Source organism: Sphingobacterium litopenaei (assembly GCF_014692495.1).
GTDB lineage: Bacteria > Bacteroidota > Bacteroidia > Sphingobacteriales > Sphingobacteriaceae > Sphingobacterium > Sphingobacterium litopenaei.
Genome location: NZ_JACOIJ010000005.1, coordinates 57,672 through 115,342 on the forward strand (window position 1 = coordinate 57,672; position 57,671 = coordinate 115,342).

Consider the following 57,671-nt stretch of genomic DNA (forward strand, 5'->3'; position numbering starts at 1 on the left):
AGACTCAATCCCAAACTGAAATTAAAGCCTTTGATAGGTGGAAGATTATCCTTTTGCTTTAATTCAAAACCATATCCTGCACCGACCTCAACGATATTGAATAAGCCAACACCGACTTTTGGAGATATAGTATAAGGAGTAATTTCAGTTTTGATAAAAGGCCAAACTCCCTTTGCACTTAAATAGTACGTAATGCCCAGTTCGGGAATTAAATACGCTTTTTTATGCTCGAAAGTTAAGTTCGCCCCAGCATCAAACCTTATATAATTAGCATATCCTATATCTGTTAATCCCCAGAAGGAAGCCTTTAAAAAACTTTTCTCTTGATATTGATACCCTAATGAAGGTCCAACTATCCAATTGGATTTTTTCACTTGCTGTGCATAACTAATATTAGATAGTATTAAAAAGATAAAAATCCAGAATATTCTCATGTCATTAATTTTATTTACCAATTGTAAAGATAACTTAAATATGAATGCCTATAGATTTTGTTTAAAACAGATATCACCACAAAAATTAAACACACTATTACATTATTTTTTTAAAAAACATGTAATCAATTGTCGTAGTTTAAAAATATCTTCGTAATATTACTTTATGTGTAATTATTATCCCACAATAATTGCACCCAAATTATAAACTATCTTATGAAAAAAAGTAAACCGATCAAAACCCCATGGAAGAGGAATGTCATGCGTTCTCCTCAATTTCGTAGATGCTCAGTAATAGCTGTATTATTATGTAATACTATTATTGCTCATGCAATCGATTCCGAGACAGTAGGTCGATCAGCCAGCATATTGTTCCAACAAAGTAAGATTTACACAGGTACTGTTAAAGATGTTAGTGGAAACATATTGCAAGGTGTATCAATCTCCCTAAAAGATCAAAAAAATGCATTAACCTCAACTGACATTAATGGTCGATTCGTTGTCGAAGTCGAAGCAAAATCCATCCTAGTTTTTAAACTGGTGGGCTATACCCCAGTTGAAGTTCCACTTGATGGAATTCAGAATAATATAAGTGTAACCCTGACTGAAGATTCTCAAGGAATAGACGAAGTGGTTGTAGTAGGATTTGGAACGCAAAAAAAAGAGAGTAATGTTGGATCACAATCTACAATCAAACGCGCTGAATTAAAAGTGCCCGTTGCCAATTTGTCTACAGCAATAGCGGGACGTCTGGCAGGTGTAGTAGCAACACAACGCAGCGGAGGACCAGGAAGTGATGGGGCTAACCTATTTGTACGTGGTGTAGCAACTTTTGCTAGTTCTCCACAAACTCCTTTACTCATAGTTGATGGTGTTCCAGATCGAGATATTAACAACATTGATCCCGAAGATATTGAGAGTTTCACAATACTAAAAGACGCAACAGCAACAGCAGTATACGGTACTAGAGGAGCTAACGGTGTAATCATTATCAATACACGTAAAGGTAAAGCTGGCAAACCATCAATATCCGCAGAAGTACAACAAGGGATTACTGGATTTACCTATTTACCTGAATTTGTAGATGGTCCTACTTTTATGGAATTATTTAATGAGGGCCTGACTATGCGTGGTAAAAACGCGTTTTATGATGAGGAAAGAATAGAAAAACACAGAACAGGAGAAGATCCAGATTTATATCCTAATGTGAATTGGTATGAGGTTCTTTTCAATGACAACGCGACCAATAACCGTGTAAACGTAAATATAACTGGTGGAGCAGATGTAGCCAATTACTATTTGTCTTTAGGCTATTACAATGAGACTGGTCAATTTAAAACTGAAGATATTGATACCTATAACTCTGCGTTAAAAGAGGATAGATTTAATTTTACCAGTAATTTGACTGTAAACATCACACCAAGGACAAAACTTGATTTTGGATTAAATGGCTATTTGAAAAATTACAATGAACCTGCACGTGGTAGAAACAGCATTTTTGCGCTAGCTACTGAGGCATCCCCACATATTATTCCTGTTCAGTATTCTGACGGATCATGGTCTTTTGTTAGAGGGGCTTCCGAAAATCCTTATAAAGCTTTGACACAGTCTGGTATTAACAATAGATATGATAATGTCGTAAGATCAAATCTAAGGCTTACTCAGAATCTTGATATGATAACCAATGGTCTAAGCACAAGCGGACTATTTGCATTTGATGTTTTTGGACAAACAATACTATCTAGAAGTAGGAACTTACCTTCTTATTTTGCCGAAGGAAGAGATACGGAAGGGAATCTAATATTAACCAACACTGGAACAGGATCACCTGACTTAAGCTTTAGTTTAAATAGGTCATCAACTAGACGACTGTATGCAGAGGCATCCTTAAATTACAATCGTGAATTTGGCTTACACGACGTTGGTGGCTTATTACTTTTCAATCAGTCAGACTTTTCAGACGCGGGTTCAGGTGTCAACTCATACCAAGCTGCTATACCTTACCGAAATCGAAATCTAGTAGGAAGAGCCACATACGCTTACGACAGAAAATATCTATTTGAAAGCAACTTCTCTTATTCTGGCTCGGACAACTTCACACCAAACAATCGATTTGGCTTATTTTCTTCCTTAGGACTTGGATGGGTTGTTTCTAACGAAGGCTTCTTTGAATCCGCAAAAGATTATATCCAACATTTAAAACTAAGATATTCTTACGGTACTTCCGGAAATTCTAATACCTCTGATCGCTTTCTATACTTAACTCGATACAGTCAGTCAGGAGGTTCGTATAATTTTGGTACTCCTGGTTCTCAAAGAGGGTACACAGGATATATAGAGTCACTATTACGTGGTGATGTAACATGGGAAACATCATATAGACATAATGTTGGAGTTGAGTTAAATATTTTCGACAATAATTTACAAATTATAGCAGAACTCTTTAAAGAAGACCGAAAAGGTATTCTAATGCCTGGAGATAACATTCCATTTGTATCTGGATTCCATGCAGGAAATATACCCTACAAAAATATTGGAGAAACGGCAAATAAGGGTATTGATTTAACATTGGAATATAATAAACATATGTCCAATGGATTCTTCATGGCACGCGGAACAATGAACTACAACACAAACAGGGTGGTAATGGACAACAAACCACCTTGGGCTTTTCCATACTTAGATCGTGAGGGACATCGTATTTCACAACGATTCGGATATATAGACCAAGGACTTTTTAAGTCAGAAGAAGAGATTGCGAATTCGGCTACCCAAGCAGGAGATGTTCGTGTAGGTGATATTCGATACAAAGATTTGAATGGTGATGGTATTATCAATTCGAACGATCAGACAGCTATTGGATATGGATCTACACCATTATTAACCTATGGTATCACGCTTGGAGGAGGCTACAAGGGTTTTGACTTAAGTCTATTTTTCCAGGGATCCGGAATGGTTGATTTGAACTATTCAAGTGGACACGCGGTTACGCCTTTTTCCCAAGGTGCGACTTTCGGTAATATGTATACTAATTTGTTGGATCGTTGGGATTCAAATAATCCGGACAAAAAAACTCTTTACCCAAGATTATCCACAAACGAAACTGTCACTACAAACTACTATACTAGCACCTGGTGGTTAAAAAGATCTGATTTTATACGTCTTAAACAGGCAGAATTTGGCTATAACTTTGAAAATAAATCATGGTTATCTCGCGTGGGTGTTGCAAAGATGCGAATTTATGCAAATGGAACTAACTTATTTACCATTTCTCGATGGGACTTTTGGGATCCAGAGTTGGGTGACGGAAGGGGAACTGCATATCCAATAACAAGGGTATACAATATCGGATTAAGATTGAACTTTAAATAAGATTACTATGAAATTTAATTATAAAAAAATAACGTTTGCCTTACTGTTGGGAATTGCTACAATAACACATAATAGCTGTAACGATAAATTTTTTGATGCCCAACCAGACAATTTATTAAATATTGAAACTATTTTTTCAAATCGTGCGCAAACTGAGAATTATTGGGGAGGACTATATGCACGTATTCCTGACATTTGGGATCAACCGTATGCTTTTTACTTTTCATCAATTACAGATGAGATGGATATTTCAAACTGGCAAGAATTCGCACAAAATTCAGGCGCACTTTCTGCCGACAATGTAAACACCTCATATGTAGATTATTATAATAAAATAAGGCAATGCCAGATTTTTATTGATAATGTTGATAAATGTGATGAATTATTAATAACTGAAAATGGTCCTACCATAGTAAAGCAGTATAAAGCTGAAGCAAAATTCTTACGCGCCTATTATTATTGGTTAGTAATGAAAATGCATGGACCTGCAGTGTTGCTACCCATGAATGTAGATGAAGCAGGTGCTGATAATTATCAAATTCCAAGAAGCTCTTGGGATGAGTGTGTAACGTTTGTACTCGACTTAATTAACGAAGCATTAATTGATTTGCCAGTAGAACATTACCAGCAAAACACCTCTACACCTGATGGCTCTCAATTAGGACGTATAAATAAAATGGTAGCTGAGGCATTAAAATCTGAAATTACACTATTTCATGCTAGTCCATTGTATAATGGGAATACAGATTTAGCCAATTGGAAAAATCTTGATGGTAAACAATTAATTAATCAATCATACGACGCTAGTAAATGGAAAGCTGCAGCAACACAAGCAAAGGTTGCTATTGATTTAGCATTGGCTAATGGTAAAGATTTATTTGTGAGAAATGGCAACAGTACTTTTGAAACAGGATTTCTTTCTACACGAGATTTATTCTGGGATGGTTATCAAAAAGAGGGAATATGGATAAGGCCAAGTACTCAAAGAGAACAGTGGGAGAGACATGCTTCGCCAAGGGCTGTTGTAGGTACACCATATAATGGTTTAGCAGTACCACAAGAATTAGTTGATGATTTTAGAATGGCCGATGGTAGTACGATAAGTCAGAGTGCAACTTATAATGAAAACACATACGTAAATGCAAATACAGATTATTACGTATCTGGCACAAATACAATGTACACCAATAGGGAGCCTCGCTTTTATGCATATATTACCTTCAATGGATCCAAAATCCCAGGTGTTGCAAAATCTGGTATGAATCGCGTAGAATATTATTCAACAGGAAATTCAGGAAAAAATGGCGCTCCTCGTGACTGGCCAAAGACTGGTTACACTGCTAGAAAAAATATTCATCCAGGATATGGATTTAATCCATCTACTACTACAAATAGGGTTGCTATGTTAATCAGACTATCTGAGCTTTACTTAAATTATGCGGAAGCATTGAATGAGGCAGAGCCAAATAATCCAGATATATTAATTTACCTTAATAAGATACGTAACCGAGCAGGATTACCGTCTTTAGCCTCTGGTTTATCTCAAGCTCAGATGCGCGAGCACATAAGAATGGAGCGTCGTATCGAATTATGTTTTGAGGGTAAGAGATATTTTGATGTTAGGCGATGGAAAGTAGCAGATCAAGAGGGGTATTATCAAGGAGGAATCATTACTGGAATGGACATGTCAAAAGGGACACATCTAAGCGATCCAGCATTTCATCAACGTGTCGTGGCTGTAGAAAGAGCAGACTGGAACGATAAGAATTATTTTATGCCTTGGCATCAAATGGAAATTGATCGAAACAAAGCTTTAGTCCAAATTCCTGGTTATTAATTTAAAAATCATGAAAAAAATAAATATATCATTACTTATCATCTATGTAAGTTTCACCGCTTTGTTTTCGTGCAAAGAAAGCGTTCCAACATATGAACAATTAAATGATACGCGTGAGCAAGCATGGTTAAGTGTACAGAAGGCAGCAAACGGTCAACAAGATTTAATTTTGTTTCCTCAAGTTGAGGAACGAAAAGATGTATTCAGAGTAAATTATGGTGGTGTCGGATATCCTGCTGAAGATTTGAAGATTACAATTTCACAAGATCAAAAAGCATTAGATAGCTTAAATAAAATTAGACAAAACAGAGGTTTACAACCACTACTCCCTTTTCCTGCTGATGCGTTTTCGCTTGACATATCCAGCACAGATATTAAGTCAGGAACGACCAGCTCTGAATTTATAACTTTAACGTATAAACCTGAAAAGTTTGACCTAACAAAGGAATATATGCTTGCTCTCACAGCGAGTAATAGTCAAGGTTATAAATTTAGGGAGGGCAATAGCACTATTTTTTATTATGCAGCAGTTGTTGAAAGACTAAAACCTAAAACTAAGTGGACTGCCAAGGTTTCAACAATTCACACAGGAGAATCAATTGGTATACCTGGTGCAATAATAGACGGCAATATAAATACGTTTTGGCATACTCCATATGGTGGTGGTTCACCAAATTATCCACATTGGGCTGAGATTGACTTTGGGGAAGAAGTATATGCTACTAAAATAGGAATTACCAAAAGGCAAGCGAATTCCACAGGATTTAAAACTTTTGATATCTTAGGAAGTCAAGATGGTACGACTTGGATTACATTAGCTACCAATCAAGTTATGCAACAGTTCAATGACGAAATGCAAATATTCGAAATTACACCTCAATATTTGAAAAAAATCAAACTTGATCTAAAAGATTCATTTGGTGGCGAAAATTACACGCATTTAGCAGAAGTTGATGTGATAGGGTATTAATTTAAATAAAAATAACGCATTTTAGAGAGGTTAGAAAAATTGATTTCAACCTCTCTATTTATCTATAATCAATTGAAATTATATAATTGATTATATCTAAAAATCCAGAATATTTTCTTTTTATAAGGGTTTAAAAAGTAAGATAACAAAAAGGCACACGCTAACGTGTGCCCATTCCCATATTTTAAGTTTCTTTATAACATTCCATAACAATCAATATTAATGCCAATTATTTGCTGGCCATCTCTATCGGAAGCATAATGGTTTCATATTCTTCCATGGGATACTTTGCTTCAATCTGTGCAATAAGCAATTTAGCAGCTTTTTCGCCCATCTCTATTGCAGGTTGTTTTATAGCTGTAATAGGTGGATTAAAAATTTCGAATACTTTAGAATTTGTAAACCCTACGATTCGATGCGTTTTATTTTCTAAATCACCCAATCTATTTAATGCTTGTAAATATCCTGTAGTTAGCCTATCACCAGAAATAAAAATACCGTCATAACCATAGGACTCAAGTTCTTGCACAGCTCTCTCCATCTCACCTGCATCTGCTCCACCATGCGGACAATACCTCACAGCCTCCTCTTCAAAAGGAAAACCATTGGCTTTTAGTCCTTTTTTGAAACCATCTAGTCGTTCTCTATTGGTTGAAAGATTATGATTCCCTGTGATATGCGCTATTCTTCTGCACCCCTTTCTTACTAGATATTCTACAGCTTCTACACCGCCTTTTTTATTGTCAGCAATGACTTTATGCGCATCAAAAGTTTCCGGTACACGATCAAAAAAAACTAAAGGAAATCCACTTTTAACTAAATCTTCCAAATATTCAGTTTCATTTGATTCTGCAGAAAGCGTCATCAATAAACCATCAATGGAACGTTTGAATAAATGTTCAACCAACAGTTTTTCGCGCTTATTATTCTCATGTGATTGTGTAATTACAACCTGATAGTTTCTATCATATGCCACAGATTCAATACCTTCAATTACTTGAGAAAAAAAATTGTTGGAGATTTCGCTAACAATTACACCAATAGTATTACTTCGTCTTTCTTTTAGACTACGTGCAATGGGATTTACTTGAAAGTTTATCTTTTGCGCATAGGACAGCACCTTTTTCTTCGTCTCTTCACTAATTTCATAACTATCTCTTAACGCTCTAGAAACGGTAGAAGTAGATAAATTAAGCGCTTTAGCAATATCTTTTAAGGTATATTTTTGGAAAGACATAATAAGGTAATTTAGGTAAGTATACCTAAATTTTTTGAAAAGTAAAAGCAGGCGCAATGAATTAGATTCGTCACACCTACCCCATTTAATGTAACTCTCTATTACTAAATCGTATTATTCCGTATCGAAAAATTAAAATTTAAAATATTCTTTCGCATTATAATAGCTAATATCCTTGACCAACTTACCAATCCACTCGATGTCGTTAGGAAGCTCTCCATTTTCAATATCTTGACCGAAAATATCGCATAATAAACGTCTAAAGTACTCATGTCTAGGAAAAGATAGGAATGAGCGAGAATCTGTCAGCATACCTACCATACGGCTCAAAAGCCCCATATTTGAGAGCGTATTGATTTGTTTGGTCATCCCGTCTTTTTGATCCAAAAACCACCAAGCAGAACCGAATTGCACTTTACCAGCAACTGAACCGTCATTGAAATTGCCTATCATGGTGGCCATTAATTCATTATCTGCAGGATTTAGGTTGTACAAAATAGTCTTTGAAAGTTTATCTTGGTTGTCTAGTCTATTCAAAAATTTGGACAACGCCCTTGCTTGACTAAAATCGCCTATAGAATCATAACCTGTATCTGGACCATTTACACGAAGCATACGCGCATTATTATTACGTAATGCACCTAAATGATATTGCTGTACCCAACCTTTTTCATGATCCCAATGCGCAAAATAAACAAGCATTGCGGATTTGAATTTTAGGTTCTCTAGGTAAGTAATTTCTTGATTTAATCTTATTTTATTGAAAATTTGCGCAATTTCTTCTTCTGTATAATCTTCAGCATAAATTTGTTCGAGTCCGTGATCCGAAACTGAACAGCCATTTGCTGCAAAGAAATCATGTCTTGATTTCAAAGCATCCAAATATTCTTGTAGGGTGCCTATAGATTTTTTTACAACCTGCTCCAATTGATTGATATAACCATTTAATGCCAGAACATCATCCGAATTCATCGCTTTATCCGGACGAAATGCAGGAAGCATTTTGAATGTTTCGTTCTGTTGAGCAAATTGCTGATGATATTCTAAACTATCGATTGGGTCGTCTGTAGTACAAACAACCTCCACATTCATCATCTTCAATAATCCACGTACCGAATAATTTGGAGTTGCTAATTTTTCTTTGGTCTTCTCCCAAATACTTTCTGCTGTCTTAGGACCTAATAAATCTTCAATTCCAAAATAACGTTGCAATTCCAGATGTGTCCAATGATACAATGGATTACGCATGGTATAAGGAACGGTTTCAGCCCATTTCAAGAATTTATCTTTATCTGAGGCATCACCTGTAATATACTTTTCATTCACACCATTGGTACGCATAGCGCGCCATTTGTAGTGATCGCCATTCAACCATACCTGTGTAATATTTTCAAATTGCGTATTATTGGCAATTTGCTCAGGAATCAAATGGTTGTGATAATCAATAATTGGCATCGCTTTCGAGTAATTGTGATATAACTCTTGGGCGGTGCGAGTTTGAAGCAGAAAATTATCGTCTAAAAAATTTTTCATAATCGTTTATAATTCTATAAGCTGACTCCTCGTTTCCAAGGAATAAAATCATCTTGGTTTAAAAGCACAGCTTTCGGTGTAACCTCTCCGCTAGCGGCTTTGATACAATATTCTAATATTTCTTCTCCCATCTGCTCAATGGTCTTTTCGCCATCGATAATAGGACCTGTATTGATATCTATGATATCTGCCATACGTTGTGCTAGCTCATTATTTGTTGCCACTTTTATCACTGGACAAATAGGATTTCCTGTTGGCGTACCCAATCCTGTGGTAAACAAAATCAACGTAGCACCAGAAGCCGTTTTACCTGTAGTAGCTTCGACATCATTACCTGGTGTACATACCAAATTCAATCCTGGCTTAGTGGCTTCCTCTGTATAATCCAGTACATCCACTACAGGAGAGGTTCCTCCTTTTTTGGCTGCACCACTACTTTTAATAGCGTCCGTAATCAAGCCATCTCTGATATTTCCAGGAGAAGGATTCATATGAAATCCTGAACCCACTCGCTCTGCAGAATCGCTATAAGCGCGCATAAGCTTAATGAATTTATGCGCAGCCTCTGGCTGGATAGTACGGTCAATTAGGTTTTGTTCCGCACTACATAGCTCCGGAAATTCAGCTAATAATACTTTCCCTCCCAAAGCCACCAACAGATCAGAAGTATAACCTACTGCTGGGTTAGCCGAAATACCACTAAACCCATCACTTCCACCACACTTTACACCTAAAGTTAACTTACTCAAAGGAACTTCTTGGCGAGTGAATTGGTTAATATAAGTTAAACCTTCAAAAGTTTGTCTGATAGCTTGCTTCACCATATCCTGCTCGCTAATAGATTTTTGTTGCTCGAAAGTATATAACGGTTTATTAAAGTTAGGATTTCTTTGTTTAATCTCATCCACTAATTCTTGAAGCTGCAGATTTTGACAACCTAGACTCAAAATAGTGATTCCAGCAACGTTAGGATGATCAGCATAGGCAGCTAATAATTTACCAAGCACCGCAGCATCTTGACGAATACCACCGCAACCACCTTGATGATTTAAGAATTTAATACCATCGACATTTTCAAATACACGATTTTTTTTATTTACTGCAAAACTTATATCTAAAGTTTCAAAATCTCTTATATCCTTTCCTTCATTATAAGCTTCCAACAATCCTTGCGTGAAAAGTTTATATTTATCCGTCACCGAATACCCCAGTACATCATATAACGCCTCTTTGATCACATCTAAATTCCGATTTTCACAAAATACCGTTGGAATAAATAGCCAATAATTTGCTGTCCCAACACGTCCATCTTCTCGCACATAACCTTTAAACGTACGATTAGCAAATCTGGAAACGTCTGGAGCGTTCCATTCTCCTTGATTGTAAGGTCTAAATTCATAAGGCTCAACGGCATGTTTGGTGTTTTCTACAGACATACGCATACCCTGCAAAACAGGGAACTGAATTTTACCAACCAATACACCATACATTTTCACTTCATCCTGAGGTTGCATATCCTGCATAAAGAACTTGTGTTTTGCTGGTATTTCTTCCTTTAGCACATATTCTGTACCTTCAAAGAATACACTTTCTCCAGCAGCCAAATCCTTTAGCGCCACCAACACATTATCATCCGAATGAATACGTAATACTTTTGATTTCATTTATAAATTCACTGCTATTGCTTTTAAAATTCCCCTATCGGCTATTTGTTCTAAATTTTTATTAATGCTTTCCACAAAATCTGGATAAGCATTCAAATCTTCACCCCAAATTGATTGATCATTAATCAATTCATCAACTGATTTATTTTCATTTTGCGCCTGCATTTTCAAAAATGCCGCAATGCCTAAAGCCATGTATTTAGGCGTTTCTGTGTGCTTTGCATACCACTTACTTAATAATGGAACACAACGCATAGCTACTTTCGAGGGATAATTCATCGCAATAGCTGACCATTGGTGTTCCAAAAATGGATTGCTGAATCTATCAATCACACTATTAGAAAATGCGGTCACATCTTCTTCGGTTAGTTCTGAATCAATTATAGAAGGTCCAATTTCTTGTGTCATCAGATTTTTCACGTAAACTGTGAAAAGATCATCCTGCATGGCTTCTTTCACTGTTTTCACGCCAGAAAGCAAGGCTGCAGCACAGCTAAATGTATGCGTAGCATTCAACAAACGAAGTTTAATTTCTTTGTATTTGTTGATTGAAGGCACAATAATCACACTTGAATCTGTCTGCGCAAAAGAAAGTTTGGATTTGACACGATCCGAATCCGATTCAATCGCCCATAAGGCAAATGGTTCAGCCATAATCATGAGGTTATCTTGGTATCCTAGATACTTTTCTACCGCTTCGTGCTCCACTGTAGGCAACTTTCCTGGCACAATACGGTCTACTAAGGTGCTACAGAAATCATTCGCGACTAGCAACCAATTTTTGAAATCCTCGCCTAAGTTATTTTTATCACATAAAGACAAGACAATATCTTTCAATTTTATTCCATTATCGGAAATAAGTTCCGTAGGTAAGATAACTAGACCCTTTTCTACATCTCCATTGAAATATTGATAGCGATGATATAAGACACTTAATAATTTTCCTGGAAAGGAATTAGGTGGATTATCTCCTACTTTGTCATCACTGCTCACAATACCTACCTCGGTAGTGTTACTAATCACAACTTCCAAGTCCGCGGATTTTGCAATTTTAATTATCTCTGACCAATCTGAGGCGGCTTCCAATACACGTGTGATGGAATTATTAACAATATATTCTTCAACCACATTGCCATTTGAAAGACCTTTTACACAAAGTGTAAAAATTCCTTTTTGTTCCACGAAGTCTTGTATACTTCCAGAAGAAGTGGATTTGACAACCGCTACTCGGCCCTTGAAAATTCGTTGTTTGTTTGCTTTATCGATATAATAATCAGGCAATCCTCTCAAAAGTACGCCAGTTCCAAATTGCAACACTTTCTCAGGATAGCTAAAAGATTCTGAAGTTGGCAATAAGACTTTGTCTGTTGATATCTCATGAAGTATTTCGGGAGACAAGATGTTCATATAAAATGTAATGTTTTTATTTATTAGATTGAATTGATTTTAACCATTTAGGGTAATTATTTTTAATAAGATTGAGCGGCCATTCTCCAAACCATGCATATCCATTTTTACGCTCTTCGGATATTTCATCAAAATTATAATGCACCGTGTCATCACGGTCTCCAAATATGGGCTTGTTCGTCCCGATTTCATAGAAACGGCTCCAAACGACAGAACCAGCATCAGGCACTAACTTTCGCTCCATTTTACCATTAGATTTCTTAACTGTATCAAACCTATAGCCCTCAATTTTGTTATTCTCAAACCATTTTATAGCACTTTCAATAGCTAAAATGATTTGCTGAGAGGGTTTTTCCTTCATTAGAAAACGTACAATACCAACCGATTCACTAGAAGTGAGAGACACTGGTTCAAACTTACGAGCTTGTGCTGGTTTGAGGTTTTCATCATATTGTGCAGCCCAAATTGTAAGTTGCCCATTCGCAACGAGCTGAGCACGAAGTATGCAATCAATGCCTTTCTCAACCGCTTGTTGTGCTTTCACACGAAGATCTACGTCAATAAAATTATATAAATCACTTTCGGAGCCTACCTCACGCAAAAGCGTAAGGACATTGATCATCGCATTATCATTGAAAGTTATTTGACTGCGATAATTGCGCGTATCAGGGAAATATTGCGGAAATCCGCCATTTTCATATTGCGCAGACAGCAGGTAGTTGATACCTTTTATGACTGCATCTTTGTATTGCTTTTTTGATGTTTTTTGAAAACCTTCAGCTAAGGCTTGAATTTCTCTTGTCGTGGCATGATTATCTATTGTGGCATAAATACCATCTGTTGCAATTTTTAATTTTAAACTAGAAGTAATGGGTTTGGAATAATCGACAGCAGTTCCGTCAGTATAATGTTTTGCCCACCCACCATTTGGCAATTGATACTCTAGCATTCTATCCCAAACATCACTAGGTGATGGTGGTGTTTTTTGAGCCATACAACCTGTCATCACACATACCCACAACATACTTAAAATCAACCTCATATCTATCTAGCCTGTTTAATTAACCATTGTACCAATTCATGAGCTGCCGAAAAGTTCTGAAAATCAGCAGGCAATTTGCGCCCATCCACATATTCGTTATACAACCATGGGTCACCGACTGCGAAAACAGTTCCTTTACCATATTTGGCCACAGCCATAAGCGTATCATTGCCATCTTGCACCAAAGCTTTCGCTGGCGCTGTGATCTGTATAGTGGAGATTTCCTTTAAATATAGTTTGGAAGTTTTTTGAAAGATATCATTAGGGGTTAACAGTACTGCACCTTCCTCGAAATTTCGACCTTGCACTCTATTTCTGCTGTCCTGATTGAACCTCATACCGAACTTAGTACTCAATAAGTTGATTTTATCCAAATCACAATTGCCCTGGTCATTTAATAAAAGAACCAAGACTCCACCTTTTTTTACCCAGTCCGCTAGAGACTTCGCTGTCTTTGCGTCCATATACTTAGGATTTTCGGTTTCCTTTTCTGTATCCGGATCCACAATGATGAAGATGTCTGAATTTTTAAGGTTTTTAGCTGTTGGAGCTTCTCTCAAGGTTGATAATTTAGCACCATAGGTTTCAAATACAGAGCCTAGAATATAAAAACCATTAAAATCATGTCCCTCCCACAAATAATGGTAAGGTCTTTTCAAACCTGGAACAAATTCTTTGTATTCATTATTGTAATAATTATCAAGTGTTACTCGAGGAGATTTAGCCGTCTGTTCCCTCTTTTGGAGCTTTTCAAATTCAATAGTTGCTAACATAAAAGGCCCGACACCTTTAGGATCATTGGAAATTACAGGTTCACTCATGTAATATTCAAAACTACCATCACGGTAATTTTTGCTACCTCCTAATCCAGACACGGCAACGACCTTATTTAAATTGATTTGGGTGGGCGATACCTCCTCCACAAATTCTTTAATTAATCCTGCGTGCGCATTCTCAAGATTGGTTAAATATTTTTTGTGTAAATATCCTTTTCGAAGGCCTTTTGCCATCGCATACGTAAACATGCTCGAAGCAGATGCTTCATGGTAGTTACCTTCTCTATCTGCTAAATCCACAATATCATACCATACGCCCAATTTGGGATCTTGATACTTTGCTACAGCCTCCATTGTCCGCTGCAAAATACCGATCAATTTTTCGTGGCCTGGATGACTTTTTGGAAAATTATCCAACACATCGACTAAAGCGAAAACAAACCAGCCCATACCTCTAGCCCAGAAATGCGGAGATAAACCCGTCTGTGGATTTGCCCAACGCTCTTTACGCGATTCATCCCATCCGTGATACAACAAACCTGTTTTTGGGTCTTTTGCATTCTTCTCCATCCACACAAATTGGTTAACAATATCATCATACAATTCAGGCTTCTCGAGCAATGAAGCGTATTCTGTCAGAAAAGGCTGTGCCATGTATAAGCCATCCAACCACATTTGATATGGATAAATTTTCTTGTGCCAAAACCCTCCTTCCTTAGTTCGTGGGTGCTTTTCCATTTGTGCAAAAAGCTTATGACAAGCATTTAAATACTTTTTGTCGCCTGTAGCTTTGAACAAAGCCAAAAGGACTTTTCCATTTTTTACATGATCAATATTGAATTCCTCGGGTGAGTAATTCAGAATATTTCCTTCTTTGTCTACATACTTATCCATCCACTGTTTGACGAAATTAAAATATGCACCATTGGCTGTCGTTCGCCACACTTCCAACAGCCCCTCCAAAGGAACACCTAAATCGTACGTCCATTTCAGCCCCTTATTTGTGGAGAACTTCGATTCCACGACCACCTTCTCCATTGTGGTATTGGCCATTCGCTCGTAATATGGCATTTGTGCCATACTAATCGTCACACTTACCAATAAGAGCATTATTGCTACAAAAATTTTCTTCATATCCATTACATTTTCAATGCTTTCGCATTCGCTCCACCTACAAATTCAGTTTTCTTTTTTACGCCTTTTAATTCAGTTCCCGTAGCACGGATGTTTTTACTTTCATCACCTGAAACACGGAACAATAAATCCACCTCATTCATTGGCGTCAAATTCTCAAAACTGATATTTTCACTATCTGCGATCTGGACAAATGGGCTGCTGTTATCTGTATGTACCCGGATATTTTTCAGATTGATATCAGAAGCCGAAATAATTTCTATCCCGTTTTTGGCGTCTATATTTATATTTTCTAAGGTTATGTTTTTGACATGCATTTCAGGAAGACCTCTAAAGAAAATTCCTTTATCGGCGCCACTTACATGGACATTTTTAATAGAAAAGTTTCGGAATTGAGGTGTTTCTTCAGTTACAGGAAGCTTTACGACTTTCACTTCCTTTTTCTCATCCCCCAAAAGTGGAATAGGATCTACAGCCTCATAATACATATCAAAAAGAATGGCTTCTCCTGGAATACCAACCATATTGATATTATTTATAAAAATATTTTCTACGACACCACCACGTCCTCTTTTTGTTTTGAAACGCAAACCAATATCCGTCCCGATAAAAGAACAATCTTCAACCCAAATATTACGCGCACCACCGCTCATTTCACTACCAATCACAAAACCACCGTGCGCATGATACACTACCGAACGGCGGATAATCACATTTTCGGTTGGCATACCGCGATCGCGTCCAGCTTTATCACGACCCGACTTGATACAGATACCATCATCACCTACATCAAACGTACAGTCCTCTACCAACACATTTTTACAGGATTCTATATCTACACCATCGCCATTCTGTGCATACCAAGGATTACGCACCAGTACATCACGTAGCGTGACATCTTCACACATCAAGGGATGTAAATTCCACGCTGCAGAATTTTGTATGGTAACTCCTTCTATTAAAACTCTTTTACACGCCGTGAAAACCAACAAATTAGGTCTTAGGAAATCTTTGACATCCAGAAAGTCTTCTTTTGTAAGTCCAGGCTTAATGGTTCCTCCACGATTTTCTAAAGCACCTTTCATGGATCCTTCAGAAGGATACCAAATCTTCGCTTTCTCATCCACTACGCCACCAGAAGAAACTAGTTTTTTCCATTGCGAATCCGTCATTTTATTACGCTTGACCATACGCCAAACTCCACCATTACCATCGATTACTCCTTTTCCAGTAATAGCTATATTTTCAAGATTTTTCCCTGAAATAGGATTTTGATTTCGCCAAGCAGGCTGACCTTCCCAATTGGATTCAACCAACTTATAATCATCGAAGTTTTTTGAAAACAAAAGAATAGCCTCACGCGAAACATGCAAGTTGACATTGCTTTTCATTTCAATAGGGCCAGTAAGCCACAATCCAGCGGGAACAAATACTACACCACCACCGCGTTGATTGATAGCATTTATCGCTTTATTAATAGCCTCGGAATTCAAAAATTGTCCGTCGCCTTTTGCACCAAAATCTTTTATATTCACCGTATCGGCTCTAAAGGATGTTTTTTTAATCACGGGAAGAGACGGTTGTTGCGCTTGAACAATACTCGTTGTAGCAAAAAGCAAACTTAAAGTAGTACCTAAGGGCACTAAAAATTCTTTAGCAAATTTTCTAAGTAACATCATCATATATTATATTTTGGTTATCGCTATCAACAATTTACGTTGATAAAACTTTTAAAAAAAGTGTATTCTATGCAATCGTTGTCTTCGTAAGGACTTATTTCAAGTAGTCTTGTAAAGTTATTTTTTGTCTTTTTATTTCCTGAACCACTAGCTCCGCTATCTTTTGTGCTCCTTGTTGATTCAAATGGGTATTATCTTGCACCCCGCTTGGATAATTGTGATCTCCCGCATCTAAATGAAGGAATAATGATTTGGATTCTGCCTCTCCCATTTGACTTAGGAGCCTGTTAGTCAGACTTCGCAAATCAATACAAGGAACATTTAGCTTTCGCGCCAGGGAGCACGCAATAGTTGCATATTCACCATGGGTCTCCTGCAATTGGCCCTGTTCAAACTTGCGTCGGGCAATAGGAGTTAGCAATATCGGCTTAGCCTGCTTGGACTGTACCAATTCTACATACTTCTGCAAATTAGCTTCAAATTCCTTTGGTGTCACCCCAACAGCTGGTTTATCAACTTTTTCATCGTTGTGTCCAAACTGTATGAAGACATAATCACCTTTCTTTATATTCGCATAGACTTCTTTCCACAATCCCTCATTTTTAAATGATTTGGTGCTTCTACCATTTTTAGCGTGATTTCTTACCAGCACATTATCCGTAAACATTTGGGCAAAGGGTACCCCCCAGCCTGTTTCAGGATATTTGTTGACTGCCTTAATCGCCATTGTCGAATCACCTATCATCCAAACATTTATCTTCCTTTGCTCTAAAAAACTGAAAAATACGAAAGCCACCATAATAGCAATGGCGGTAATTAAAATGCTCTTCATACGGGTTATTTTCAAGACACAATTTACCACCAAAATACTAGTATTCAATGGAATAAATACGGAAACGTTATCGAGAACGATTGCATAAAATAGAGTTGATGTGCTAAGAGATATTTAGTATTCTTGTTTTAACCAATGAAAAATAAACTCCTATGTACATTTCAAGAATATTATCTGTTTTAGTCGTTTTACTATCAGTAAGTTGTTTTACCATTTGTGCTCAAACAATGGATAATAAATTTGAAATCGGCGTGAGCACCGATGGAACAGAAGATTTTACGACCATCCAGGATGCAATCAATGAAGTAAGAGATTTTGCAGAATTTCCAGTGGTAATAAATATTCATCCTGGCACGTACATTGAGAAAGTGACTATTCCAATTCAAAAGAGAAATATCATTCTCCGCGGTCTAGATCGCGAAAACACTGTGATTCGCTACGATGATTATTCAGGCAAAAAGATGGAAAATAAAGATGTAAGCGGGCAGGAATTTCATACCACATATACGACTTATACCCTTCGCATAGCAGGTGATGATTGTACGGTAGAGAATCTAACAATTGAAAATACAGCAGGACGTGTAGGACAAGCCGTTGCATTACATACCGAAGGTGACCGCATCAAAGTGTTGAATTGTAATTTATTTGGAAATCAGGATACATTCTATCTTTCCAAAGCTGGCGTACGCGTGTTTGTAGATAACTGCTATATCAAAGGAACAACAGACTTTATATTCGGTGCGACCACGGCTTATTTCCAGCATTGTACCATTGAAAGTCTTGTCAACTCTTATATTACGGCTGCCTCAACGACTCAGCATGATGAATTTGGCTTTGTATTTTATAAATGTAATATAGTCGCTTCTGATAATAGCGTGAATAAAGTTTACTTGGGTAGACCATGGCGACCATATGCAAAAACAGTTTTTATGCAATGTAAACTAGGAAGTCACATTACGTCAGCAGGCTGGGATCCATGGGCAGGAGACAAAAATTTCCCAGATAAACATAAAACGGCTTACTATGCGGAATACAAAAATGATGGACCGGGCGCAGCCAACATCGACAAACGCATAGACTGGTCACACCAATTGACAGATGTGGAAGCGCAAAAATATACACTAGAAAACATCTTCAAAGATTGGAATCCACTAGCAAAATAACCTAGGCATGAGCTTTAGTAAATTATTCGTCTTGCTTTTTGTATTCGTGCACTGTACTTCGGTTTTGTGGCGCAAAAGTCCATTCCACGAGATACTTCTTTCACTGTAAAAGGAACTTTTGAGAAAGAGAAGAAGAAATTTCCTCATATTGAAATTGCTCTGGCAGATACCAACGATCTAAAGATTAAGAAGGATATCGTTTATAAAAATATAGCCCAACGAGAACTAACAGTTGATGTTTTTCAACCTTTAGCAGAAGGCAAAAATATTGGAATTTTACTGATTCATGGTGGAGGATGGAAAACAGGTGATAAGACACATATGCATGAGCTGGCCAAAGCCCTAGCAAAAAAAGGGTATACTTGCTTTGCTGTAGAATATAGGCTTTCGCTCGAAGCTAAATACCCAGCTGCTGTTGAAGATTTACAAGATGCCATTCGCTGGATAAAAAAAAATGTGACACAGTATGCTATTCATCCCAATAATATTATCTGTTTAGGAACCTCTTCTGGTGGACAACTCGCTTCTTTGATTGGGGTATTAAATAAGTCCCTTGCGACAAAAGCCAATAAAAGCACACTCAGTCCAAGTGTAAAAGCAGTAATAAATATAGATGGTCTATTGTCGTTTACCCATCCAGATGCCCAAGAAGGAACAATGGCTGCCGAATGGTTAGGTGGAGATTCTATTGAGGCAGCACAAAATTGGAAGCAAGCTTCCGCCCTTACTCACCTCTCCAAAAATTCTGCGCCTATGCTTTTTATAACCAGTGGCTTCAAACGATTCAGCGCAGGGAAGAATGATTTGATGCAGTACTACAAAAAATGGGGAATTTCATACGATGAATTACATTTTGAACATTCACCGCATACTTTTTGGTATTTTCACCCGTGGTTTATTCCTACCGTAAATAAGATAGATGAGTTTATTTCAGGCTTAATATAAATGTCCGACCAAACTATTCAAATAGACTTCAATATTATCATACACCAAACTTAAATCTCTTCCATTCGCATTCGGTTTGGTATGATCTAACCCCTTTGATTTTTCCCAATCATCTGGCATACCATCCCCATCTGTGTCTAAAGGCACAGTCTGCGTATTTAGTATTGGCCATCCGCCCACATCTGTTTGCGAATCAATAATACCTAAAAATCCTGTTTTTGAACCTTTATAAGTATAAGTACCATCTCGGACCTCATCGACAATTCGACTATCCACCGTATCACGTTTGTACGAGGCTCCTGATTTTTCTAACACTGTTTGATAAGCCTGCTCCGCTGTAGGTTGCTCAGCAGCCCATATCGGTTCAAAAGGCTGATGCGCTTGTACCAACCTTTGATTAATCCCAGAACTAAAGACAACTCCTCCAGACCAATTTTGTTGTGAAATAGAGGTGTTTCCAAACACATAATTTCCTTCTACAAAAAACCTTCCATAACCCGGCGTATAAGCGGCACCATTCTCTTTTGAAACTTCTAGAATACGGTTCTTTTTATTATCTGGTGTCGCTGGACCTGCTTTAAAGTAATTATTTACTATGTTATACTCCCCATTTTCTCCTCCATAAATAGAGTTTCCGCACCAATTATACAATACGTTGAATCTAAAATCTACCACATCCTTTCCGACCGGACTAAGCCCACCTGTGCCAGGTCTGTTTCCACCATCAAATCGAGGGTTACGGCTATTGTGATGTGCCAATAAATTGAAGTAAAAAGAAGCTTTATGGCCTCCCCAAATACCACCATAACCATGATCATCTTTTTCATGGAAAGATTTATTTAAGCTTTCGGCAAGCAAACAATATTGCATGGTGAAATTTTTGTTTGCATAGAATGAAGCACATTCATCAATAGACCAGCTCATCGAGCAATGATCAATAATAATATTTTGGCGATAACGTCCCCAGATAGCGTCGGTTTCCTGCTGCGTTTCATCTCCTAATCGGAAGCGTAAGTAGCGTATTATCACGTTATCCGCTTCCAAATACACTTCATAATTTTGGATACAAATTCCGTCGCCTGGAGCTGACTGTCCTGCTATCGTTAAATCTCCATTACGAATGACTAAACGGCTTTGCAGTTTTATATTTCCAGAAATCTCAAAAATGACAATACGTTTTCCGCTTTGATTTATGGCATCGCGAAGACTTCCAGGACCGGAATCATTTAGATTAGTTACTTTGATAACTTTACCTCCTCTTCCTCCGCTGGTCATTTTTCCAAAACCTAAAGCCCCCGGAAAAGCCAACTCTTCTTCCCGTGGCAATCCATTGGTCATAAAATCGGTTACTGTCCAGCTGGAATATTGGTTTGAAGGTTTACTTTTTATAGCGCGAATACGCACGTAATATTTCGTCTGCTGACTTAAATTATCAAAAGTATAGGTAGTATTGGTTACCATACTTGTAGAAGTGATAATTTCTGTAAAGGAATTGTTCAAAGACAATTCTAACCTATATCCCTCCGCCCCTGAAACGACGTTCCATTTTAGCAAAGCAGAGGAAATGTACGGCTCTACCTGGATCCCTTGCGGGGCTGTCAATTCTTCTGTTGGAGGTTCTACATCACTCGTATTCGCACTCTTTGAACAATACACGAATAAAAATACCGTAGCTCCCAACAGCATTACAATCTTAACAGCATGGTAAAGCCGAACAAAATTCATCATTGTTTTATCTTAGTTTCTCCAACGCTCTGGACCAATTCCATTAAGTTTTAAATCCAAATTACCCAACGTAAAGTTTCCTGCATCAGCATTTGTAAATTGAGGATTCAACAAAGTGAAATTTCCTGTATCATTTTTCGCATTCGATGCTGTACTTCCTGTAAAGTTCGGTGCATTATGATAATTATTTTGCGTCATCTGCGTGATTGTTGTGGCAGCTTGATTACTATGCAAACCATTTGATTCCGACACAATATTCTTGCTAAAATAGATTTGATGCGAAGCCAAACGTATATACAACATTCGGTTTGAAGTACCCGCTAATACTTTATGGAAAATATTATTTTCAATATAAATCTTAGATTGAATACCAGGGAAATTGGTACTTCCTCCCGCATCCATACGGAACAAATCTCTTGCAAGCACTGAATTATAAACCGTATTATTACGGAAATAGAACTCATCAGCTAAACCATTACGAAAGTCAATAAAATCACCCCCAGCACATTCGATATTATAAATCAAATTGTTGGAATAGGTCGCTTTAGAGATCCGCACTTTTTTATTGACATACAACAATCCTTTCACATAATTTTTGAATTCGGAATTTTCAATAGATAATTCTCCATATGCTGAAGTCATATCTTCATCGTAGAAAATAGATTGATTTTGTGAAGGATTTCCTGTGCCATCCATAATGACATCTTTAAGAGTCAATCCAGCTCCTCCTTTTACTTTTAATACCAATCCTTTTAAGACTGGCTTATCCGCTGGTCTATACCCTTGAATAGTTATCGTCTTGGAGACTTCTAAATCTTTTTCTATTTTATATTCTCCAGGCTCTAGCGCAATGATATCGCCATCTTGTAGCGTAGCTAAAATTGCCGCAAAGTCTTCAGAAGGTCCGATTTTGGTTACATTATCCCCCAACATCGTAGTGAAGCTAATTGTGCCACGTGTTTTTGCTCCATTCATTAGACGGGCAGTATAAGTAATATCACTGCCCAAACCCTCAATAGTAATGGAGCCGTTGGTGATATTTTCTGCGGTAACAGGTATATAACGATTTCCTGGAGATAACTCAACCGATGTAGCTGTTAGGCCAGCAGGCCAACGTAAAATTGCAGAAGAAGAAGTAATTTCCTCTGGATCGACAGCGCGGAGTATCTGTTCTGTACCCGTAGTAAAAGTGGCCGTGGACCATTTTGATTCTCCAATATCCGAGCCCACAGCTTGGATTTTCACCAAATATTCTGTTTCGCCATCCAAACCTGCAACAGTGTATGGAAGTTCGTCATATTGGATATTCTCAATTCGCTTCACAGCAGTACCCGTACCGGCAGGATTATCATAAAATTCAATATGATAAGCACTAGCATTGTATACTTTTTTCCAATTTAAACGCACGCTGGTACGTTCTACTACTTGAGCTACAACATTGGTAGGCGAAAGCGCTCTATCTAAATGGAGTTCTGAAATCTCTGTAGTCAAGTTACTATCACATGCAACAAAAGTCAGCGCTAACGCCGTTGTTACAAGACCAAATATTTTATAAGGTTTCATGATATTTCAGTTTACAGGTTTAAATGTTTGTTATCTAACATGCCATTGGAACCTTCAATAAAGATTTGCCAGATGGGCCAAAATTGCTGCTTATTAGGGTCCTTGCCTGGATATACCAAAGCATCCCAATACGTAGTTTGGTCACTCGAAGCAGACATGGTCCACGTTTTATTGGCTGTATAGCCCAATGAAGCACCTTCTGCATCCGTATCACCAAAGTTCAAACCATAGATTTCAACCGTTTCACCATCTGCTAAGGTTTTATAGTAGATACGTGTTGGCAAATCGGCATACTTACCTGTCCGTGTTTCTAGTTGTTGCAATTTGGTTTTAGCTTCCGTCAATTTAGTTGCCAACAAGTTCCAACGGATTAAATCCGCTTTACGAAGCATTTCGCCTGTAAATTCTAACGCTCTTTGATCTACAATAGCATTAAAGAAAGCCGTTTTAGAACCTGTAGCTTCAGACATTAGCGTATTTACCTTAGCGGAATTTGTCGGAAATGCTCTATCCAAAATCATTTTCAAGTAAGGTGCAGCCGCTTGAGGTCCATCCAATTCATTAATAGCCTCAGCAGCCATTAAAATTACATCCGCATAACGCATATACATCCAGTTCAAACCATCATCATTGGTCGAAGTAACCCTACGGTTCATCCATTCATAACGGTATTTCCCAAAATACATCCTTCCCAAGGTGGTTGGCACTTGAAAACCACCAGCATCTGCAGCATCTGAAGAAGCACGATCCCATTCGTATGGCACTACCGACACACTTCTGCGTACATCTTCCTTATCAAATTCGTACCACATCAATGGATTAGCAACGACAGTTCCTCCACGATTTTGACCAGTATATTTATCCGTCTTAGTATGACGCACACCCAAATCAAAAATCACACGTCCACGACCTTCACTAAATGGAATTTCCCACATGGATTCTCCACCAGCCAATATATTCTCGCCATTGAATCTGCGGAATAATTCCTCAAAACCTAACAATCTCAGCGTCCCACTATTGATGATATCCAAACATTCTTGTTTTGCTATAGCGTACATTTTATCTTTGGAAAGATCTGGATCCGAACTCAATCGTACTGTACCATCCAAACGTTGTGAATAACCTCCTGCAGCCAATGCCAAGCGTGCGCGCAATCCTTTCGCAAAAGCTTTATTCACGCGTTCCACAGATTTAGTGACATTAGATTCATTTGGCCAAGGCAAAAGGCTTGCAGCTTCATCCAAGTCTGCTAATAATTGCTTGTAAATAACATCCTTGTCCGAACGTGGTAAATAAGTTGTTTCTGTATTAATCGGTTCAAAACGCGCTGGGACATCCCCCCAACCTTTTATCAAATCATTATAAATAACCGCACGCAACACCAACACTTCACCCAACACTTGAGCCATAGCTGGATTTCTGTCTATATTACCGTAATTACGCAAGCCTCGAATCGCCATATTAGCACGTTCTATTCCTTCATAAAACTTTGCCCAGGCATTATTGTCGGTGTTCATTTGGTCATTTTCCACATTGGTATTGTAATTGCCCAATCTGGATTTGTCGTCGTTAATTGTTTTTAGTGAACTGTACACTTCCACATCTGTATTGGTCCCGTAATAGACCAAATAGCGACCACGATAGGAGTTCGTCTCCCCGAAGGACTGCAAAATCCCTGGAATTACGCCTTCGGCAAGGCTTGGTGTGGAGAAAATCACAGACTCATCCAACGAGGATTTGGTCGGCGCTTCCAATATATCTTTACAACTCCAAGTTGCAAGGGAGGCCGCTAATATTAAGCTAATGGTAATAATCTTTTTCATAATCAGTCAAATTAAGTCTTACTAAAAGTTCACATTCAAGCCAAAAAGGAATGATTTACTCTTTGGATAAGCCGAATAATCGACACCAGGAGTCAACGGCGTTTGACGACGAGTAGAAACCTCTGGATCAAAGCCGGTGTAATTAGTAAGTAGCCATAAATTATAGCCTGAAGCGTAAATACGCATATTCTGCATACGTAAACGTGAAGAAATCTGCTTTGGTAAAGTATATCCTAGCGTCAACGTAGTCATGCGTAAGAATGAGCCATCTTCCACTGCCCAATCACTAAATACAAACGAACGCATATAAGGAGACCACATAGTCGTATTAGCATTCATCTGTGCTAACTCCGCGGGATCATTGCTGATGGTTCCATCTTCACGCAAATTTGTCCAGCGATTGCCCGAAGCCATTTCGGAAGTCATATTTCGAGAGAAATACTGGCTAGTGCTCGTATACTCGATTTTATTGGCGTTGTAAATATCATTGCCATAAGACCAATTGAAATACGCCGCTAAATCAAAATTGTAGATACGTGAATTGATAGAAAAACCTCCTGTATTCAATGGGTTGGCATTTCCAATAATCGTACGATCGGCTACCGAAATCATACCATCACCATTTACGTCTTTCAACTTCATCGCACCTGGACGCATGGTGCCCACCACATCTGCTGCAGTTGCTACACCTTCTTTTAATTTCCATTGATTGGAGATATAACCTTCAAAATCATCCACCTCATAACGTCCATCGCTAATATACCCATACATACGACCTACAGGAGCTCCTTTTTCAACCAAATAATCCATGTTGATCGCCGTTGATGCCCAACGTGAGGTACCTGGAATATTCTCCACAGCACCTAGATCTAGAACTTTATTTCTGTTAAATGCAATGTTAGCATTCAAAGACAAATCAAAATTTTCTTTACGCAAAGCGGCCCAGTTAAGAGAAAACTCCAACCCTTTATTTTGGGTATTACCAATATTGCGGTATTGAATATCATAACCCGTTCCACCTACAGGATAAGCAATCAATAAGTTGTTCGTTTTATTCAAATACGCATCTACCGTACCACTCAATCTATTATTCAATAATGAAAAATCTAAACCGATATTGCGTGTAATAGTTGTTTCCCACTTCAAGTCGGGATTTGCCATGGTTTTGGAAGCTGCCCAATAGTTATCATAACCATTTACCCACGTTGTGGTAGAGTTATTGAAAGTTTGTACCAATAATCCGGCAGGAATTCTATTATTTCCAGCTGCTCCGTAACTTGCTCTCAATTTCAAATCGCTAAGCCACTGCGCATTTTGTAAGAAATCTTCGCCCGAAATACGCCATGCTCCAGATACCGATGGGAAGAATCCCCAACGATTATCTTTCGAAAATTTAGATGAACCATCCGCTCTAAACGTCGCACTCAATAAGTATTTTTCTTTATAACCATAATTGACACGTCCAAAAAATGATAAAAGCTTATCATCTGGTGAAAAGTTATTGTCAATGGAATTTGGTTTACCTTGCGTAGTCAATTTACGCGCTTCATCAAATGTAAAAGTCTCTGGAAATCCGTGAAGAACATTGGACAAAATTTGATTTTGCGTCATTAAATACTCTTGACCTACCAACATATTCAACGAATGATCTTTGGAGATCAATTTTTTGAAATCAAAATTCAAGGTGTTGGTATTGCGCCAGCCATTACGGTTTGTATTAGTAAGCCATAAAGCTGGTAAATTTTGATTAGCACTAGTAGGCACATTACGTACATAATAAGTCGTACCACCATAAAAACGATCTTGATCATTGCGGTAGCCATCATAACCAAACTCACTTCTCAATCGCAGGTTACTTACGATTTCATACGTCAAAGCTGCATTAAGATTATATGTTTTGCGTTGAAAATATTGATCATTGTCCGAGATAGCTACCAAAGGACTATACAGATTGAAATCATCATCCGTTTCTGTTGTCGTTGTCAATCCTTCCACAGGAAAAGGCGGATATAGCATCGCATACTTTAGACGGGAGTCCGCAGAAGAAACTTCATTTTGCTCATTCATACCTCCGCCGTTCACTCGCATATCCGAATAACGCAGTCCTAAATCCAACGTTAAATTCTTGTACAGTTTGTGATTGAATTTGAAATTCACGTTCTGGCGTTGAAAATCCGACATTTGCATAATTGCTTTATCCTTCACGAAGGAATGACTTACACTAAACTTCGTTTTTTCGCTACCACCATTGAAATTTAAGTTGTGGTTGTAGGTATTGCCTGTACGACCAAACACAATCTCTTGCCAATCGTTCGCTTGTACATTAGCATACAAATCTATATCCTGATAATTACCAAAGTAATCCGTATAATTAGTTAACTTATTTGCCAATAAAGCTTGCTCATACTGCCATGTCACATAATCCATTGGATCTAAAACATCCAGTTTTTTCGCTAGATTACGTGCTCCCGTAAAAACATTTAAGCTAATATTGGTCTTACCTGCTTTACCACTTTTTGTGGTCACTAAAATAACCCCATTCGCCCCGCGAGAACCATAGATAGCTGTAGATGAAGCATCTTTTAAAATATCGATTGTCTCAATATCCTGTGGCGCTATATCTGCAATAGAATTCACAGGAAAGCCATCCACAATATACAAAGGGGAATTATCCTGCGTGATGGAACCTCCTCCACGAACACGTACAGTCAATTCAGCATCAGGCGAACCTTCAGTCGTAGCGATATTCAAACCTGCAACACGACCTTGGATAGCTTCTAATGCAGAAGCAACTGGAGCTGCAGCTATGGTTTTGGAGTCAACTGAAGATACAGCACCAGTTAAATCTTTACGTTTAACTGTTCCGTAACCAATCACCACCACTTCTTCCAACGCTGCTTCGTCACTCGTCAAGGTAAATTGCAGATTATTTTGGTTGCCGACCACCCTTTCTTGGGTTTCATAGCCCATCAGATTCACCACAATGATTTCATTGGAAGAATTTACTTGAATTCTGAATTTTCCTTCAGCATCGGTGCTCGATTTTCGATTAGTGCCTTTGACGCTAACCGTGGCACCGGACAATGGTTTGTTGTCCGTATCCGAGACAACGCCATTAACGGATCGCTGTTGGGCAAAGGAGATTTGCCACATCAGTACCATCATGAGTACAGTAAATGTTACCCTCATAGTGAACAGATTTAAATTAGTTAAAACAACTACTACATCTTCCTTAAGGGAGCTATAGCCTTGTTATTAAATGTTTATTAATTATTGTATAAATGGTTACCACCTCCGCAGAGGATTACATAATATTTTTCAAGGTAGATGAAAATATTATATACAATATTAAGGTATAAATAAGGCGCTTAGACAAGGTTTTGCGCTAAAATTGCGCAAACGATACCGACAACGTTTGCAGAAAAACGCTAAAAAATTGCGATTTATTAAGAGTTTGGAAGCTGGTTTTGAGTTATAAACAGCCTTTAATAATTATTATGCCGACATAATGCTTAAAAATGAAATTTCTAGTAAATAAAAAATGAGACAACGTGTTGTCTCATTTTTTATAAACCTATTTTTTTTTAAACTGTAAAATCTTCTATTGAAGCATCGGGTGCATTTTCACTTACGGAACGAATACCGTTATCCCTGCCCGCTGCAGATTCATACATTTCGCTCGAACCTATGATTTGGCCATTAGAAGATTTTAAGTTAAAATAATATTTGTTGTTAGCGGATTTTTTGCGGTCAAATCTTTCGTCAATCTGTGAATTAGTCCGAACAGATTCAATTCCATTTAAACAACCCGCTTTAGATGAATAGCCTTCACTACCCAAAATTATTTGACCATTCCCAGCTTTTAAATTAAACTGAAACTCGCCATTAGAACGCTTTTTAATTTCAAACTTCCTCATATTTATTTTTTTAATTTGTTAATAGACAATCGCATATATCTACATCGAGAAAAATATAGATACTTGCTTGGTTATCAATCCACTTAAGAATTAACATCTTAATTTACGTTTTTATTATTAATAAAAAAATAGCTGGAATTATAATTAGAAAATGACAAGATTGAATTTGTGTTATAAAATGCGGTTTTTTGAAATTAAAATAATTTTGCCCCATACTCTCCTGTTTTGTGCAATGGGACACCCGAGATAAATTTTCTCAATTTAGGTCTAGATCAAAGAGATCAACAATTGCTTTTTGATCATCATTTTTGATAATCAGTCTTTCATATATCTGTTCTGAATATGGGGTCTGTATTTTCACTTTGTAGATCGTTTTGATTATCTCGATTGTTTGTTCTGCACTGTATCCCGCGTTTTTCTCTTTCAGTAGCCGTTCCAGTTCTTTGTAGACTTTGCACGCCGCAAACGAGATACATATGTCTTTCGTTGCTGTCTTCTTACGGATACGATCCAGCACATCATCGGCACGTTGACCATATCTTTGCAATTCACTTTCTATAATCTGTTCATCGGGATCGAGGGAACCAACGATGTATTGTAGCTCGGTATCATTGCAGGTATTGAAGAACTCCATCAGTTCTTTCTGACCCTGTTTCGAAATGTTCTTAGCCAGATACTGGCTGTAGAGCTCCTTTATGTATTCAAGACGTTCCAATAGCTTCCCTTTTCAATACAGTACGGTCGGGAACGGGAAAGTGGTTAGTCGGAAATGAAAAAAATTATTTCTTCAATATATCAAATAAAGCCTGATTGATATAAAGTGTTTCTTTCCATACCTTTTTGGGAACTAAGATGCCAATTTGTTCCAGCGTTTTCAGATATTTTGATGCAGTAATCCTCGAAATGCCCATTCTTTCGACGACGAACTCGATCTTGCTGTAAGGTTGCTCGAAAATAAGTTCCAATAGCTCCTTATTATACATCTTTGGCGCTTCGGATTTCATCCTCTCTTGTGTCCGGGCAAACAATGTTTTAATGGAATCAATCTGCTGGATGGTCTGGCGAGACGTTTCTTCTACGGCCTGTAACATGAACAAGATCCAGTCTTCCCATTTGTCGGCCGTCCTGACTTCCTGAAGCAGGCGGTAATAGTCGGACTTGTGCTTGATAATGTAATCACTAAGATACAGTACCGGACTATCCAGTAAGCCACACAGGATCAGGTAAATTACATTGAGTATGCGGCCAGTCCTCCCGTTGCCGTCATAAAATGGATGGATACTCTCAAATTGGTAATGCTGTACAGCTAACTTGATCAACGGGGATACTTCGTCTTCTTCATTGATATAATCCTCAAGATTCTTCATCAGTGCAAGTATAGCTTCCTTGTCGTCTGGTGGTGTATAGATCACTTCGCCTGTTACCGCATTTTTCAATGAAGTCCCGGGAAGTTTTCTCAATCCTGCATTGTTCTCTTCCAGTACTCTTTGGATAGCGATGATCGTATTGGTATTTAGAAATCCTCGCTTCTGTACCGCATGATATCCTTCCAGGATTGCTTCACGGTAGCGGAGTACTTCCTTGGTAGCCGCATCTATTTCTATCCCTTTTGCCGATAATGCCTGATAGAGTTTGTCATGTGTAGTAATTACATTCTCTATCTCAGAACTCGCACGTGCTTCTTTTAGAATGACAGCGTTCAATAAAATAGAGGGATTAGGCAATGTATGGGCTAAGCCTTTCAGCTCTGCCAAGGCGATGGCTGACTTCGCTACTTGCCTCAATATAGGAATTGTCTCAATTTTCGATTGTGATACGGGTAGATGGGGCAATCTGTTATATGGTGCTTCTACATTTAGTTTCATCCGTTTTCTTCTCTTTGTGACAAGTGGGAGCTCTCCCGGACTTATCGGGGATCGATTTCATCATGTAAAGTTTTTATACACGAGTGTATTATCATGTAAAGATAATTGTTTTTTTTATATATGACAATAGTGTCATGTAAACTTCTTTATCATGATGGCATCAATACAGAATTTGCTCAGATAGTATGAGTGCTACGGCCAATGCGCCGGGGATATGCTGCTGGGCATTGTGAAAGTATGCTTTGACGGACTGAGTGGCCTTGACCAGATGGGCGTGCACTGTTTCGGGACTAATGCTCATCAATGCAGCAGCCTCTTTATAAGATTTGCCCTCTATCTTGCATAGGTTGAATGCGCGTTGCTGTTGTGCAGGTAACAAGCTGATTGCCTGTTCAAGTATTTTCTTTGTCTCTCTTCCATCGAGTTCCTCATCGGTGTAGTTGGCAGTTTCGGAACTGTCTTGCCGCACTTGTTTGTAAAATACGGTATTACGTGCCTGCTTACGATAATGATCCGTAACCAGTCGCTGTGCGATACGATATAGATACCCACCAAATGGCTGTTTACCATAGTGTTTCCGTACAGTTTAGGGCTTCGTCTTGTGTTGCAGCCTCACCCAACACTTGCGGCCTTGTATGTAGTTTCTGTTCGTCGGACCGAGGGTTTGCCTCAGACTTCCTTCAGATTCCACCTCGCGGTGGACACCCTTGTCATAAGCTAACACTTCCCACTGTAAAGGCGTGTTCGAGACTTACACCCTAGAGTTATTGCACATGCTGGGCACACAAAAAGGGACAAATCTATCATTTGTAGATTTGTCCCAGAAAGTGAACCTATTGGTACGAAACTCGAACCCTATTATTGGATAATTAACGGCAAGAGAAATTGAAAAACTTTCAAATCTGAAAAGCAGAAACAAACAAAAAAAGAAAGAATATGGTTCAAAGAAAAAGAAGTCTGGTTATATCAAAGCCAACCTAATAAAAAACTCTTTTTCTCTCTTACTCAATTAAGAGGACTAATTTTTTTAAAGTTTTCGAAAGGAAAATCTTTAAAAAAATCAAGAATTATTCTATCAACTATACTATAATTAGTATCTCTGTTCTTAAAATCAGTTTTATTATGCATCGTATTCGAAAGTAAAAAATCAATTAATTCTGAATCATTAAGAATTTTCACGAGCTCTTCTTCATTTTTTACGCTACAATATCGGAAGAGTTGAAGTCCATTTACAAAATGATTAGGCACATCATCTGTATGGTAGTGTCCATCTTCTAAGGTATATGAACCACCAATTTTCACCTCAATTGACATAAGATATTTACATATATCATAGGTTAAAAGTATTGATTCTTGCCTACATAAAATATCCCATGCAGTCACTCGTTTATAATAGTGATAATTGGTGTCAGGTCTTCGTGACATACCACTATAATACTCATATGACTGCTGATTCCATGACTCATAACTATCCTTAATTAGGTCAACTGAGAAGTCATAAGTGTATGGCAAATTTTTTAATCCTGTGAAACCTTGTCTTTCACATTGCTCTTGGTCTAATCGAGGAAGAAGACCCGAAGAGAAATAAAGTTTTGCCTTAGAGTATAAGGCGTTTCGTCCTCCTCCTTGATATAATCTCTTGAGGTCGTCTCTTTTTATCATTTGAAGAAGTGCTTTTTCTTCTTGAATTTTGGATATAATACTTTCTCTTATTTTGAAACAAGAATAGTAGAAAACTTCCAAAAAACCGGTGTCCAGACGGTAGAAATGTAGGAGTCTTTCAGAATTTAATTCAATTTTATGTAACAGTTCTTTCCAATCATAATCATTTAAAACATTTGTAATATATCGAACAGTATCATAGGATATTGAAACACGAGGATTATTCTTAATATTCCTAATTAGATTATATCTAAAATTTCCTAAGTCCTCTGATTCAGTTCTATTATGGAATTCTTCAAACAATATTGGTGTAATTTCAAACTCAGCTGTTTCACATAATGCATTGATATCGATAACAGAAATGTGAGATAAAATAAAGTCCGAAGAAAGTTGGCCTATGTTTTTGAAATTACTTAAGGAAGTCCCATGTTTAACAATATATTGCCGTGAGAAAGAAATATATTTTTTCTCACCTCCAGAATAATCGACCCAAGGGATATATTGTTCATATTCTCTCAATATATCTTCCGAGAACATAAAGTTTCCAAATTCAAATAGTAATAACCAAGCAATAGAGTTTTTGTGTTTCTCAATAATATCGAGGGTCCAATGTGTTTTCTCGTAAAAAGGTATGTATGAAAAAACTCCGTATTTATTCCAACCTTGTTTTCCCAAATAGAAGTAATGGTCTGGAAACAAGTATCTATACTCTGAACCAGAACGCCCTGAGCTACGAATATTATGGTCGATTATCTCTTCAGCTTTTTTAAATGATATTTCAAAATCTTCTCTAACAATAGGCTTATTATGAGAATAACGGACAGCAGGAGGGGCAGTCAACTCTTCATAACGGTTTATGACAAAATCTGAGTTTTTAAGAAAAATGTAGAATAATTCTTTTATGCTCATATTCCCTACTTATTGATAATTAAATCATACACTACTCTTGAAACCGGTTGAACTGTTGAAAATGTACTACCACCCCAAATAATATCTCTTTTCGAACTTTGGTACAATGTATTTTTTTCAGTTCTAATTTTCTCAATAAGAACATGAATAAAGACGTCTAAATCATCAATAGTATAATCTATTTCTAATTTAACATTAACAATGTTTGTTCCTTTCATTAATTCGATAAGGACGGTGTCAACATCAAAATAGAAATCACCAATACGAGTATTAAAAAGTAGTTGAATATGATCCATATCTATTAAAATGTTTTTGACTCCAAAGCATGCTATTTAAAAGTATAATTTATTTACACAAAAATACTTAATATTTGGGAACTAGTCTAAACGATCTCTTAAAACCTTTACTTTTATTGGCATCTTATTTAGAAAGGCTTTGAGAGCTCAACTTTCTTTGTTTACAATTCATTTAGTGGCTATCCTCTTACTATAAACCCGACTTCGGAGGGTGTTAATATCACCTGCAAGAACAAGTAGTTTTGAGGCATGGAATGAGTTTCGAGCACCTCAAAACATAACTTGCTATGTTCTGATGAACAGAAAGTATTGTAGAGAGATAAGAATGTTATTCGTCTGAGATATGTAGTCGAGATTACTGCATTCCGACCTTATAGCTGTCTTAAAAGATAGAAAACAGGATTACAGGAAGGCATGACTGCTTTCAATATATCAGTCTGACCTCATTAACTTCTTTTTATTTACTCGGTAATGAGAGGAGGTGCTGTTTTGTTTCTCTATCACTACCTTTAATTGCTCATTTATTTATTCGTTCAAAGGTCGGAGTATGCTATGTTTCGTTTCATGGGCTAAAAAGGTTAGTGTTTAGCTGAAACAAGGTTTTGACTGAAAAATACTATCCGCAGGTTGGAGATTTTTTAGCAAACCGAAGGCTTGACCTTGTAAAGCGTTAAGAACACTGATTTTACCTTTGCCCGTGAAAATGAAACGAATAGCATACCTACTTTTCAATAAAACCCTGTAAACAGTAGAAAAACCAGTGGTGTTAGAGACAAATAAGTAAAAGAGGGTTCGATGTTCCCTAAATTTCTGTCATTTTACGAGACACAACATCGAACCCCGAAGATCAATGCAACGTCAACGTATATCTTTCAGAATAACAGCATGTTTCAGAGCAAAAAAAAGGGACAAATCTATCATTTGTAGATTTGTCCCAGAAAGTGACCCCGGAGAGATTCGAACTCTCGACCCACTGATTAAGAGTCAGTTGCTCTACCAACTGAGCTACGAAGTCTTGTGATTTAACGAGTCAAATGTAAGGCTCATGAAACTTAAAATCAAATTCTTTTCGTGTATAATTTCCACCAACCATTTTTAATTACACAAGGGCGACAATGGAAATATTAATATGACAATTCTCTTTGTAACTTTGCATCCGCAATAAAATTAGCCATGCAACAAAATACTTCTATTCCTATCGAAGATCCATTGTATTCCAAACGTAACCGCATCCGTATCGCCGTTTCGTTATTTTATTTTTGTCAGGGATTAGCTTTCTCCTCCTGGGCAAGTCGTATTCCAATCATCAAAGAACGCTTACATCTTACAGAAGCTCAGCTGGGTACTATCTTACTAATGTTACCTATAGGCCAGTTAGTTACAATGGCTTTGTCGGGCAAGTTGGTTACAAAATACGGAAGTGCTAATGTTTTGCGCATTACGGCAGTTATATACTCAATTGTACTTTGTGCTATTGGCTTTGCGACAAATGCCTATCAGTTGGGAGCTGTGTTGTTTTTGTTTGGCGTAGTGGGAAATATGTGTAATATTTCCGTAAATACACAAGGAGTAGCAGCAGAAAAGATTTTCCAAAAATCAATAATGTCGTCGTTTCATGGCGCTTGGAGTATCGCAGGATTTACCGGAGCATTAATTGGTTTGATGACGATGAATATTGGCATTGACACCGTACAACATTTTTTTATTATTCTAGTATTGGTGTGTGCAAATACCATTTCCAACCATAAGTTTTTGGTGCAAGGAAAAGCCGATCAATCGGAGAAAAAATCCTTTTTCTCCAAGCCAGAAAGTTCCTTAGTTCAGCTCGGTATAATTGGATTTTTTAGTATGGCGACTGAAGGCGCGATGTTTGACTGGAGTGGTGTTTATTTCAAAGATATAGTTCACGCACCTGCCAATTTCATTATTGTGGGCTATGCTTCCTTTATGGTGATGATGGCGACAGGACGTTTTATTGGCGATATTGTCATTAGCCGTATAGGTCGCAAGAAGACTTTACAAGGGAGTGGTATCCTAATGTTTACTGGGATGATGCTTTCGGTGCTGATGCCTCAATTTTGGATTTGTACTTTTGCGTTTATGCTCGTAGGAATTGGTGTAGCTTGTAATGTTCCAACCGTATATAGCCTGGCGGGTCAAAATAAAAAAGTGCCTTCAGGCGTGGCTTTAGCTATGGTTTCCAGTATCAGTTTCTTAGGTTTCTTAATGGGACCACCGCTGATAGGTTATATCGCAGAAATCTTAGATTTACGTTATTCTTATGGACTTTTTGCTTTCTTTGGCTTGTTGATGTTTGTGATGACAAGTAAGTTAAAGATGTTTAGAGAAACCGAAGATTAAATCTCCCTATGAATTCAACCAATTTTGAAAGTCAGTGGAGCGGTCTTCACTGACTACAATTTCCAAATCTTTGGGTTGAGCTGCCATATTTAATTTAATACGCCCACGTGCGATTTTAACCATTTCTTGGATGGCATTGATATTTATTATAAACTTTCTATTAATCTGAAAAAAGTTTTCGGGAGTCAATTTAGGCATAAGCCAACTGAGGGTATCATCAATAACCACTTGGTCACCTTCGAAAGTATAGCCAAAAAGAATTTTATCATCCGCCATAAAGAAAGCAATATCCTGCACAGCAACGGTCTTCATTTTATTTCCAAACTTGACTAAAAAACGTGATTTATAATTCACAGGCTCTTCCGCTTTCGTAAAAACAAAATCTACTTTGGCAAGCGCCGCTTGCAAATCTTCGAGTTCAAAAGGCTTGAGCAAATACGCATAACCTTGATTTTTGAAGGCTTCTAACGCATAATTGTCATATGCCGTAGTAAAAATTACAGGAACTTCGACTTTCGTCTTTTTAAAGATATCAAAACTCAGCCCGTCCGCCAAGTGGATATCCATAAATACCAAATCCACATTATGTTTGTGAAGATATTGCGTCGCGTCGCGAACAGATGTTACGCCTTCTATGATAATTCGGTTTCCAAACAGTTCGGTAAGCTGCTCGGATAGACTTTCAAAAGCCCATTTTTCGTCTTCAACAATTAGGATTTGGATTTGCACAAAGGCAAAATTACCAAAAATCCCCATTCTTTTTCAAGAACAGGGATTGTAACAATATAAACACCGATTTTACTCTTACAAATTAGGATTGTTTTGTATTGCCTCACGCGGGAATTTAATCGTATAACGTGGGTCGTTTTGCTGCAACAAGTAATCTTTACCACCAAACTCATGTATAATTTGAGGTTGTGTAGTACGTTTAAGATCAAACCATCTTAATCCTTCAAGTGCCAACTCACGTGCACGCTCTTCGTAGATTTCTGATAATAAATCCGCTTTATTCAAGCCGTTTACTTTTGCTTGGTAAGCTTCAAAAGCTGTAGCAGTTAATCTGTTTTTAGCTAATTTCAACAAAGAAGACTTCGCTGACGTTAAATCATCAGTTTGTACCGCAGCTTCCGCTATATTTAATACCAACTCTCCATTACGGAAAGAAGTATTGAATTTATCATTTCCTCCTTTGATGGAAACATAACGACTTCCCGATTTTTGGAAGTATTTTTCTACACGCAAGTCACCTGCGGCATCATACTTGGCAATAAATTCAGGTTTTACGTATGTCGAACGCACTACCATATTATTACCTATATTTTCCAAAGCTTGGATCATCTCTACAGAAGTAAATTCATTTGGTAATACCGCACTAACATTCAAATCTTCCAAGTTATCGTTAATAACTAAAGCTTGTTCTGCGTACGCTTTCGCTTCTGCCCACTCTGCTCTGTATAAGTGAATACGTGATTGCAACGCGAAAATTGCAGATTTGCTAAATCTGTAACGCAAAGTAGCACTAGTTGGTACATTCTCTTTTACTAAACTTTCCGCTTTTGCTAAGTCCGAAAAGATCAAGTTGTAGACTTCTTCAACAGTTGCCAATTTGAATTTTTGTTCCAAATCAACTGCTGTAGAAAGCGCAATACCTTTATCCGTTACAGCTGTAGCTGAATTGAATTTAGGCGCGTACATATTCAACAACTCAAAATGCGCATAGGCACGAATAGCGTAAGCTTCTGCTTTGATTTGATCATTCTCTGCAGAATTTCCAGCTTTCTCATCTATTTCTGATAAGATATGATTTGCGTAGAAAATGCTACGGTAGAAATTTTGGTAAGGATAAGGAGTCGTCGTAGGATCAGGATTTTGATCGTTCCACAAATAAATATCCTTGATCGCCGACAAATCTTCCGAATACTCATCCAAATACAATTCATCTGTGCGAAGATTCAAATATGATTTGTGGGCAGGAAAAATACTGTATGCTGTTGCCAACAAACCACGGAAATCCGAAGTCGTCATTGGAATAACCGCACCTACAGGTTTTATATCTAAATATTTGTCACAAGAGCCAAACATCGTGCTTGCAACCAATAGTCCAATGTATACTATTTTATTTTTCATTGTATTAATCAATTATAAGAACTAAAATGACGCGGATAAACCAAAAGCAATAGACTTAGAAATAGGCTGCGCATAGAAATCACCGTAAGTTTCTGGATCCAAGAAACCCTCATGACCATTGCTGAACACAAATAAGTTACGTCCTTCTACACTGAATCTAAGATTTGACATCTTTAGCTTCGCTAAAGATGCTTGAGGTAATGTATAACCTAAACGCAAGCTGTTGACACGCACGAAGCTTTGTTTTTTAGCCCAGATATCGTAATAGTTGTACGACATTGCTGGATCATTATCCGCCATCCAGCTGTATGGCATCCAACGATCATTTGTCAATACATCTGTACCTCCAATAGCAGGAAGAACGCCTGTGCCCGCATTCAAGATATCTTTCGAATAGTTCATACCAGCATCAACACGCGCTGGATTGTAGCTTGGTGTTCTCAAACGCCATTGGTTCAAATTGAACATCGCTGAAACTGTAAAATCAAAGTTGGCATATTTGAATCTGTTCGTCATACCACCTGAGAATTTAGGATCTAAGCTACCTTTGTATTTAAATTTAGAACGGTAAGAAGCTTCGTCTCCCTCAGAAGCCAACATATAGCCTGGGAAGAAATCAGCCCAAGGATCGTACAATTGGTAGAAATCTTCGAAAGAAACAACTTCTCCTTCTTCATTATAGAATTGCATCACGCCTTTATCATCCAAACCAGCAGTTTCCAATACGAACAAAGAATTGATTGGGTAACCTTCTTTTCTATCTGGCATATAAGCCGTAGGTGAAGTCTGTACGCGAGTCAATTTGTTTGAATTGTGCGCGATGTTGAATTCTGTAGACCAAGAGAATTTAGAATTTTGGATATTACGAGAAGTAATGCTTAATTCCACACCTTGGTTAGTAACTGAAGCCCAGTTTCTGTTTAAGAAATCAAAACCATTTTCCAACGACAGGTTACTTAAACCGATCACATCCGAACTTTTACGGTTGTAATAATCTACCGTAACATCTAATCTGTTGGTGAATACAGAAATGTCTATACCCGCGTTGAATGATTCTGTTTTCTCCCATCTCAACTTATCGTTTGGAGGAGTTTCAATTTGAATTGCACTTTCATTACCACCTGGTAGGATAGTTACATTATCGTATTTTCCTACCACGAAAGGATAGGTATTGCGGTCAATATTACCTTGTGTACCGTAAGAAGCTCTTACTTTCAAATTATTGATGAAAGACTGCTCTTTCATAAAGTCTTCTTCCGTAACGTTCCATGCGCCTGACACAGACCAGATCGGTAAGAAACGGTATTTTGGATCTACACCAAACATATTCGAACCGTCGTAACGGATACTTGCAAATACATTATAACGGCGGTCATAGGTATAACCAGCATTTGCGAAGAAAGCAGCATATGCTGTTTCGCCAATTGATTTTTGGTATTGACGGAAACGTGCTTCATTTGCAAAAGTGCTAGAAGGGAAAATAACAGGTTGTGTAGTCAAGGTATTTTGATCATAACCAAAACCTTTTGTACTCACAATCGTGTTATCCGATCTTCTAAGTTCTGTACCTGCCATAACTGACACTTCATGTACATTGAAGTATTTGTTGAATTCTACAAACGATTTCCAGTTGTATTGGAAAGCACTTGTATTGTTATTTTCGATTACACCACCTTCGGGAAGGAAGTAATCGTAATCTTTTATAGCTGAGTTGTAATAGCTTGAACGCAGTCTGTATTTACGTCCGTAATACGAATCTTTATCTGCAAAACGCTCTACTCCAGTTTCGTCATATTGCAAACCTAATTCCGTGCGTAAAGCTAACTCAGGAATAAAGTTGTACGATAAATTTAAGATAGCTTTTAAAGCTTTGTTATTTAAACCATATTTTGTGTTTTCACGTTCTTCGATAATATTGAAAGGAATATAAGTTCCATCTAAACCTTGAATATCTTGGTCATATGCAAAAGAACCATCTGCATTTCTTACAGCAGTATATGGATTCGCATGTCTAGCGTAATAACTCGGGTTTGTAAACGCATCAGCATCCGAAATAAAGTTTCCTCTATCCGTTGTCGAACCCAATAAACTCAATCCCCCTTTGAATTTCTCCGAAAATTTGAAGTTGTTATTTACAGTCAACGAATAACGACGCATGTCTACACCTTTAGTTGTAGCTTGCTCATCGTAAAAACCACCTGAGATGTAATAATCGTGTTTATCAGAACCTCCAGAAATAGAAGCTGTATATTGTTGGTTTAAGGCATTGCGGTACAATTCTTTTCCCCAATCTGTAGATCCAGAACGCAAAGCATTTATTTTATCTTGCGTAGCTGCTGATAAAGCATCAAAACCATAATCCTGGTAATCCCATAATTCACCGTTTTCATTTAAGATACGTGCAATAGCACCATTCCCAACACGGTAAGTTAAATCATATCTTCCAGCTAAGCCTAATTCGAAATCTACCTTCTCATTGCCATTCATCAAGTTCAACTTGCTGAAATCAGGTCTTTGTGATACGAAAGTATTCGCTGAGATAGAAACTTTAGCAGCACCTGCTTTACCTTTTTTTGTTGTAATCACAATCACACCGTTTGCTGCTCTTGCACCATAAATCGCTGTGGCAGCAGCATCTTTCAAAACCGTAATATCTGCGATATCATCTGGGTTCAATCCAGCGATAGGCAAGTTAGTTAATGTATTTAATGTTTCTTTGTCAAACGTATTTGGCAATGCTGTACCTTCAATAGGCATACCATCCAACACCCATAATGGATCTTGCGTACCATTGATAGATACCGTTCCACGAATGCGGATTTTAGGCGCCGAGTTCGGACCACCATTCAGATTCGACAATTGCAAACCCGCAACTTGTCCTTCCAACATTTGGTCAATACCCGACACACCTGTTTGACGTACATCATCCAACTTCACTTTATTGTAAGCTGTAGTATTGTTTCTTTTCTTAATGTCCGTGTAACCTGTAACAATTACTTCGCTGATTACCGATTCATTTGAAGTCAAATAAATCGTTTCTTGCGCAGGAGATACTTTCACGCGTACCGTTTCGTAGCCCATATAAGCTACCGAATAAGAAGCTAAACCCGCTTTTACAGCTAAAGTATAATTACCTTTTGCATCCGTAACTGTACCCAATGCAGACTGCTGGATTTGTCCATTGATATTGGTTACCTCACCCACTACGGAATTGTCGATAAAAACAGAAGCTCCTGCAATAGGTTCCTTTGTTTTAGCATCCAATACGCGTCCCTGCACCTTAATTTGCTCCTGTGCATGAACTACCATTAGTTGCGAAATCAACATCCACACTACAAACAATAGTTTTTTCATTAGTTTTAAGTTAAGTTGTTTTATTTTTTATTTATTGTGTATTCAATTCTCAATATTAAATCTTGGTAGTGCGACTTCGTCAAATGGTCACCGCCTTTTGCTTTTTTCAAAATATCCAAGACAGCCATCAGTTCTGCACGCTTCGCAATCAGCATATCACTTGTACGTGCCATACCATCCACACGCATATTTCTGAAGCTGATATCATCCGGTTCTTTTTTAGCATGATTTACACCATGAATACCACACAAATCCAAGCGTGTTTCCGCTAAAATTTGGTCTACTAACGAAAGTTTACGAGTATATAATCTATCCATTGTTTTATTATTGCTGACCAACAGAATGTCGACATAGTTTTGCTGCAACATACGGCTGTTGATATCCAAATTCGCACCCGCTAATGTCTTTTTGAATACCTCTTTGCGGAATGCTTCCAAATATTCGGTTACCGTCCAAGTTTTAGCTTTTCCAAATAATAGTTCCGCTTCTGTCATGCGCAATAAACGCTCATCACTCAACATCAAATGCATCAAGGCACTTTGGAATTCGCGTTTCAAGCTGTTAGGTGCTTGTTCGTAAGGCCCCATTGGCGAATCTTTCAACGCAAAAGTTTTAGTCAATAACGCTTTATCAAATAACCACTCTGGCATTTCCAAAGCTTGGTTTTTCATAAAGTCGAAAGCTTCGATTTGTGTAGCACGTGGAACAGGCGTATAAGCATTCTTATTATCGCCCAATACTGGATTTTCTAAATAAAGTCCACCAATATTATTCGCGACATGTTCTGCATAGGTATACCATTGTCCGATTACACCCCAGTATAAACGACCAGCTTTGTAATAACTTTCGCCTTTCTCTGTAGTCCAGTTGATGATTTGAGGCATCATACGTTTCAGATTACGAATACCGTATTCGCCCGCCAACATCGCATTATCCCCTAAATCTTCAGATTGGGCTCTTGGATCGATGACATTACGCGAGTCTTGTTGCTCACCGTACCAATAATGTGGATCGTGTTGGTGTTTCTCGATTTCTGCTCTTAGTTTTGGCAATTCTGCCCAAGGAGTTGTTTCAGGAAACCATCTGTACCCCCAAGCAATCGCATATTTATCGTACAAACCGATTTTTGGCGTTAATAATTTAACACCATCACCAGGCTGGGTAATGTAGTTGAAACGCGCATAGTCCATAATAGACGTCGCTGTTCCGCCCATTTTCTCCGTAAACGCTGGAGAACGCAATGAGTCTACTGGAAAGCTAAACGAAGAACCCATATTGTGCATCAAGCCCAACGTGTGACCAATCTCATGCGAAGACACAAAACGGATAGCATGCGCCATTTTCTCTTGGTCAAACACATTTCCACGAACGGTAGAATCAACAATACCCGTCTGAATACGCATCCACGAATTCAACGCTGTCATCACATTGTGCCACCAAATCACATCGGCTTCCAAGATTTGTCCCGAACGCGGATCAACCACCGAAGGCCCCATAGCATTCACTTTTGGTGAGGCGATATAAGCAATCGACGAATATTGCGCATCATCGATATCAAAATCCAATGAATCTGGCACTTCCTTGGCTATAATGGCATTTTTGAAACCTGCAGCTTCAAAAGCTACTTGCCAGTCGTGTACACCATTGATGATTTCTTGACGCCATTGCTTTGGTGTAGCAGGGTCAATATAAAAGACAATAGGTTGAACTGGTTCAACCAATTCTCCTTGCAAATAACGTTGTACATCTTCTGCCTTTGGCTCCAACTTCCAACGTGTAATTAATTCTCTTTTTTCTAACTCTTGTTGTTCATCCGAAAAATACCAACGCGGAATGGTAAAATAGCCGATACGTGGATCCGCGAAACGTGGTTTCATCGCTTGCTCTGGCAACTTATAAATATTGCTTGTTACACCGATACTCACCGGAACCGAACTGTTTCCTTCGGTCACGCGTGTCGTCAATACTGACTTCACGACAACATTCGCGTCAAAACTTTTAATCTGCTCTATCACAGATAGGTTTGTATTCGGCGAAGTACCTAGACCTAAATCTTTGAATACATCATTGAAACTATTTGCTTTCCCGTCGAATACTTTATTTATATTAATCAATACCGAAGAGGAATCTTTCGAATAACCTTCAATCTTAAAGTTCTCAATAAAAGAGCTCGTAAAATTAGCAGCTACTGATTGTGCAATAGCAGAGCCAGGGGTAGATTCTACCGTAGGTTTTACTTCACTTACCCACACTTCCGAACGGTCTTTTTGGATGAAAAAACGAATAACTTTATTGTCGCTATTGATCCCTTTATTGACGCCGGCTTCGTTTAATTCAATCGGCACAGAGGAAATTTTGTTTATCAACAAAAAGTCTTTTCCCATCAGGGCTACAGGAATATCAAAATAGAAGTCTTTGCCTTTTTTAATGACCTGAAACATGCCACTATCTACCACGGCTTTTTCATACACTTTAAGATAGCTTCTGTTTGTCGTATCGACTTTAACTGTATCTGTGACACTTGTCTTTGTCTCCTTACCCTTGTAAAGTCCAACATATTGGAGAAAATTACACGAGTGAATTGCAGGAGCTAATAATAAAAAGGGTAAAACCTTGAAGGTGCTTCTAGCTAATAATTTCATTAAAAATTTAAATTTTTCTGAGGCAATTGCTTTGCGCCTAGTTTTGAGTGTGTTACTTACAGGTGCAAAAACGCATTTAAATTGCTCATAATTAAAGCATCAAAAAAATCAAACTCCGCCAAAGTGTGATATTAGGGAGTGAAAGCGCAAATGAATGGAGTAAAGAAATCAGGGGGTGTCGATAAAAGGAAGATAAACGCTATATCGATCCGCATTCTCTTCTATATGAAAGTCCGTAATCCTGTAATGTTGATAAGTCCTTTGCAGGAAATTTGTACCGTACCCTTCTGAATCTTCGCTGTCCTGACGCAAGTTCTTCGTGTTCGAAACATATATCCCTGTCGTTGTCGTAGTCACCTCAATATTGACAGGTGTTTCGTCACTTAAAATATTATGTTTTATTACATTTTCGACGAGTATTTGTAGACTTAGCGTTGGTAGATGTTTGCCTAAAAGCGCTGGATCTATAGCATAAGAAATGGGTAATTTAAGATCCCCAAATCGCAGCTGTTGTAAAAATATATATTCCTGAAGGATATCCAACTCCTCTTGAAGCGTGGATACTCCGTTCGGAGGCAAATTTAAGAGTTTTCGATAGAATTTAGATAATTTAACCACATAAGTTTTCGCTATATCAGGTTGCTTCTGAATCAGTTGTTGTAATGAACCCAATGAATTAAACAGAAAATGCGGGTTCATCTTCTCTTTCAGGTTACTGTATTCCAGAATAGTTTTTTCATTCAGAAATTGCAGATTGCGCATCTGCAAATTATATTGTTTTCGGTCTTGTCTGACCGTAAAAACCACCAAAATAAAAATAGCCAAAAGACCTATAAACCAAAGCCCCCAAATTGGCAAACTCACTTCCGTGAATACTTCATCGCCTTTTAAAATGGGAACAGAAATCAATAAGGTATGACCGCGAAGGTTTTCGCTTTCGAATGAATATTGACGCACATCCAACCCTAAAAAATCGGACAAGACAGTTTTTCCCATCTTATCGGTAAATTGAGGTTTTAGTTGCGGAAACATCTTCCCAATTTTCGAGGAATCTACCCCTATGATATAACGATATTGCGAATCATATACCTCTACATAAGCAGATTGTCCTATTTCTTCATTCCAAAATCGTTCGTTGAGCTTTTGAATATTGACTACAAAACGAATATTAGCTACACTATCAACAGGTTGCCATAAAGCATACAAAACACCATCTTTTGAAAGAAAATATTCATTCTCCGAGGCAATTTTGTGATCTAATGGACCATCCCAAATTTCATTTTGACTAGATTGCCCATGAAAGTAATTATGTGTCAGACCACTTTTCCTATCAACAAACACATAGCCAGCCACTACATCACGGTAACCTCCTTGTTGAATAAGGGTATTCAATAGCTGTATTTCGCCGATTTCCGCCAGAGATGCCAGAAATTTAAAGGAATTATTAAGTGATTCTATCTCTTTATTTACAACAGCATTCTTTTCATTCGCAATATTCTTTAGCGAGGTTTTGTCAAAATGATGCAGTTTGCTGTTGATAATAGATACCGTTACTCCGCCTAATACAGCAAATAAAACTGTAATAGCCAAAAGTTTGTAAACAAGTTGACCTTTTATCGGAGTAATAGACATCCTGCAAAGGTAGGAAAATGGAAATTTTAAATTCTGTCCAAAACCCGATAAATACTAAGTTGGTAATTTCATTTACTATTTTAGAGTTTCCCTAATCAATTTTTATGTGGAGGTTTATGAAAAAAACAAATATTATGAAAATGATAATTTTCACAATCCTCAGCTTAATGTTTGCGCTTTCTACATTATATAGCCAAAAAGGAATAGATTTTAATTTAAGTTATGGAGCTGGGAGGAGTCTCGAAATGTTTGTTGACAGTGCTGCCAAAAATGTTTACTATGGATTGCAATTTTCCAACTAGCCCAATACATCTTTTAATTTCTTACCAGATGTAAACCATATCAACCTTCGATTTAACTTCAAAAAGACGACAGACATTGCAGCCTACAGATATACAATCTTAATAAATGACAATCCCATAGAAGTAAACAAGACTTTCAACCTCACTAAAATTTTTAATACACAACGTCCCAAAAACACTCCTTTTAGGAATGATCTTGAGGAAGTTAACTCCATAAACCTTGGAAACTTCCTAATAAAAGGGAAAGTTATTAAGATTTTAGCATATAGTGTAGAAAAACCATTAGATATATATACCTATATATTTTACGCCAAATCCATTCCTAAAGCTGAAATGACCGGTCTTGGAAAACGTTTCACCGTTGAAGAAGGCATACAGTACAAGTATATCCATGATTTCAAAGAAAACATTGACCTAAGTCCTACCACCAAAGACGATGAAATCACAATTGTCAAGGATTAGACAGAAATAGACTATCTCTATCATGTGTTGATAAAAAACAAACGAACTACAAAATAATTTATGAGTCTACATCTTGGCAATATGGTGGTCATCTTGATACTGCATACCAACACGGTTACTTGATTAACTTGACAAAAGGTTTTGATAACTCTACGCTATTAAAAAATAGAGTGAATTAATATAAGGCTATGGAAACGAATATTGAACAATTAAAATATGATAAAGGCGAAATACTTTCATTTTACCTTACTAAAGGCAATATTGACGACCGAAACCTAAAACATATGATGGATAATGAAAAAGCATTACATAACCTTCCTATACATTTATTCACTCAGACTAATTTTTATTTGCCTATTACGGCAGATTTTGGAGGAATGGCAAAGTGATTATTCCGAACAAGTATGGTCCGGAATATTCATAAATTATATCCCTCGAAGTGATCCCAACTGTAGTTTTACCAATTTAGGTTTTCGTAATCAAAATCATCGTCACTTAGTTCAAGCTCAGATATTTCGCAGTTCAATTTTTTAGCTTCTGTTTCTAAAAACTTTTGATAATCCCTGTATTCTTCCGTGTAATAAACGCCCCGTTTTAAAAGATCGGGAAGTTTCCGGAAGGCTTTCTTTCCGCCTCCCAAAAGGAAGAAATCAAGATTAATGCTTCGCATACATTGGTAAATGTGGCCATTCCCTCCATAAAGTCCATCTTCTATGAAACCTATCAAAGCTTGTGCCCCGACTTCGTCATAGCTACACATTGCTTTTTCCAGCCAAAATTCGATCAAGAGAATTTGTGAAATGTCGAATTTATTGGTTTCAGCGTACCTCATATTGAATTTTAAGGCCGTCAATGAGAACAGGAAATGAACCCAGGATATTTGAACGCCAAAATAGTCTTGTTCCTCAAACGAAAAATGGCCACCCTTTAGTTTCAGCCGGTTTCCATCATTTGCCTTGCGTATTTCGTAAGAAAAGCCGCTAATCAAAGTATCCCTATTGTCGAATCCTTTTTTATCCGCTTTATTCTCGTCATTCCAAAACTTTCCAATAACTTCATAAAAGTTATTCAGGTCGTCATAGGTTCCCCAAATTTCCTCCCCCAAACCTCTTTTTGTCGGAATTATATATATCATTGTGAATCGTGTCTATTTTAAAATTTCACCTACAAGGCGCACATATATCTTAGTCATTTGTGGCCGTTTCGGCCCTTTAAAACATATCTGGTGCCGCGGCCTGTTGTTCCTACTTTTTCAATCAACTGTTTTTCGCTTAAATCTATTAACTCCGTAGTCGAAACGGTTTTCCCAAGATTGTTTAATTTTTGGTATGCGGTATTGGTAATACTGCCATGCTCCTTGATAAATAGTATTGCCCTAATTTGCCTTTCATTAATATCCAAAGTCCGCAAATGTACCTCCGTATAAATATCTTTCAGTAACGTAACCATGACACCGCCCCAAGACTCCTCAAATATCGGCTCAGGCAACCCGGCTTCCTGAAAAGCGGTCAGCATTTTCTCAATGCCCCGCCCCCAAGATTCAATATAACCGGCACGGAAAAATGTATCCGCAATATGCTAATTTCTTGGGCGAGATGGATGTTTCTTCGTCAATCTTTCCAAAGGAATATCAACAGGCAGCTTTCCCGCATTCCACAACATCAGTTTATCATCATACACGCTAAGCTGGATCGTGGTGTCGGTATAGTCCTTATGGACGACGGCGTTCAATATAGCTTCCCTTAATGCCGCTTCAGGAGATTCCAGCTTTTCAATCCGTTGTATACCCTCATAAGAAATGTGCGAAATCAGGTATCTGTCTTTAAGTAACTGTATAACCTTATCCACCATCTCAAAAACACTTCCCTCAACCGTATCCTGGAATTTAAGGTCTGCATCAGACATGCCGAACTTCCCGATTTTGAAATAGCTATGTATAAAATAACGCTGCGGTCTTTTACCAAACAAAAGGACGGCTGCAGACCTTAGTTTGTTTTCCGGCGTTATCAAATCCAGGTTCTGCAGCAAGGTAAGCAAGTCATCCTTGTCAGCATTGTGGTAGATACGCCCACTTTTGATACTGGCTTTCAAAAAAGATGTTACTGCACTTTCATCTATGTCCTGCAACGTCGCTCCGTCAACTATCGTATCATCCCAGGTTCTGCCAAGTTTTTTGTAGAGAAAATCCTGTAAGGCAATACCTTTCAATTCCTGTTTTGTACTACCACTCCGGTAATGGTCTAGCCACACTTAGAGAGCTTAACTGGATAGATCAACTCTTTAACTTGGTGCCATACAGCCGCAGGCTTTAGCCTCGCTACGGTATGGCTCGCTGAATATTACGGATGTAACCTTGGAGGGCGAAACACCTTTCCACCACCAACGTGGATCGGCCAATATCTCCGCCAACTACTACCGTACGGATGGCTTCAATACCGACCCGAACTTTATGTCTGGGGGTACCACCGCACCGCCTTATGATGACTATACAAGTGTGCGCTTGGGATAGCAAAAAGAATATATCCGGATGCATCAAGGGCTTTGTCCAGATCATTTGTTGCCACGACATAAGGTTTGTTGAACGAGACAAAATTCAGATAATCCGGGTTAGTGCCATTCTTATTGACAGCATCGGCCTGCTCTTCCCGACGAAGATACCAGGTAAAATGAACTTTATTTTCAGCTAAAATTTTGACTAACGCCGTAGCCCAGCTACAGCCTCCTATAACACTTACTTTTTTAGACAAACTGTGTTGATTTTTTCGTTTAAGAAGCCCTTCTGAGCAGGGCTAAAGACCAAGAATTAGGACAAAGGTAGGGAAAAACAAACGAAAAGGCCAAAGTTGGCCTGTGGGCGAGCAGGCAAACGGATCAAACTTATACCGTCATTTTTATAAGCCCCTTAGTCCGGCACACTTACTTTGATAGAGACAGTTTGTGATGATATTTGCCTGCTTCGCTTGTAAAAAATCCCGTCAAAACGGTCTATTCTTCGGCTTTTTTGCCCCGATCTGAAGTCTGAGGTTAAGACTGTTCGTATTTTTTGATTACATTTGTATAGCTATTTTTCCAAAGTGATGATCTTATCACTGCATACCCAAGGAATCTCGGTTATAATCACGATAATTTGTTTTGTCTTTTATATAATCATTGTATAGGAGATCCCGGGATAAGGCTTTCCGTTTTTTATTTCGGAAAATCAACTGTTTGAAAGTACGATATGATAAAATTTAGAAGTATAAAAACCACACTCAGCAAAGGCGTAACCGTTCCCAGTTTGATCTTCATTACAGGTATTTGTTTGCTGTCTGCCATTTATCCGAAATTGACAGAAAACCTGCTCAACACTGTTAAAGATTTTATTTTTGTCAACCTGAACTATGTGTATGTCTGGTCGGTAACGATTTTCGTCCTGTTTTTAGTTTATTTGATGTTCAGCAAATACGGGAATATCCGTTTGGGAAGAAACGACAGCAAGCCTGCTTATTCTTTCTTTTCATGGATCTCCATGCTGTTTGCCGCGGGGATGGGGATCGGATTGATGTATTTTAGCGTTGCCGAACCGATGCAACATTATTCCAATGAGGTATTTTCAGGAAATACCGCCATCCAGCGCGCTAAGGATGCACAGCTCTATACGTTTTTCCATTGGGGCATTCATGCGTGGGCGATTTACGGTATTGTGGGATTGTCTTTAGCTTATTTTGCTTATCGTTATCGTTTGCCACTTTCCTTGAGAAGCTGTTTTTATCCTTTGCTGAAAGATAAGATTAAAGGCACTTGGGGCAATACGATCGATATTTTTGCCCTTTGCAGTACGTTTTTCGGGATTACCACTACGTTGGGTTTTGGCGTAGTGCAGATCAACTCGGGGCTGGAAACATTGGGTGTCTTACCGGGGAGCAGCTTTATTTATCAGGTATTGATTGTAGGTGTATTGGTCTCGCTTTCCATTATTTCTGCCGTGAGCGGTGTGGACAAAGGCGTCCGGATATTGAGCAACATCAACATTGTGAGTGTTGTTGTGCTTTTGCTGTTTGTTTTGGTTCTTGGTCCTACCGTATATCTAATAGGTAGTTTTACGGAAGGCATCGGGAACTATATCAATAATTTCTTTAGCCTTACTTTTAACACGCACGTTTATGAAGCCGAAACGCAACCGTGGTTTTACGACTGGACGATATTGTATTGGGCTTGGTGGATTTCCTGGTCTCCTTATGTGGGGCTGTTCATCGCCAAGATTTCCAAAGGACGAACCATACGTGAATTTATTGCGGCGGTCTTAATTATACCTACCCTGTTTAATTTCATATGGATGTCGGTCTTCGGGAACAGTGCGATCTGGTTTGACCTGAATATCGCAGACGGAGCTTTGAGCCAGCTTGCCAGTAACCCGGATGCGCTGATGTTCCGCTTTTTGGAATATTTGCCTTTGACCGAGATCATCAGCTTTTTGGTCATTGCTATTATTATTATTTTCTTCGTGACTTCTGCCGACTCCGGAATGTTCGTCATGAACAGCATTGCTAGCAAAAACGCACGGATTTCACCAAAATGGCAAACAATCGGTTGGGGAATTTTACTTGCTACGCTTGCCTTATTGTTGCTGAACGCGGGCGGACTGAACGCATTGCAGAGCATGACATTGATAACCGCTTTACCGTTCTCGGTTATTATGCTGTTATTTATCGTTAGTCTGGTCAAGGCCTTGGCGATCGACCAAAAATATTATGAACGTGATTTTTCAGCCACGACCATCCCATGGTCGGGAGAGTCCTGGAGACAACGATTGAAACAGATCGTTTCCTTTAATGATAAAAAATCTGTTAGCCGTTATATCGACACCACGGTAAAGGAAGCCTTTTATGAACTGCAACAGGAGTTTGCAAAAAATAATATTGATGCAACGATCAATTCCTATGAGAAACCTCAAAGAATAGAGATCGAGATCAAGCATGATGTTGTAAATAACTTTGTCTATGGTGTAAAGAACGAGAAAAGGGTGGTATCCGACTATCTGCTCAATGAAGAGAATCTACCCGATGTGGATGACAGCCAGACCCACTTTCCCAAATCCTATTTTGGGGATGCCCGTGAGGGGTATGATGTACAGCTTTTTACAAAAAACGAGCTGATCTCTGACGTACTGAAACACTATGAAAGATTTATCGAGATCATTGTGGAAAAAAGGAACGAAATGTTTATCAGCAGTAATGCCAACCGAAGATTAGAATGAACATGTACCACTAATCTCATAGCTGTTTGCTGCGGAAATAGGGTATCAACTCTTTGATTGTGTAACGGCATATATTACTCCGATTACGAGTAAGGTAGCCCACACTTTTGATATTTGTTTAATTTTGTAGCACTAATAAATAAGTTAGGCATAATGCTACAAGCTACCGTGTAAACCTAGACTGAAAGAAAATGGACGACAATAACAAGACTAAACGACTTTCACGACTAACTGCAATTTTGACAATTTTGCAAACGAAACGACTTTTGACAGCTTCGGAATTAGCGAATAAATTTTTCAGTTAGTAACAGGACAATTTATAGAGATATAAAAGCATTAGAACAAGCAGGTGTCCCTATTTTGACCGAAGACGGAAAAGGCTATTCTTTAATGGAAGGTTACAGAATACCACCAGTATTATTTACCGAAAGCGAAGCCAATGCCTCAATTACAGCCGAACAACTCATTTTAAAAATAAAGACACTTCATTTGTAAAAGAATATTCAGAAGCTATTAACAAAATAAAAGCGCGTCTTTAAGATGATCTCTCACGATAGACGTTCTTATTTCTACTTTGCCGGCATTGTCCAGTTTTTCTAAAAAATCCGTCCTCCGCTTTTGCGCTTCGATCCTGCCCGTTGGGCTTCGGTTTCATTGGCAAGCTGCCTTTGAAAGACAGAATAAAGCGGTCTATAGGCGTGGATAATGTGTACATCGGCGTTTAAGAGCTTGGCCAGTCCCAAGGTATAGGTTGTTGCAACAAATGCATTGTTTGAAAAATCAGTAGGAACTAATAAGGTTCGTCTCATGATGTCGTTTTTATGCTAAAAAAAATTCAATAGATCACTGGACTATGACCAACTCTCAAAAGAAACAAAAAACAAGAGAAACCAAACAAACTATATTTAATGTATATATATATTTGTTATTTAAACTAATTTTTGGAAACCGTCATGAACAAGCTGTTTAATTTTTTTGACCTGCACAAAGACGAAGACGAAAAGGAAAAAGTGCTGTAGAATGTCATCAGCAATATTTCTTTCAGGGGTGCTAATGCCTGGATATTGGCCTGTGCGATAGTCATCGCTTCTGTGGGACTGAATGTCAATTCAACAGCGGTTATCATCGGTGCCATGTTGATTTCGCCATTGATGGGCCCGATCTTAAGGGCTGGTTTCGCCTTAGGGACATTTGATTTCCCGCTGTTGAAAAAATCTATCAAAAATCTTTTGATCGCGACATTGATCAGCCTGGTGGTATCGTTTCTGTATTTCCTGCTAAGCCCGTTCAAAGACGCCCAATCCGAGCTACTGGCCCGCATATCGCCCAATATTTATGATGTGCTAATTGCTTTTTTCGGCGGACTGGTCGGTGTCATTGCGATTACACGGGTCAATAAGGGCAACCCTATCCCCGGGGTGGCCATCGCTACCGCTCTGATGCCTCCGCTCTGTACAGCCGGATATGGACTGGCGATAGGCAATATCTCCTTTTTTGCCGGCGCTATTTATCTATACATCATCAATTGCGTTTTCATTTGTCTGTCTACCTTTGCTATCGTCAAATATCTGCGGTATCCCAAGGTTCATTATGTGGACAAATTGCGGGAAAAACGGATCGGGCAAAGCATTACCTTACTGACTATCATATTGATTGCTCCCAGCCTGTATTTTGCATACAACCTCTTGCAGGAAAAGAAATTCAGTGACCGTATCAAGCAATTTGTACGGCATGAATTTGCCGAAAAAGGCTAAACTATCGTTTATGAAAAAATACAGTTCAATAAAAATCCGAAACGTTTGGAGCTGGCTTTCCTGACCAAAAAAAATTTCAGCCTGTGGAAATCGAACAGCTCCAAAACTCATTGGCATCTTATGGTGTCGAAAATACGGAGCTCATTATCAAACAGGACAGCGTAGATCTCAGGTCTGCAATATTGAGCGAAATAGACAAGCATACCGTCTGCTTTAATGAAAAAGATCTTACGATCCGTAGCCTGAACCAGCGCCTTTCCCGCTATGAGCTGGCAAATGTCCAGCTTCGTCTTGATATGGCTATACTGTTCCCGCAGATAGCACATTATAGCATTGGTGTGCAACAGTATTACAATACCAGGGACAGCCTGGTCAATTACATAGCATTTGTCTATCAGGCTAAGGACGACTTTCCCGAAGAGGAAGAGCAGAAATGAAAAAATGGCTGTCTGTCCAGTTTCCCAATGACAGCCTGGCAATCGTGCCTACCAGCGCAGAAAGCAAACTATAAAAAAGATTTGATATGGTCATTATATCCATAGATAGCTAATATATCGCCCTGTTCCAGTACGGTGTCCGGTTTAGGTATACCGTGGAGTATCGTCGTAACCATACTTTTTCCAAAGGTTGTTTTCTGTTCTTTGCTTTTTAAAATGGTCAATACCAATAGCTCGTATTTTTCGCGGAAACCGATCTCTTGAATACTTTTACCCACATATTTATCCGGCACGACGGCTTCGACGATGCTGTAATTACTGTTCAGCTCGAATGAATCCACCAGCCCGGTCATGCAAAGCTTCTTTGACCAGCGTTCGGCAGATTCTTCCTCGGGGTGGGCAATCTCGGATATTCCTAGAGCGGTCAACACTTTTTCATGAAGCCTGTTGACCGCTCTGCTGATCAGGCGTTTGACCCCGGCTTCTTTACATAGGGCTGTCACCATGATATTGGCGCCTTCATCTTCTCCTATTGCCACTACGACTACATCCGTATTCCTCAGGGGCAAAGTATAGAAAGCGGCTTCATCAGTAGCATCCAGACAGATACAATGTGTTATTTTTTCCTTTAGGGCAGTTATCTTTTCCATCCGTTGATCCACTCCCACGACTTCGTTGCCCTGCATCGTTAATTTCATGGCCAGAGAGGCGCCGAAATTACCCAAACCTATAATGATAAATTTCATGATGTTGCGTTATTTATTAATAAACCGTTAGCTCTTCCTGCGCATAGCGGTAGTGCGTATATCTTGTTTTTTTGATAAAAGCAATGAGCACCGACAAAGTGGTCACACGGCCAATGAACATCAAAAAGATGATGACAATTTTGCTTCCCAACGCGAGTTCAGGGGTTGCTCCCAGCGACAGCCCGACTGTACTATAGGCCGAAAAACACTCAAAGGCAATGTCCACCAACGGGCGCTGTGGTTCAAAGAATGATATCGCAAATACCCCCATGCCGATCGTCATAAGGGATAAAAACATCGTCGCAAAGGCCCGTTGCTGTGATATCCCGCTGATTTCCCGCCTGAACACTTCGGTACGGTCCTTGCCACGGGCCAGGCTCAATACATTCAATATGGCTACAGCAAATGTACTCGTCTTGATTCCGCCTCCGGTAGAATTCGGAGAAGCACCAATCCACATCAGCAGGATTATAAACAGCACGGACGAGAATTGCAAAGCTCCAAAATCGACACTGTTGAATCCGGCCGTCCGTGGCGTAGTTGCTGTGGTAAAGGCAATAACTAACTTACCGATACCGCGATGTTCTGAAAGCACATGGCTATATTCATTAAAAAAGATAATAAGCGTAGCAATACCCGAAATAGCAACGGTAGTAACCAGATTGATTTTACTATTGATATTCAATACCCAGGGCCGGTATAGGTCTTTCTTAGATGTCCATTTGCCAATAAGCCGGTTTATAATATGCTTTAAATAGGTCAATATATTGACTACAATAGGAAATCCCAGGCCACCAAATATATAGATCAAAGCTATCACCAGTTGCAGATTATAATTGAAAACAACCGTTTCATTCATCAGTCCGTCCGGTAAGAGGGAAAAACCTGCATTGCAAAAAGATGAAACAGCATGAAACAGGGAAAAGAAGACCTTTTTGATGCCTAATGCTGACATTTCATCTCCAATACTGCTGTAAATGGCGAGTGCGCCTACAAGCTCAATACCAAAAGTAATCAATACTGTATGTTTTAACAGATCAAAGACTTCAGACATTTGTTTGGTGTTTGAGAACCCTCCGATAGTCAATTGGTCTTCATATGAGCTTCCTCCCTTTAAAAAATAACTAAACAGACCGGCAAAGCTCAATATGCCGATACCGCCCGCCTGTATCAAAAGCATGATAATCAATTGTCCCCAAAACGTAAAATGGCTCGCAGTATCCACAACTACCAGCCCCGTGACACAGACAGCACTGGTCGATGTAAACAACGCGTCCGTCCAAGCCAGCGGTCTATGAAGGGCGAAAGGTAATTTTAGCAAGAGCGTGCCCGCAACGATCAGCATAAAAAAACTAAATACAAACAGCTGGGCAGGATTATACAATCGCTTTTTCATTCCGGATAAGTATAATAAAAACAGCAGTAAAACTATAAAATATTTTCAGGACTTATCCACCGTTTATAGATGTTTAACAAAAACCTTTCGATCCTCCTGACATTCCTACCCGCAGGAATACTTGGCTATTGTTTCCGAGGGCTAAAAAGAAAGGAAACCGCTGATAAAAGCATACTAGCCGACTGACCTGTCATTAATTATTGAATTTCTTGCACCCGCTTGTCTAATAGATGGCGTAGATCATCTGATGCAGGTAGCTCGAAGACTTCCAGGTCAAAATATTTTATCGCCGCAAAGAGGTGATCGAAAATATCGGACATGACATCCTCAAAAAATGCCCATTCCGTCCCCTTTGTAAACATGTAGAGTTCCAGCGGAAGTCCGTTTTCAGTGGGATCCAGTTGACGGACCAGCAAGGTTAATCCTTGATGTATATTGGGGTTATGCAGGGCATAAGCTTTTATATACGCCCTGAACAGGCCTACGTTTGTCATTCTGCGCCCGTTAACCAATACCTCTTCGTCAACATTGTGTTCATTGTTATATTTCTTGATTTCTTCTTCTCTTTGTGCGATATATGGAGCCAGAAGTGCGATTTTCCTCAGTTCTTCTATTTCGCTGTTATCCATATATCGGATGGTTGATATCTTGATATGGATAGCGCGCTTGATTCTTCGCCCACCACTTTCCTGCATCCCCCTGTAATTCTTAAAAGAATCACTTAACAAGGTGTAAGTAGGTATGGTCACAATCGTCTTGTCCCAGTTTTGTACACTCACGTTATTGAGATTGATTTGTAGGACATCTCCGTCAACACCATATTTGGGCATTTCTATCCAGTCCCCGACACGTACGGAATCATTTGCAGAGACCTGTATGCTGGCCACAAAACCAAGTATCGTGTCTTTGAACACTAACATCAGTATAGCAGATGCCGCGCCCAGAGAGACGAGAAAAGACCATGGCGAATTGCCTGTAAGAATAGAAACGATCAGGGTGCCGACAACAAATATGAGGAATATTTGAAAAACCTGAAGATAGCTGTCCAAAGGCTTATCCACAAACGCCATGGAAGATCGCAGGATATCCCGCGCAGTCTTTAAAACACTGTTTACCAGCCCGTAAACCGCAAATATAACCAGTATGCTCAAAAATTTGTCGAGAGCCGTTACAAAAGAGGGAAAACCAACAAAAATCAGCGGTAAGAATTGCTGTGAGACAGCGATGAGAATAAGACGGCTTAGGTGTACATGTACTTTGTTGTCAAGCAGATAGTCGTCCCAGTTACTTTTCGTCTTTTTGATCAATCGTGTAACGATCGAATTAAAAAAACTTTTCAAAAGAAAGTCAAGGAGCGCCAACAGGATAAAGGCGACAATCAGAAAACCGGCCGAGGTAAGGATATGCGCAATTCTATCCTGCACGCCTGCAGTTTTT

At 38.5% G+C, this 57,671-nt stretch carries 42 protein-coding genes, 1 tRNA gene and 2 pseudogenes (2 of these 45 cut by a window edge); 12 read left to right on the forward strand and 33 right to left on the reverse strand.

What is annotated here, in order from left to right; all coding sequences use genetic code 11:
* On the reverse strand, positions 1 to 434 hold the 5' portion of the coding sequence (locus H8B04_RS04245; RefSeq protein ID WP_190301554.1) for a hypothetical protein. The gene continues 25 nt to the left of window position 1, outside the view; only the first 434 of its 459 coding nucleotides appear in the window; the start codon lies at positions 432 to 434; the stop codon falls past the left edge of the window.
* A 216-nt stretch (positions 435 to 650) separates the two neighbouring features.
* On the opposite strand from H8B04_RS04245, the gene H8B04_RS04250 reads away from it, so the two are divergent.
* The 3 genes from H8B04_RS04250 to H8B04_RS04260 are packed head-to-tail and all read left to right on the forward strand — an operon-like array spanning position 651 to position 6,613.
* Positions 651 to 3,806, forward strand: coding sequence for a SusC/RagA family TonB-linked outer membrane protein (locus H8B04_RS04250; RefSeq protein ID WP_190301555.1), 3,156 nt, complete (start codon positions 651 to 653; stop codon positions 3,804 to 3,806).
* Positions 3,807 to 3,813: 7 nt separating this feature from the next.
* Positions 3,814 to 5,643, forward strand: coding sequence for a RagB/SusD family nutrient uptake outer membrane protein (locus H8B04_RS04255; protein ID WP_190301556.1), 1,830 nt, complete (start codon positions 3,814 to 3,816; stop codon positions 5,641 to 5,643).
* A 10-nt stretch (positions 5,644 to 5,653) separates the two neighbouring features.
* Complete coding sequence (locus H8B04_RS04260; RefSeq protein ID WP_190301557.1) at positions 5,654 to 6,613, forward strand: discoidin domain-containing protein; 960 nt, start codon at positions 5,654 to 5,656, stop codon at positions 6,611 to 6,613.
* Positions 6,614 to 6,842: 229 nt separating this feature from the next.
* On the opposite strand, the gene H8B04_RS04265 is transcribed toward H8B04_RS04260, so the two are convergent.
* The 8 genes from H8B04_RS04265 to H8B04_RS04300 form a co-directional block, all read right to left on the reverse strand.
* Positions 6,843 to 7,850 (reverse strand): LacI family DNA-binding transcriptional regulator, encoded by a 1,008-nt coding sequence (locus H8B04_RS04265; RefSeq protein WP_190301558.1) that lies wholly within the window; start codon positions 7,848 to 7,850, stop codon positions 6,843 to 6,845.
* Between the two features lie 132 nt (positions 7,851 to 7,982).
* Positions 7,983 to 9,383, reverse strand: coding sequence for a glucuronate isomerase (gene uxaC, locus H8B04_RS04270; RefSeq protein ID WP_190301559.1), 1,401 nt, complete (start codon positions 9,381 to 9,383; stop codon positions 7,983 to 7,985).
* Between the two features lie 14 nt (positions 9,384 to 9,397).
* Positions 9,398 to 11,047, reverse strand: a complete 1,650-nt coding sequence (locus tag H8B04_RS04275) for a UxaA family hydrolase (RefSeq protein WP_190301560.1) — start codon at positions 11,045 to 11,047, stop codon at positions 9,398 to 9,400.
* The gene (locus tag H8B04_RS04280) at positions 11,048 to 12,454 is read right to left on the reverse strand and encodes a tagaturonate reductase (protein ID WP_190301561.1); all 1,407 of its coding nucleotides are present in this window, start codon (positions 12,452 to 12,454) and stop codon (positions 11,048 to 11,050) included.
* A gap of 16 nt (positions 12,455 to 12,470) precedes the next feature.
* Complete coding sequence (gene pelA, locus H8B04_RS04285; RefSeq protein ID WP_190301562.1) at positions 12,471 to 13,496, reverse strand: pectate lyase; 1,026 nt, start codon at positions 13,494 to 13,496, stop codon at positions 12,471 to 12,473.
* 2 nt (positions 13,497 to 13,498) lie between these two features.
* Positions 13,499 to 15,406: a glycoside hydrolase family 88 protein gene (locus tag H8B04_RS04290; protein WP_190301563.1), complete on the reverse strand. Its 1,908-nt coding sequence runs from the start codon at positions 15,404 to 15,406 to the stop codon at positions 13,499 to 13,501.
* Between the two features lie 5 nt (positions 15,407 to 15,411).
* Positions 15,412 to 17,088, reverse strand: coding sequence for a glycoside hydrolase family 28 protein (locus H8B04_RS04295; protein WP_317170639.1), 1,677 nt, complete (start codon positions 17,086 to 17,088; stop codon positions 15,412 to 15,414).
* Between the two features lie 91 nt (positions 17,089 to 17,179).
* A complete protein-coding gene (locus H8B04_RS04300) occupies positions 17,180 to 17,917 on the reverse strand; it encodes a rhamnogalacturonan acetylesterase (RefSeq protein WP_190301564.1) in 738 nt (245 codons plus the stop codon).
* Between the two features lie 227 nt (positions 17,918 to 18,144).
* Between H8B04_RS04300 and H8B04_RS04305 the strand changes: the two genes are divergently transcribed.
* The gene (locus H8B04_RS04305; protein ID WP_223815266.1) at positions 18,145 to 19,080 is read left to right on the forward strand and encodes a pectinesterase family protein; all 936 of its coding nucleotides are present in this window, start codon (positions 18,145 to 18,147) and stop codon (positions 19,078 to 19,080) included.
* 66 nt (positions 19,081 to 19,146) lie between these two features.
* Positions 19,147 to 20,025, forward strand: coding sequence for an alpha/beta fold hydrolase (locus H8B04_RS04310; RefSeq protein WP_190301566.1), 879 nt, complete (start codon positions 19,147 to 19,149; stop codon positions 20,023 to 20,025).
* On the opposite strand, the gene H8B04_RS04315 is transcribed toward H8B04_RS04310, so the two are convergent.
* The 11 genes and pseudogenes from H8B04_RS04315 to H8B04_RS04365 all read right to left on the reverse strand — a co-directional run bounded on the left by H8B04_RS04315 (position 20,017) and on the right by H8B04_RS04365 (position 34,800).
* Positions 20,017 to 21,753: a fibronectin type III domain-containing protein gene (locus tag H8B04_RS04315; RefSeq protein ID WP_223815267.1), complete on the reverse strand. Its 1,737-nt coding sequence runs from the start codon at positions 21,751 to 21,753 to the stop codon at positions 20,017 to 20,019. The two genes, H8B04_RS04310 and H8B04_RS04315, sit on opposite strands and share 9 nt — an antisense overlap.
* Before the next feature lie 9 nt (positions 21,754 to 21,762).
* A complete protein-coding gene (locus H8B04_RS04320) occupies positions 21,763 to 23,313 on the reverse strand; it encodes a DUF4957 domain-containing protein (RefSeq protein WP_190301567.1) in 1,551 nt (516 codons plus the stop codon).
* Positions 23,314 to 23,324: 11 nt separating this feature from the next.
* Positions 23,325 to 25,136, reverse strand: coding sequence for a RagB/SusD family nutrient uptake outer membrane protein (locus H8B04_RS04325; RefSeq protein ID WP_190301568.1), 1,812 nt, complete (start codon positions 25,134 to 25,136; stop codon positions 23,325 to 23,327).
* A gap of 21 nt (positions 25,137 to 25,157) precedes the next feature.
* On the reverse strand, positions 25,158 to 28,325 hold the full coding sequence (locus H8B04_RS04330; protein WP_190301569.1) for a SusC/RagA family TonB-linked outer membrane protein: 3,168 nt from the start codon (positions 28,323 to 28,325) through the stop codon (positions 25,158 to 25,160).
* A 395-nt stretch (positions 28,326 to 28,720) separates the two neighbouring features.
* The gene (locus H8B04_RS04335) at positions 28,721 to 29,053 is read right to left on the reverse strand and encodes a YegP family protein (RefSeq protein ID WP_190301570.1); all 333 of its coding nucleotides are present in this window, start codon (positions 29,051 to 29,053) and stop codon (positions 28,721 to 28,723) included.
* 256 nt (positions 29,054 to 29,309) lie between these two features.
* A pseudogene (locus H8B04_RS17560) lies at positions 29,310 to 29,534 on the reverse strand (IS1634 family transposase); the annotation flags it as partial.
* Positions 29,535 to 29,832: 298 nt separating this feature from the next.
* The gene (locus tag H8B04_RS04345; RefSeq protein WP_190301572.1) at positions 29,833 to 30,918 is read right to left on the reverse strand and encodes a Fic family protein; all 1,086 of its coding nucleotides are present in this window, start codon (positions 30,916 to 30,918) and stop codon (positions 29,833 to 29,835) included.
* Between the two features lie 160 nt (positions 30,919 to 31,078).
* A pseudogene (locus H8B04_RS17410) lies at positions 31,079 to 31,477 on the reverse strand (RNA polymerase sigma factor); the annotation flags it as partial.
* A gap of 446 nt (positions 31,478 to 31,923) precedes the next feature.
* Positions 31,924 to 33,489 (reverse strand): hypothetical protein, encoded by a 1,566-nt coding sequence (locus tag H8B04_RS04355; RefSeq protein WP_190301573.1) that lies wholly within the window; start codon positions 33,487 to 33,489, stop codon positions 31,924 to 31,926.
* 5 nt (positions 33,490 to 33,494) lie between these two features.
* Complete coding sequence (locus tag H8B04_RS04360) at positions 33,495 to 33,785, reverse strand: hypothetical protein (RefSeq protein ID WP_190301574.1); 291 nt, start codon at positions 33,783 to 33,785, stop codon at positions 33,495 to 33,497.
* 942 nt (positions 33,786 to 34,727) lie between these two features.
* Positions 34,728 to 34,800, reverse strand: a tRNA-Lys gene (locus H8B04_RS04365).
* Positions 34,801 to 34,958: 158 nt separating this feature from the next.
* Here H8B04_RS04365 and H8B04_RS04370 point away from each other — a divergent pair.
* Positions 34,959 to 36,146: an MFS transporter gene (locus H8B04_RS04370; RefSeq protein ID WP_165290365.1), complete on the forward strand. Its 1,188-nt coding sequence runs from the start codon at positions 34,959 to 34,961 to the stop codon at positions 36,144 to 36,146.
* 6 nt (positions 36,147 to 36,152) lie between these two features.
* Here the strand turns inward: H8B04_RS04370 and H8B04_RS04375 are convergent, their stop codons facing one another.
* The 5 genes from H8B04_RS04375 to H8B04_RS04395 form a co-directional block, all read right to left on the reverse strand.
* A complete protein-coding gene (locus H8B04_RS04375; protein WP_223815268.1) occupies positions 36,153 to 36,902 on the reverse strand; it encodes a LytR/AlgR family response regulator transcription factor in 750 nt (249 codons plus the stop codon).
* A gap of 48 nt (positions 36,903 to 36,950) precedes the next feature.
* Positions 36,951 to 38,273 carry a RagB/SusD family nutrient uptake outer membrane protein gene (locus tag H8B04_RS04380; RefSeq protein ID WP_190301575.1) on the reverse strand — a complete coding sequence of 441 codons (1,323 nt, stop codon included), beginning with the start codon at positions 38,271 to 38,273 and terminating at the stop codon, positions 36,951 to 36,953.
* 21 nt (positions 38,274 to 38,294) lie between these two features.
* On the reverse strand, positions 38,295 to 41,627 hold the full coding sequence (locus tag H8B04_RS04385; protein WP_190301576.1) for a SusC/RagA family TonB-linked outer membrane protein: 3,333 nt from the start codon (positions 41,625 to 41,627) through the stop codon (positions 38,295 to 38,297).
* 20 nt (positions 41,628 to 41,647) lie between these two features.
* Positions 41,648 to 44,269 carry a zinc-dependent metalloprotease gene (locus H8B04_RS04390; RefSeq protein WP_190301577.1) on the reverse strand — a complete coding sequence of 874 codons (2,622 nt, stop codon included), beginning with the start codon at positions 44,267 to 44,269 and terminating at the stop codon, positions 41,648 to 41,650.
* Positions 44,270 to 44,437: 168 nt separating this feature from the next.
* Positions 44,438 to 45,901 carry a sensor histidine kinase gene (locus H8B04_RS04395; RefSeq protein WP_190301578.1) on the reverse strand — a complete coding sequence of 488 codons (1,464 nt, stop codon included), beginning with the start codon at positions 45,899 to 45,901 and terminating at the stop codon, positions 44,438 to 44,440.
* 635 nt (positions 45,902 to 46,536) lie between these two features.
* On the opposite strand from H8B04_RS04395, the gene H8B04_RS17235 reads away from it, so the two are divergent.
* Positions 46,537 to 46,665 carry a hypothetical protein gene (locus H8B04_RS17235; protein ID WP_262891404.1) on the forward strand — a complete coding sequence of 43 codons (129 nt, stop codon included), beginning with the start codon at positions 46,537 to 46,539 and terminating at the stop codon, positions 46,663 to 46,665.
* Positions 46,666 to 46,853: 188 nt separating this feature from the next.
* Positions 46,854 to 47,054 (forward strand): hypothetical protein, encoded by a 201-nt coding sequence (locus tag H8B04_RS04400; protein WP_165290370.1) that lies wholly within the window; start codon positions 46,854 to 46,856, stop codon positions 47,052 to 47,054.
* 68 nt (positions 47,055 to 47,122) lie between these two features.
* Here H8B04_RS04400 and H8B04_RS04405 read toward each other — a convergent pair whose 3' ends face one another.
* The 4 genes from H8B04_RS04405 to H8B04_RS04420 form a co-directional block, all read right to left on the reverse strand.
* Positions 47,123 to 47,800 carry a DUF6904 family protein gene (locus H8B04_RS04405; protein WP_190301579.1) on the reverse strand — a complete coding sequence of 226 codons (678 nt, stop codon included), beginning with the start codon at positions 47,798 to 47,800 and terminating at the stop codon, positions 47,123 to 47,125.
* 53 nt (positions 47,801 to 47,853) lie between these two features.
* Positions 47,854 to 48,240 (reverse strand): ATP-binding protein, encoded by a 387-nt coding sequence (locus tag H8B04_RS04410; protein ID WP_190301618.1) that lies wholly within the window; start codon positions 48,238 to 48,240, stop codon positions 47,854 to 47,856.
* Positions 48,241 to 48,243: 3 nt separating this feature from the next.
* The gene (locus H8B04_RS04415; protein WP_165290371.1) at positions 48,244 to 48,873 is read right to left on the reverse strand and encodes a putative DNA binding domain-containing protein; all 630 of its coding nucleotides are present in this window, start codon (positions 48,871 to 48,873) and stop codon (positions 48,244 to 48,246) included.
* A 239-nt stretch (positions 48,874 to 49,112) separates the two neighbouring features.
* Entirely contained in the window at positions 49,113 to 49,412 is a 300-nt protein-coding gene (locus tag H8B04_RS04420; RefSeq protein WP_165290372.1) for a hypothetical protein, read from the reverse strand.
* A gap of 473 nt (positions 49,413 to 49,885) precedes the next feature.
* Here H8B04_RS04420 and H8B04_RS04425 point away from each other — a divergent pair, with 473 nt between their 5' ends.
* Together H8B04_RS04425 and H8B04_RS16995 are read left to right on the forward strand one after the other, a co-directional pair.
* Positions 49,886 to 51,901: a BCCT family transporter gene (locus H8B04_RS04425; protein WP_190301580.1), complete on the forward strand. Its 2,016-nt coding sequence runs from the start codon at positions 49,886 to 49,888 to the stop codon at positions 51,899 to 51,901.
* A gap of 327 nt (positions 51,902 to 52,228) precedes the next feature.
* Entirely contained in the window at positions 52,229 to 52,396 is a 168-nt protein-coding gene (locus H8B04_RS16995; protein WP_317170641.1) for a hypothetical protein, read from the forward strand.
* 101 nt (positions 52,397 to 52,497) lie between these two features.
* Here H8B04_RS16995 and H8B04_RS04435 read toward each other — a convergent pair whose 3' ends face one another.
* Positions 52,498 to 52,710 carry a universal stress protein gene (locus H8B04_RS04435; protein ID WP_190301581.1) on the reverse strand — a complete coding sequence of 71 codons (213 nt, stop codon included), beginning with the start codon at positions 52,708 to 52,710 and terminating at the stop codon, positions 52,498 to 52,500.
* Between the two features lie 324 nt (positions 52,711 to 53,034).
* On the opposite strand from H8B04_RS04435, the gene H8B04_RS17000 reads away from it, so the two are divergent.
* Positions 53,035 to 53,655, forward strand: coding sequence for a DUF389 domain-containing protein (locus H8B04_RS17000; protein WP_223815269.1), 621 nt, complete (start codon positions 53,035 to 53,037; stop codon positions 53,653 to 53,655).
* Positions 53,656 to 53,738: 83 nt separating this feature from the next.
* Positions 53,739 to 54,092, forward strand: coding sequence for a hypothetical protein (locus tag H8B04_RS17005; protein ID WP_223815270.1), 354 nt, complete (start codon positions 53,739 to 53,741; stop codon positions 54,090 to 54,092).
* Between the two features lie 68 nt (positions 54,093 to 54,160).
* On the opposite strand, the gene H8B04_RS04445 is transcribed toward H8B04_RS17005, so the two are convergent.
* The 3 genes from H8B04_RS04445 to H8B04_RS04455 form a co-directional block, all read right to left on the reverse strand.
* Positions 54,161 to 54,838: a potassium channel family protein gene (locus H8B04_RS04445; protein ID WP_165290375.1), complete on the reverse strand. Its 678-nt coding sequence runs from the start codon at positions 54,836 to 54,838 to the stop codon at positions 54,161 to 54,163.
* Positions 54,839 to 54,854: 16 nt separating this feature from the next.
* Positions 54,855 to 56,234 (reverse strand): TrkH family potassium uptake protein, encoded by a 1,380-nt coding sequence (locus H8B04_RS04450; RefSeq protein ID WP_165290376.1) that lies wholly within the window; start codon positions 56,232 to 56,234, stop codon positions 54,855 to 54,857.
* 197 nt (positions 56,235 to 56,431) lie between these two features.
* Positions 56,432 to 57,671 carry the 3' portion of a mechanosensitive ion channel family protein gene (locus H8B04_RS04455; protein ID WP_190301582.1) on the reverse strand. 74 nt of this gene lie beyond the right edge of the window, so only the last 1,240 of its 1,314 coding nucleotides appear in the window; its start codon lies off the right edge, out of view; its stop codon occupies positions 56,432 to 56,434.

Bases quoted from the DNA above. Each gene is read 5' to 3' on its own strand.
- H8B04_RS04250 (WP_190301555.1), top strand. From the start codon at position 651: ATGAAAAAAAGTAAACCGATCAAAACCCCATGGAAGAGGAATGTCATG.
- H8B04_RS04255 (WP_190301556.1), top strand. From the start codon at position 3,814: ATGAAATTTAATTATAAAAAAATAACGTTTGCCTTACTGTTGGGAATT.
- H8B04_RS04260 (WP_190301557.1), top strand. From the start codon at position 5,654: ATGAAAAAAATAAATATATCATTACTTATCATCTATGTAAGTTTCACC.
- H8B04_RS04265 (WP_190301558.1), bottom strand. From the start codon at position 7,850: ATGTCTTTCCAAAAATATACCTTAAAAGATATTGCTAAAGCGCTTAAT.
- uxaC (WP_190301559.1), bottom strand. From the start codon at position 9,383: ATGAAAAATTTTTTAGACGATAATTTTCTGCTTCAAACTCGCACCGCC.
- H8B04_RS04275 (WP_190301560.1), bottom strand. From the start codon at position 11,047: ATGAAATCAAAAGTATTACGTATTCATTCGGATGATAATGTGTTGGTG.
- H8B04_RS04280 (WP_190301561.1), bottom strand. From the start codon at position 12,454: ATGAACATCTTGTCTCCCGAAATACTTCATGAGATATCAACAGACAAA.
- pelA (WP_190301562.1), bottom strand. From the start codon at position 13,496: ATGAGGTTGATTTTAAGTATGTTGTGGGTATGTGTGATGACAGGTTGT.
- H8B04_RS04290 (WP_190301563.1), bottom strand. From the start codon at position 15,406: ATGAAGAAAATTTTTGTAGCAATAATGCTCTTATTGGTAAGTGTGACG.
- H8B04_RS04295 (WP_317170639.1), bottom strand. From the start codon at position 17,088: ATGATGATGTTACTTAGAAAATTTGCTAAAGAATTTTTAGTGCCCTTA.
- H8B04_RS04300 (WP_190301564.1), bottom strand. From the start codon at position 17,917: ATGAAGAGCATTTTAATTACCGCCATTGCTATTATGGTGGCTTTCGTA.
- H8B04_RS04305 (WP_223815266.1), top strand. From the start codon at position 18,145: ATGGATAATAAATTTGAAATCGGCGTGAGCACCGATGGAACAGAAGAT.
- H8B04_RS04315 (WP_223815267.1), bottom strand. From the start codon at position 21,753: ATGATGAATTTTGTTCGGCTTTACCATGCTGTTAAGATTGTAATGCTG.
- H8B04_RS04320 (WP_190301567.1), bottom strand. From the start codon at position 23,313: ATGAAACCTTATAAAATATTTGGTCTTGTAACAACGGCGTTAGCGCTG.
- H8B04_RS04325 (WP_190301568.1), bottom strand. From the start codon at position 25,136: ATGAAAAAGATTATTACCATTAGCTTAATATTAGCGGCCTCCCTTGCA.
- H8B04_RS04330 (WP_190301569.1), bottom strand. From the start codon at position 28,325: ATGAGGGTAACATTTACTGTACTCATGATGGTACTGATGTGGCAAATC.
- H8B04_RS04335 (WP_190301570.1), bottom strand. From the start codon at position 29,053: ATGAGGAAGTTTGAAATTAAAAAGCGTTCTAATGGCGAGTTTCAGTTT.
- H8B04_RS04345 (WP_190301572.1), bottom strand. From the start codon at position 30,918: ATGAAACTAAATGTAGAAGCACCATATAACAGATTGCCCCATCTACCC.
- H8B04_RS04355 (WP_190301573.1), bottom strand. From the start codon at position 33,489: ATGAGCATAAAAGAATTATTCTACATTTTTCTTAAAAACTCAGATTTT.
- H8B04_RS04360 (WP_190301574.1), bottom strand. From the start codon at position 33,785: ATGGATCATATTCAACTACTTTTTAATACTCGTATTGGTGATTTCTAT.
- H8B04_RS04370 (WP_165290365.1), top strand. From the start codon at position 34,959: ATGCAACAAAATACTTCTATTCCTATCGAAGATCCATTGTATTCCAAA.
- H8B04_RS04375 (WP_223815268.1), bottom strand. From the start codon at position 36,902: ATGGGGATTTTTGGTAATTTTGCCTTTGTGCAAATCCAAATCCTAATT.
- H8B04_RS04380 (WP_190301575.1), bottom strand. From the start codon at position 38,273: ATGAAAAATAAAATAGTATACATTGGACTATTGGTTGCAAGCACGATG.
- H8B04_RS04385 (WP_190301576.1), bottom strand. From the start codon at position 41,627: ATGAAAAAACTATTGTTTGTAGTGTGGATGTTGATTTCGCAACTAATG.
- H8B04_RS04390 (WP_190301577.1), bottom strand. From the start codon at position 44,269: ATGAAATTATTAGCTAGAAGCACCTTCAAGGTTTTACCCTTTTTATTA.
- H8B04_RS04395 (WP_190301578.1), bottom strand. From the start codon at position 45,901: ATGTCTATTACTCCGATAAAAGGTCAACTTGTTTACAAACTTTTGGCT.
- H8B04_RS17235 (WP_262891404.1), top strand. From the start codon at position 46,537: ATGACCGGTCTTGGAAAACGTTTCACCGTTGAAGAAGGCATACAGTAC.
- H8B04_RS04400 (WP_165290370.1), top strand. From the start codon at position 46,854: ATGGAAACGAATATTGAACAATTAAAATATGATAAAGGCGAAATACTT.
- H8B04_RS04405 (WP_190301579.1), bottom strand. From the start codon at position 47,800: ATGATATATATAATTCCGACAAAAAGAGGTTTGGGGGAGGAAATTTGG.
- H8B04_RS04425 (WP_190301580.1), top strand. From the start codon at position 49,886: ATGATAAAATTTAGAAGTATAAAAACCACACTCAGCAAAGGCGTAACC.
- H8B04_RS04435 (WP_190301581.1), bottom strand. From the start codon at position 52,710: ATGAGACGAACCTTATTAGTTCCTACTGATTTTTCAAACAATGCATTT.
- H8B04_RS17000 (WP_223815269.1), top strand. From the start codon at position 53,035: ATGTTGATTTCGCCATTGATGGGCCCGATCTTAAGGGCTGGTTTCGCC.
- H8B04_RS04445 (WP_165290375.1), bottom strand. From the start codon at position 54,838: ATGAAATTTATCATTATAGGTTTGGGTAATTTCGGCGCCTCTCTGGCC.
- H8B04_RS04450 (WP_165290376.1), bottom strand. From the start codon at position 56,234: ATGAAAAAGCGATTGTATAATCCTGCCCAGCTGTTTGTATTTAGTTTT.